Origin of the sequence: Paracoccus simplex (assembly GCF_042648325.1) — a bacterium.
GTDB classification, from domain to species: Bacteria; Pseudomonadota; Alphaproteobacteria; order Rhodobacterales; family Rhodobacteraceae; genus Paracoccus; species Paracoccus simplex.
In genome coordinates this window covers 1-57263 of record NZ_JBHRXE010000055.1, presented here as the reverse complement: position 1 = coordinate 57263, position 57263 = coordinate 1, and the positions used below count along the sequence as shown (strand labels likewise).

The following is a 57263-nucleotide window of genomic DNA, read 5'->3' as shown; positions in this document are numbered from 1 at the left end:
GGTCGAGATGTTGACCACGCCGATGGCATTCAGCCCCAGCGTCTTGCTGGCCAGATGCTCCAGCGTGTTGACGTTCACCTCGTATTTCGGCTCGGTGACGGTGGCGGTGACCACCTGGGTGCCGATCTTCAGCAGATAGGGGCGGCCGGGCAGCATTTCCTGCTCGGTCATCCAGACCAGCGTGGCCTCGAACTGGTCGGCGACCTCGCAGGGCTGATCGGATTGCACGATCACGTCGCCGCGCGAGCAGTCGATCTCGTCGGCGAAGGTCAGCGTCACCGACTGGCCGGCGACCGCTTGCTCCAGGTCGCCGTCGAAGGTGACGATGGACTTGACCGTCGTGGTCTTGCCCGAGGGCAGCACCCGGATCGCGTCGCCCGGCCGCACCCGGCCCGCGCCGATCTGACCGGCAAAGCCGCGGAAATCCAGGTTCGGCCGGTTCACCCATTGCACCGCCATGCGGAACGGATGATCCTGCATCTGCGCGTCGTTGACCGGCGCCTGTTCCAGATGGCCCAGCAGCGTCGGGCCCTGATACCAGTGCATGTTGTCGCTGTGGCCGACGATGTTGTCGCCCTTGAGCCCCGAGATCGGGATCGGCAGGAAGCTGTCCATGCCGATCTGCTTGGCGAAATGCGAGTAATCCGCGACGATGTCGTAGAACCGCTCGGCCGAGTAATCGACCAGGTCCATCTTGTTCACCGCCAGCACCACGTTCTTGATGCCGAGCAGGTTCACCAGGTAGCTGTGGCGCCGGGTCTGGGTCAGCACGCCCTGGCGCGCGTCGATCAGGATCACCGCCAGGTCGGCGGTCGAGGCGCCGGTGACCATGTTGCGGGTGTATTGTTCGTGGCCGGGGGTGTCGGCGACGATGAACTTGCGCTTGTCGGTGGCGAAGAAGCGATAGGCCACGTCGATGGTGATGCCCTGCTCGCGCTCGGCCGCCAGCCCGTCGACCAGCAGCGCGAAGTCGATGTCGCCGCCTTGCGTGCCCACGTTCTTGCTGTCGTTTTCAAGGCTTGCGAGCTGGTCCTCGAAGATCATCTTGCTGTCATAGAGCAGCCGGCCGATCAGCGTCGACTTGCCGTCATCGACCGAGCCGCAGGTGATGAAGCGCAGCATGGTTTTGTGCTGGTGCTTCAGCAGATAGGCGTCGATATCCTCGGCGATCAGGGCATCCGTGACGTAGACGGGATCCTTCATCTCGTGGTTCATCTCAGAAATACCCCTCTTGTTTCTTCTTCTCCATCGAGGCCGACTGGTCGTGGTCGATGGCGCGGCCCTGCCGCTCCGAGGTCGTGGTCAGCAGCATTTCCTGGATGACTTCGGGCAGGGTGCGGGCGTTGGATTCCACCGCGCCGGTCAGCGGATAGCAGCCCAGCGTGCGGAAACGCACCGATTTCATCACCGGCTCTTCGCCGTCGCGCAGCCGGAAGCGCTCGTCATCGACCATGATCAGCAGCCCGTCGCGTTCCACGACCGGGCGCGGCTGGCTGAAATACAGCGGCACGATGTCGATGTTTTCCAGATGGATGTACTGCCAGATGTCCAGCTCGGTCCAGTTCGACAGCGGGAAGACCCGGATCGATTCGCCCTTGCCCTTGCGGGTGTTGTAGAGCTTCCACAATTCGGGGCGCTGGTTCTTGGGATCCCAGCGGTGGTTGGCCGAGCGGAACGAGAACACCCGCTCTTTGGCGCGCGACTTTTCCTCGTCGCGGCGGGCGCCGCCGAAGGCCACGTCGAAGTTGAACTTGCTCAGCGCCTGTTTCAGCCCGTCGGTCTTCCACATGTCGGTATGCAGGCTGCCGTGGTCGAAGGGGTTGATGCCCTTTTCCATCGCCTCTGGGTTGTGGTGGACGATCAGTTCCATGCCGGCCTCGGCCGCGGCGCGGTCGCGCAGCTCGTACATGGCGCGGAACTTCCAGGTGGTGTCCACATGCAGAAGCGGGAAGGGCGGCGGGGCGGGGTAGAACGCCTTCTTCGCCAGGTGCAGCATGCAGGCCGAATCCTTGCCCACGGAATACAGCATCACCGGGTTGTCGGCCGTGGCCACCACCTCGCGCATGATCTGGATGCTCTCGGCCTCGAGCCTCTGGAGATGGGTCAGCGTGGCCGCCTGACCCCCGGTATGTATGACGGATTGGCTGTTCATCGGCATGGCCCTTGTTCTGCGATGTGTGTCCTTTGCCAGATTTTCCCGGCAAGACCAAGACCACCAGAGCGGGAAACGGCCTCGCCCGGTTCCGGGCGGATTCGCGCCATGCCCGGCCCCGGGGGGCGGCGCCGCAACCCGTCGCTGGTCCCCTTGCCGGTTGCCTATATTCGTTTTCGGTTCGCTTTTCAGCCGTTTCTTGCAGGCGCAGCGAAGGAAATCGCGGGCGTTTCGAGGTATTTTTATGCCGCATCGCAGCGATAACGGGCGTTTTCCGCCGCATCGCCGCGCAAAACTGTTCGTTTTTCCAGAAAACGATCATAAGCGAAAATTTCTGCTTGACCGAGGTCACGCAGACGTTACACCTTTCGCCCAGGATGGGTGCCATGACGGGGAGGATCGGCGTGTCAGCACCAGGGCGGCCCGCGGCCGATCTGTTCATCATCGGCGGCGGCATCAACGGCTGCGGCATCGCGCGGGACGCGGCGGGGCGCGGGCTTTCGGTCACGCTGGCCGAACAGGGCGATCTGGCGCAGGCGACTTCCTCGGCCTCGACCAAGCTGTTCCATGGCGGGCTGCGCTATCTGGAATTCTTCGAGTTCCGGCTGGTGCGCGAGGCGCTGGAGGAACGCGAGACGCTGCTCTCTGCCATGCCGCATATTTCCTGGCCGATGCGTTTCGTGCTGCCCTGGTCGCCGCAGATGCGGTTCGAGAGCGACACCCCGACCTCGCGGCTTCTGTCCTTTGTCATGCCCTGGATGCGCGGCCGCCGGCCGGCCTGGCTGATCCGGCTGGGGCTGTTCCTTTACGACAACCTGGGCGGGCGCAGGATCCTGCCGGGGACCAGGCGGCTGAACCTGTCCCGCGATCCGCTGGGCAAGCCGTTGAAGCCGGGCTTCCGGCTGGGCTGGGAATATTCCGACTGCTGGGTGCAGGATGCGCGGCTGGTGGTGCTGAACGCCCGCGACGCGCAGGCGCGCGGCGCCACCATTCTGACCCGCACCCGTGTCGCCGATGCCGAGCGGGCCGGCGATCTGTGGCGCATCACCACCGAGGGGCCGGACGGCGCGCGGACCCACCACGCCCGGGCGCTGGTCAATGCCGGCGGGCCCTGGGTCGAGGAGGTGATCCGCAATGTCGCGCATATCCAGTCCTCGGAAGGGGTGCGGCTGGTGCGCGGCAGCCATATCGTCGTGCCGCGGCTTTACGATCACGACCGCTGCTATTTCTTTCAGGGCACCGACGGGCGGATCATCTTCGCCATCCCGTTCGAGGAGGATTTCACCCTGATCGGCACCACCGACATGGACCATCAGGGCCCGCCGGGCGACGCGCATTGTTCGGATGCCGAGCGCGATTATCTTTGCGCCTTCGCCAGCCAGTATTTCGCCAAGGCGGTGACGCCCGACCAGGTGGTCTGGACCTATTCCGGGGTGCGGCCGCTTTATAACGACGGCGCCAAGTCGGCCACGGCGGCGACGCGGGACTATGTGCTCGGCCTGAACGACGCGGGCGCGCCGCTGCTGAACGTGTTCGGCGGCAAGATCACCACCTATCGCCGGCTGGCCGAGGGCGCGCTGGCCAAGCTGGCGCCGTTCTTTCCGCAGGCCGGCGGCGACTGGACGGCGCGGGTGCCATTGCCCGGCGGCGATTTCCCGGTCGACGGGGTCGAGGAGCTGATCGCGCAGCTGCAGGCCAGCCATCCGTTCCTGCCGCCGCGCCTGGCCCGCCGGCTGGTGCGCACCTACGGCACCGAGGCTTTCCTGCTGCTCGACGGCGCCGAAAGCATGGCGGCACTGGGCCGCGACTTCGGCGCCGGGCTGACCGGGGCCGAGGTGGACTGGCTGATCCGCAATGAATTCGCCCGCAGCGCGCAGGACATCCTTTGGCGGCGCACCAAGCTGGGGTTACACATGAACGAGGCGCAGCGCCGCGAACTGGAGGCGTTCGTGGACGCGCGGCAGGCCGCCGATCCGGCGGCGGAATAGGGGAGGAAGGCTTTGCTGGAATTGCAGGGCGTGTCGCGGTCGGTCGGGGGAAGGGTGCATATCCATTCCACCAGCCTGACCTTGCAAAGGGGCACGATGAACGTGCTGCTGGGGCCGACGCTGTCGGGCAAGACCAGCCTGATGCGGCTGATGGCCGGGCTGGACCAGCCCTCGACCGGACGCATCCTCTGGGACGGGCAGGACGTGACCGGCCAGCGCGTGCAGGACCGCGGCGTCGCCATGGTCTATCAGCAGTTCATCAACTATCCCGGTCTTTCGGTCTATGAAAACATCGCCTCGCCGCTGCGCATCCTCGGCCGGCCGCGGGACGAGATCGACCGCAAGGTGCGCGAGACCGCCGAGATGCTGCGGCTGACGCCGATGCTGGCGCGCAAGCCGCTGGAACTGTCGGGCGGCCAGCAGCAGCGCTGCGCGCTGGCCCGCGCGCTGGTCAAGGGCGCCGGCCTCGTGCTGCTGGACGAGCCGCTGGCCAACCTCGACTACAAGCTGCGCGAGGAGTTGCGCGTCGAGATCCCGCGCATCTTCGAGGCGTCCGGCGCGATCTTCGTCTATGCCACGACCGAGCCCGAGGAGGCGCTGCTGCTGGGCGGCCAGACCGCGACGCTGTGGCAGGGGCGGGTGACGCAGTTCGGCGCGACGCCGGCCGTCTATCGCCGGCCGGTCGATGCGACCACGGCGCGGGTGTTCAGCGATCCGCCGATGAACTTCGTCGGCGCCCGCAAGCAGGGCGCCGCGGTCAGCCTGGGCGACAGCGCGCTGGCCTCGGGCAGTTTCGCCGACCTGCCGGACGGCGCCTATCTGGCCGGGTTCCGCGCCAATCACCTGTCGCTGACCCGGCATGGTCCGATGGCGGTCGAATTCGTCTGCACGCTGGTCGGAACCGAGGTCACCGGCTCGGAAACCTTCGTGCATGTCGAGCACGGCGCCGACCGCTGGGTCGGGCTGGTCGAGGGGGTGCATCAGCTGACGGCCGGCCAGCCGCTCTCGGTCTGGCTGGACCCGGCGCATGTCTACCTGTTCGATGCGGCCGAGCGGCTGGCCGTCCCGGCCGCCTATGCGAAGGTGGCCTGACATGGCACAGATCACGCTGAAGAACCTTGCCCACAGCTACCTCGCGCATCCGCGGTCCGAGGCGGATTACGCGCTGAAGGAAATGGACCATGTCTGGCAGGACGGCGGCGCCTATGCGCTGCTGGGCTCGTCCGGCTGCGGCAAAACCACGCTGCTGAACATCATCTCGGGCCTCTTGACCCCCAGTCACGGCCGGGTGCTGTTTAACGACCGCGACGTGACCGCGGCCCCCACGGCCGAGCGCAACATCGCCCAGGTGTTCCAGTTCCCGGTGGTCTACGACACCATGACCGTGCGCGACAACCTGGCATTCCCGCTGAAGAACCGCGGCAAGGACGCGGCCTATATCAAGGCGCGCGTCGACCAGATCGCCCGCATGATCGGCATGGAGGCGATGCTGTCGCGCAAGGCGCAGGGCCTGACCGCCGACGCCAAGCAGAAGATTTCCCTTGGCCGCGGCATGGTGCGCGAGGACGTGAACGCGATCCTGTTCGACGAGCCGCTGACCGTCATCGACCCGCAGATGAAATGGGAGCTGCGCACCCAGCTCAAGCAGTTGCACCGCCAGTTCGGCCATACCATGATCTATGTCACCCATGACCAGACCGAGGCGCTGACCTTCGCCGACAAGGTGGTGGTCATGTATGAAGGCCGGGTGGTGCAGATGGGCACGCCCGAGGAACTGTTCGAGAAGCCTGCCCATACCTTCGTGGGCTATTTCATCGGCTCGCCCGGGATGAACTTTCTTGACGCCGAGCTGCGGGGCGACCGCGCCCTGCTGCCCGGCGGCGAGACGGTGGCATTGGGCGGGCATTACGCCCCGGTCGCCGGCCGGGTGCAGATCGGCATCCGCCCCGAACATGCCACGCTGGTGGCCAGCGGCGGGCTGCCGCTGACCATCCGCCGCGTCGAGGATGTGGGCCGCCACCGCCTGGTGCGCGGCGAAGTGGCCGGCCGGCCGCTGAATGTGGTCATGCCCGAGGGCATGCCGGTCGAGGGCCTGCCGCAGGTCGCCTTCGCGCCGGGCAGGATCAACGTCTATGCCGACGACTGGCGCGTCGCGCCGCAGGAAGAGGGGGCCGCCTGATGGACAAGACCCAGAACAACCGCGCCTGGTTCCTGGTCCTGCCGGTGCTGGTGATCGTCGCCTTCTCGGCGGTGATCCCGCTGATGACGGTGGTGAACTACGCCTTCAACGACACGTTCGGCAACAACGAGTTCTTCTGGGCCGGGCTGGAATGGTTCGACGAGATGGTCCATTCCTCGCGCCTGCACGAGGCGCTGGGCCGGCAGGCGCTGTTTTCCGCCATCATCCTGGCCATCGAGGTGCCGCTGGGCATTTTCGTGGCACTGAACATGCCCAAGAAGGGCTTCTGGTCCAGCCTGGTGCTGGTGCTGATGGCGCTGCCCTTGCTGATTCCCTTCAACGTCGTCGGCACGATCTGGCAGATCTTCGGCCGCACCGATATCGGCCTGTTGGGCCGGGGGCTGGCGGTGCTGGGGCTCGACTACAACTACACCAATGACCCGCTGGACGCCTGGATCACCGTGATCGTCATGGATGTCTGGCATTGGACCAGTCTTGTGGCGCTGCTTTGCTATGCCGGGCTGCAATCCATCCCGCAGGCCTATTACCAGGCGGCCAAGATCGACCAGGCCAGCCGCTGGGCGGTGTTCCGCCATATCGAGCTGCCCAAGATGAAGGGCGTGCTGCTGATCGCGGTCCTGCTGCGCTTCATGGACAGTTTCATGATCTATACCGAGCCCTTCGTCGTCACCGGCGGCGGACCCGGCAACTCGACCACCTTCCTGTCCATCGACCTGGTGAAGATGGCGGTGGGGCAGTTCGACCTGGGTCCGGCCGCCGCCTTCAGCCTGATGTATTTCCTGGTGATCCTGCTGGTTTCCTGGGTGTTCTACACGGTAATGACCAATATGGACCGCAGCCAGTCCGACATCCCGGAGGCCATGTGATGCGCGTCAGACCCTCGGCCGTCGTCATGGTGCTTTACCTGCTGTTCCTGCTGATCCCGATCTATTGGCTGCTCAACATGAGCCTGAAGACCAATGCCGAGATCACCGGCACCTTCAGCCTGTTCCCACACAACCTGACATTGCGGAACTACCGGGTGATCCTGACCGACCCCAGCTGGTATATGGGTTACGTGAACTCCATTATCTATGTGGTCATGAACACGGTGATTTCCATCGCCGTGGCGCTGCCGGCCGCCTATGCCTTCAGCCGCTACAGCTTCATGGGCGACAAGCACCTGTTCTTCTGGCTCTTGACCAACCGCATGTCGCCGCCGGCGGTCTTTGCGCTGCCCTTCTTCCAGCTTTATTCCTCGATCGGGCTGTTCGACACCCATATCGCGGTGGCGCTGGCGCATTGCCTGTTCAACGTGCCGCTGGCGGTCTGGATCCTGGAAGGCTTCATGCGCGGCGTCCCGAAGGAGATCGACGAGACCGCCTATATCGACGGCTACAGCTTCCCGCGCTTCTTCGTGAAGATCTTCATGCCGCTGATCGCCAGCGGCATCGGGGTCGCCGCCTTCTTCTGCTTCATGTTCAGCTGGGTCGAGCTGCTTTTGTCGCGCACCCTGACCAGCGTGAATGCCAAGCCCATCGCGGCGACGATGACCCGCACCGTCTCGGCCTCGGGCATGGACTGGGGCGTGCTGGCGGCGGCGGGGGTGTTGACCATCATCCCCGGCGCGCTGGTGATCTGGTTTGTCCGCAACTACATCGCCAAGGGCTTTGCCCTGGGGAGGGTCTGATGTCCGACGCTGCCATCCCGACGCACCGACGCAAGGCCTGGCCCGCCATCTATGCCGGGGCCGCCCTGGTGATGGCCGCCATCCTGGCCCTGCTGGTCTGGGCCACGCCGGTCGCGGACGGCGCCAGGGACTGGACCGCGCCGATGGTCCCCGGCGGCTGGATGGCCTGGACCTTTCCGGTGGCGCTGTTCTTCTGGGTGATCGCCAGCCTGCTGGTGCTGTTCACCATCCTGGCCATCCGGTTTCCCGAGACCCCGCGCCTCGGCATCCTGCGCATCGAGACGACGCGCGGCGACCGGCTGTTCATCTCGCTTCTCGGCTCGGCCTTCATCTGCCTGGGCTGGCTGTTCTTCGCAGGCCCGCCGCTGTGGTGGGGGCTTGCGCTCTGCCTCGTCTATGCCGCGGCGGTGTTCCGCTGGGTATGACCGGGTTCGAACAGCCCCAGGGCAGCGGCAATTGCCCCGGGGCGCTCGCGATAGGATCAACGTCTCATTCCAAGGGAGGAAAACATGAGACCGATGCAAAGGACCACGGCCATGGCGCTTGCGCTTCTGGTCATGGGTGCGCCCGCCTGGGCGGACATGGAGGCGGCGAAGAAATTCCTCGACGCCGAGATCGGGGATCTGTCCTCGCTCTCGCGCGAGGACCAGGAAAAGGAGATGCAGTGGTTCGTCGGCGCCGCGCAGCCGCTGGCGGGGATGGAGATCAAGGTGGTTTCCGAAACCATCACCACGCATGAATACGAAGCCAAGGTGCTGGCCCCGGCCTTCACCGCCATCACCGGCATCAAGGTCACCCACGACCTGATCGGCGAAGGCGACGTGGTGGAAAAGCTGCAGACCCAGATGCAGACCGGCGAGAACATCTACGACGCCTATGTCAATGACAGCGACCTGATCGGCACGCATTGGCGCTATCAGCAGGCCCGCAGCCTGACCAAGTGGATGGCCGAGGAGGGCAAGGACTTCACCAGCCCGACCCTGGACCTGCCCGATTTCATCGGGCTGAAGTTCACCACCGCGCCGGACGGCGACCTGTATCAGCTGCCCGACCAGCAGTTCGCGAACCTGTACTGGTTCCGCTACGACTGGTTCAACGACCAGAAGACCAAGGACGATTTCAAGGCCAAGTATGGCTATGACCTGGGCGTGCCGGTGAACTGGTCGGCCTATGAGGACATCGCCGAGTTCTTCACCGGCCGCGACATGTCCTATATCGAGGGCGGCCCCAAGAAGGCCTGGGGCAACATGGACTACGGCAAGAAGGACCCCAGCCTTGGCTGGCGTTACACCGATGCCTGGATGTCCATGGCCGGCATGGGCGACAAGGGCGAACCCAACGGCCTGCCGGTCGACGAATGGGGCATCCGCGTTGATGAAAACAGCCGTCCGGTCGGTTCCTGCGTGGCGCGCGGCGGCGCGACCAATGACGCGGCGGCGGTCTATGCGGTGACCAAGGCCATCGACTGGCTGAAGAAATACACCCCGCCCGAAGCCATGGGCATGACCTTCGGCGAGGCCGGCCCGGTCCCGGCGCGCGGCGACATCGCCCAGCAGATGTTCTGGTATACCGCCTTCACCGCCGATATGGTCAAGCCCGGCACCCCGGTGATGAACGAGGACGGCACGCCGAAATGGCGCATGGCGCCCAGCCCGCACGGCGCCTATTGGGCCGAGGGCACCAAGATCGGCTATCAGGACGTGGGCTCCTGGACGCTGATGAAATCGACGCCGGTGGATCGCGCGCAGGCCGCCTGGCTTTACGCGCAATTCGTGACCTCGAAGACCGTGGACGTGAAGAAATCCCATGTCGGGCTGACCTTCATCCGCGAATCGACGATCCAGGACAAGTCCTTCACCGAGCGCGCGCCGCAGCTTGGCGGTCTGGTCGAGTTCTACCGTTCGCCCGCCCGCGTGCAATGGTCGCCGACCGGGACCAACATCCCCGACTATCCGAAGCTGGCGCAGCTTTGGTGGCAGAACATCGGCGACGCGCTGTCGGGCGCCAAGACCCCGCAAGAGGCGCTGGATTCGCTCTGCGCCGAACAGGAGCGGGTGCTGGCCCGGCTGGAGCGTTCCGGCGTGCAGGGCGACCTGGGGCCGAAGCTGAACGAGGAGAAGGACGCGCAGGAATGGCTGGACGCCGAGGGCTCGCCCGTCGGCCCGCTGGAGAACGAGAAGCCGCAGGGCGAGACGATCTCCTATGACGAGCTGCTGAAGTCCTGGCAGTAATCTGCCTTGACGGGCGGGGCCCTGCCTCGCCCGTCTTTCTGCCTCTCGGGGATCGACGAACCGCCATGACCCATATCCTTGCCATCGACCAGGGCACCACCTCGTCGCGCGCCATCGTCTTCGACGCCGGGCTGCGTCCCGTCGCCTCGGCGCAAAAGGAATTCCCGCAGCATTTCCCCGCCTCGGGCTGGGTCGAGCATGATCCGTCGGACCTCTGGGTCAGCGTGGCCGGGGTGGCGCGGGCGGCGGTCGAAAAGGCGGGGCTGCATGCCGGCGACATCGCCGCCATCGGCATCACCAACCAGCGCGAGACCACGCTGATCTGGGACCGCCGCACCGGCAAGCCGCTGCATCGCGCCATCGTCTGGCAGGACCGCCGCACCGCCGGGTTGTGCGACCGGCTGAAGGCCGAGGGGCATGAGCCGGTGATCGCGGCCCGCACCGGGCTGCTGCTCGACCCGTATTTCTCGGGCACCAAGCTGGGCTGGCTTCTGGACAATATCGACGGCGCCCGCGACCGTGCCAAGCGCGGCGAGCTGGCCTTCGGCACCGTGGACAGCTGGCTGATCTGGAACCTGACGGGGGGCCGCGTCCATGCCACCGACGCCACCAATGCCGCCCGCACCCTGCTTTACAACATCGTCGAGAACCGTTGGGACGCGGAAATCTGCGCACTGCTGGACATCCCCATGGCGCTGCTGCCCGAGGTCCGCGACTGCGCCGGCGATTACGGCACCACGCGCGCCGACCTGTTCGGGCGCGAGATCCCGATTCTCGGCGTTGCCGGCGACCAGCAGGCGGCGACGGTCGGCCAGGCCTGTTTCGCGCCGGGCATGATGAAATCGACCTATGGCACCGGCTGCTTCGCGCTGCTGAACACCGGCGAGAAGATGGTGGCGTCGAAGAACCGGCTGCTGAGCACCATCGCCTATCGGCTGGACGGCCGCACCACCTATGCGCTGGAGGGCTCGATCTTCATCGCCGGGGCGGTGGTGCAATGGCTGCGCGACGGGCTGAAGATCATCCGCCACGCCGCCGAGACCCAGCCGCTGGCCGAGGCGGCCGACCCGGCCCAGGAACTGCTGCTGGTGCCGGCCTTCACCGGGCTGGGGGCGCCCTATTGGCGGCCGGAATGCCGGGGCGCGGTCTTCGGGCTGACGCGCAATTCCGGCCCGGCCGAGTTCGCCCGCGCGGCGCTGGAGAGCGTGGGTTTCCAGACCCGCGATCTTCTGGAAGCCATGCGCGCCGACTGGCCGGATGCCGCGCAGGGCGTGCTGCGCGTCGATGGCGGCATGGCGGCCAGCGACTGGACTATGCAGTTCCTGGCCGACATCCTCGGCGCGCCGGTGGACCGGCCGCGCGTGACCGAGACGACGGCGCTTGGCGCCGGCTATCTGGCCGGCCTGGGGGCGGGCCTGTGTCCGTCCCCCGAGGAATTCGCCCGCGACTGGGCCCTGGAGCGCCGTTTCGAGCCCATCATGGCCGAGGCTGTGCGCGAGGCCCGCTATGCGCGCTGGCAAAGGGCCGTGCAGGCCACCATCGCCGCCGCCGGCTGATCCCGCCGGGGCGGCTAAAGCGCGCCGCCCCGAAGCGTGTCGAGTGGCTGGAACATCAGCCCGTCCGGCCCCTGCACCAGGTGGGCGGTGATGCCGAAGACCCGGGCGAGGTTTTCGGCGGTCAGCACCGCCTCGGGCGGACCATCGGCGGCGATGCCGCCCTGGTGCAGCATGACCAGCCGCGTGCAATGCCGCGCCGCCAGCCCCAGGTCGTGCAGCGAGGCCAGGACGGCATGGCCCTGCTCGGCCAGCTGCCGGAACAGCCGCATCACGTCGATCTGCGCCGCCGGGTCCAGCCCGGCGATCGGCTCGTCGGCGATCAGCAGCGGCGTTTCCTGCGCTAGCGCCCGGGCGATCAGCGTGCGGGCCTGCTCGCCGCCCGACAGTTCGGTGGCGCGGCGGTGGCGCAGCGGGGCCAGGTGCAGCGCGGCGATGGCGCGTTCGATGGCGGCGCGGTCGGCGCTGCCTGCGGAATGCGGATGGGCGATGCGGCCAAGCGCCACCAGCGCCTCGACCGGCATCGGCCAGGCGATCTCGCGGCCCTGCGGCATATAGGCGGCGGCGCGGGCGCGTTCGCGCACCGGCAGCGCCGCCAGCGAGCTGTGGCCCCGCGCCGGCAAAAGTCCCAGGGCGGCGCGCAGCAGCGTGGTCTTGCCGGCGCCGTTCGGGCCCAGCAGGCCGACGAACTCGCCGGTGCCGAGGCGCAGGTCGATGCCGTCCAGAACCGGGCGGCCGGCGCGGTGCAGCGACAGGGCGCGAAGCTCCAGCATGGTCACAGCCCCTCGCGCCGGGTTTTCAGGATCAGGTGCAGGAAGAAGGGCGCCCCCACCAGCGCCGTCAGCACCCCCAGCTTCAGGTCGCGGCCCGGTGCGATCAGCCGCACGGCGATGTCGGCAGCCAGCACCACCGCCGCGCCCCCCAGCGCCGAAGCCGGGACCAGCCGCGCCGGGCTGGCGCCCACGGCGCGGCGCAGGACATGCGGCACCACCAGTCCGACGAAGCCCACCGTCCCGGCCACGGCCGTGGCGCTGCCGATCAGCGCGGCGATGCCCGCGACCAGCATCAGCCGCAGCCGGCCCAGATGCACGCCGCTGGAGGCGGCCGCATCTTCGCCCAGCGTCAGCGCCTGCAGGGCGCGGCGCGTCGGCCACAGCACCGCGAAGCCCAAGCCCATGAACGGCGCCGCGATCCAGACATGCAGCATCGAGCGGTCCGCCAGCGAGCCCATCATCCAGAATACGATCTCGTTGGCGGCGAAGGGATTGGGCGACAGGTTCAGCACCAGCGAGGTGCCGGCCCCGGCCAGGGCCGAGATGGCGATGCCGGCGAGGATCAGCGCCAGCGTGCCGCCGCGCGGCCCGGCCAGCGCCAGCACCAGCAGCACCGACAGCGCCGCGCCGGCCAGCGCCGCCAGCGGCAGGCCCAGCGGAAAGGCGGCCGACAGCCCGGTCTGGATCGCCAGCACCGCCCCCAGCGCCGCCGAGGCGCTGGTGCCGATCAGCCCCGGCTCGGCCAGCGGGTTGCGCAGGAAGCCCTGCAGCACCGCGCCCGACATCCCCAGCGCCGCGCCGACCAGCAGGCCCAGGGTGGCGCGCGGCAGCCGCAGCTCACGCATGACCAGGACCAGCATCTCGTCGCCGCGGCCAAGCAGCGCGGCAAGGCTCTGGCCGGCGCCGATCCCGGCCGGGCCGGTCAGCAGCGAGGCCAGGAACAGCGCCGCGACCAGCAGCGACAGCGCGGCGATCAGCAGCGGCTGGCGCGGCGCGGTCATCGCGCCGTCTCCAGCGACAGGCGGGCGTCGCGCAACTGCGCCACGGCGCGCAGGATGAAGGGGGTGCCGCAGACCCATTCGGGATCGGTCATCACCTCGGCCGGCGCCCCCCGGGTCAGCGCCCGCAGGGCCGGGTGGTCCAGCATCTCCTGCCCGCGGGCGCTGCCCGGATAGCGGCGGCCCTCGACCAGCAGGTCGGGCTCCGCAAGCAGCAGCGTCTCCAGCGGCAGGACGCCGCCCGCGGGCAGCCCGAGCGTGTCGGCGACATTGTCGAAGCCGGCCAGAGTCACGATCTGCCCGGCCAGGCTGGCCGAGCCCGAGCTGTAGCCGTTCACCGCATAAAGCGCCGCGCGCGGGCGCGGGCCGGGCGGCGCATCGGCCAGCCGCGCCAGATCGGCGTCGAACCGCGCCAGCAGCGCCTCGGCCGCCGTCTCGCGGCCCAGCACCTCGCCCATGCGGCGGATATTGGCGCGGATGCCGGCGATGTCGGTCTCGACCGGGAAGACCTCGACCGGGACATCCAGCCGCTCCAGCAGCCGGATCGCCCCCGGCGCGGTCCAGCCGCCGGCCAGAACCAGGTCGGGCCGGGCCAGGAAGATCTCCTCGACCAGGCCATGATTGACCGGCAGGCGCGACGCCGCCTCGGCCATGGCCGAGGCGGTGGGATCCTGCGCCAGATACGAGACCGAGACCAGTTGCCCCGGCGCCGCCAGCAGCATGGCAAGCTGGTCGGTGCACAGGTTCATCGACAGCACCCGGCGCGGCGGCTCGGCCGCGGCGGGCAGGGACAGGCCGGGCAGGGACAGGCCGGCCAGCAGGCAGGCGGCCAGGCGAAGCCGCCTTACCATTGCGCCGTCAGTCCCGCGTAAACGGTGCGGCCCTGGCCGTAATAGCCCCAGGCTTCGGAATAATCCTCGTCGAACAGGTTCACGACGCGGCCGGTCAGCCGGACATTCTGGGTCAGGTCATAGCCGGCGGCCAGGTTCACGGTCACGTAATCGGGCAGTTCGGTGGTGGCCGGAAGGTCGGGCCAGGCGGTGTTGAACCATTCCTCGTCGTAATTGCCGGCGACATAGCGCAGATCGGCCGTGACCGTACCGCGACCCTGCGCGAAATCGCCCGTGGCGCGCAGCCCCAGCCGGTGACGCGGCTGGCGGGTGATGGGCGTGTCGTTCTCGGTGCGGGCATCGGTATAGGTATAGGTTGCGCCCAGCCGCAGCCAGTCCGCCGCTTCGTATTCCAGATCGATCTCGAAACCCTTGCGGGTGCTGGTGCCGGCGACGTTCACCGAGGTTTCGCCGGCCCCGGCGATCATGTCCTCGACCTTGCTGGTGAACAGGGTCGCGCCCAGCTGGCCGCGGCCGGCGGCGAAGTCCAGATCGGCGCCGATTTCATAGCTGCGGCTGGTTTCGGGGGTCAGGTCCGGGTTGCCGTGATAGGTGCCGGGCGTATAACCGTAAAGCTGGAACATGTCGGGATTGACGGTGGCCTTTCCGGCCGCGGCGCGCAGGCGCAGGTCGCGCCCGGGCAGTTGCCAGGCGCCGGCGATGTTCCAGGTGGTCGCGTCGCGGAAATCCTCGTTGAAATCCCGCCGCAGCCCGGCCTGGACGCCGATGCCGTTGTCGAACTGCCCCTGATATTCCAACGCGACCGATTTGGTGTCGCGTTCAAACCGGCCGCCGGGTGCAAAGAAACTTTCGTAGCTTTCGCGCTTCTTCTGCAGGGCCAGGTTCAGCTTCTGCGCGGCGTCGCGGGCATGGCCGCCGTCCAGCGCCCAGGTGGCGGTATATCGGAAATCCCGCAGCCGCGAGGCATCGTCATAATCGGGCACGCCGGCGTCGAAATGATCGGTGGTCTGGTTCATCCCCCCGATGAAGAATCGGTTCAGCAACCGGCCAGCCAGTGCCTCGGCCTCGAGCCAGAGCGAGCCGTAGGTTTCATTCCGGTCCGCGGTGTGCGGCGTGTCGATCACATAGTCGTCGGGAGAAACGACCAGATCGAACCGGGATGCGTCATAGCCGTATTCCTGCCAGCTGCGCCGCAGGGTGAAGCCGGCGGTCACCGCCTCGCTGATGGTATAGGAACCGCTGAGGGTCAGGGTCTCGCGATCGTTGAACTCGGTATCGCCGCCCGGCGTGCGCGAGGCGTCCTCGCCATCGGTATGGCGCGTCGCGGCCGAGAAGCTGATCTGGCCGCGCTCGCCCATGGCGCGGACATAGGCGCTGGCGGCGCGGGTGGCCTGGCCACCGATCTCGACCCCGCCGCCATAGCTGAGTCCCGGGGCGGCGGCGCGGCGGGTGGTGATCGAGATCACCCCGGCGGCGGCATTGGCGCCGTAGATCGTCGATTGCGGGCCGCGCAGCACCTCGATGCGCTCGATATCCTCGGTCAGCAGGCCGCTGAACACATAGTCGCCGCTGCCGGGGGCATTGGCCTCGACCCCGTCGATCAGCACCAGCACATGGTTGGATTCCCCGCCGCGGATGCGGACCTTGGTCAGCGTCTCGCCGGTCGAGGTGACGGCCAGGCCGGGCAGGTCGCGCAGCGCGTCCTGGACGGTGACGAAACCGCGCGCCTGCAGATCCTCGGCGGTCAGGATGCTGTGGGCGCGGCCATAGGCGCTTTCCACGACCGGCGACAGGCCGCCGGACAGCACGACCGTATCCAGCATCACCGGCTGCTGCGCGTCCTGGCCCAGGGCGGCGGCGGGCAGGAGCAGGGCGGTGGCGGCAAGCAGGGAAACCCGGGTTCTGAACATTCCAAAGCCTTTCCAGCGCGGGGCTTGGCCCGCGATTTGCAGAACTGTCCTGCGGAAAGGCCAAGGGCAGCCCGGCCGCAGCACGGAGACTGTCACCTCTGCGGAACGGCCGCTTTCCGGGCGCGCCCCGCGCCGGGAATGGGTGATCGCTGCGGCAGGTCTCCTGGCTTGCGGATCATTGCTCGGGCCGGCCTTCCCGGGATGCCCCCAGTGGCGCCTGCGGCCTTCGCTCACCGCATACAGTTGCGGGGGCAGCCCCGGCCTTGCCCGGTCCGCGTCGCGGCCCAAGGCGCACCGATGTTCCCTTTTCATCCGGCAGCGCCGGAAACCGTAGCGGCCCCGCATTGCCGCAGCGCAGCCCGTCCTGTCAAGCGCGCCGTGCCGCTGCCGGTTGCCGGCCGGTTGCCGGCCGGGGCGCGGCAAAAGCCCCGTGCCTCGAAAAATACCGATCTGGCCGCAGCTTTTTCCCGCCCGGACCCGCCGCCCCGGCGACGGCCCGCCGGCGGCTGCGTCATTCCGCCGCTGCCAGCGTGGCGCGGATCGCCCGGGCCAGCCGGCGGCAGCCTTCCTCCAGCGCCTCGGGCGGGTTGAGGGTGAAGTTGATCCGCAGCGAGCGGCGGTCCTGGCCCTGGGGGTCGAAGACGCTCGAGGGCGAGATGCAGACGCCATGCGCCAGCCCCACCTGCAGCAGCCGGTCGGTATCCAGCCGCGGGTCGCGGGCCGTCGCCCAGACGAACATGCCGCCCGACGGCACCTGCCAGTCCAGATCGCCCGCCAGATGTTCGCGCATCGCCGCGCAAAGCGCGTCGCGGCGCGCGCGGTAAAGCGACAGGATCGCGGGCCGGATCCGCTCGGTCATGCCGCCTTCCAGCGCCCGCAGCGCCAGCATCTGTGACAGCCCGCTTGTGCACATGTCCGAGCCCTGCTTGGCGGTGGCCAGCGCCGCGATCATCGCGGGCGCCGCGACCACCCAGCCGATGCGCAGGCCGGGGGTCAGTTCCTTGGACAGCGAGCCCATGTAGACCACCGGCCCGGCATAGGGCCCGGGATGGCCGGCCGCCGAGAGGTCGAGCAGCCGGGGCAGCGGCGCCCCCTCGTAATAAAGCACGCCATAGGGGTCGTCCTCGATCAGCCAGGTGCCGGTTTCATGGGCGGCGGCGACCAGCGCCTGCCGCTCGGGCAGCGAGACCAGCCGGCCGCTGGGATTCGAGAAATTCGGCACGGTATAGGCGAACTGCGCGCCCTGCATCGCGGCGCGCGGGTCGTGGTCGTTGCGCTCGATCCGCATCGGGCGATAGCGCGGCACATGCGGCCGCCAGGCGTCCAGCGCCCCCAGATAGGCCGGGCTCTGCGCGGCGACCGTGCCGCCGGGCTGCAGCAGGACCTTGCCCACCAGCTCCAGCGCCTGCATCCCGCCGGTGGTGATCAGCACATTGTCGCGCGTCAGCCGCAAGTTCGCGGTCGAGCAGCGCGCCGCGATCAGGTCGCGCAGGGCCGGCAGGCCGGGGATCGGGCCATAGCCCAGGGCCTCGGCCGGGTGGCTGCGGATCACCGCGGCGGCCAGATCGGCCAGTTCCTCGACCGGCCAGAGCGAGGGTTCGGGCAGGCCGCCGCCCAGGTTGATCAGATCCGGGATCTGCCCGGCGGCCAGAAAGACCGAGGTCACGTCATTGGTCTGCGCGAGCCATGGCGCAAAGCCGCGGCGGCTGGCGGCCTGCGGCTGGGCCGGGGCGATGGGGGCGTCGGGCGCGGCGGCATGGGGGACAGGGGTATGGGGGGCAGGGGCATGTGCGGGCATGGCATCCTCGTGATCCTCGGCAGAGGATAACCGCGCCGACGGCGGATGTCCCTGCAAAGAGTCGCGAGATACTTCCACTTTGCGCTGCAATTCCCTATGAATTGCCATTATCATGGCGGGATTCACCATGACCGAGCTTGACGCGATCGACCATCGCATCCTGACCCATCTGCGGGCCGAGGGGCGGATCTCGATCCTCGACCTGGCCGAGCGGGTCGGCCTGTCGCCCACCCCCTGCGGCCGACGGGTCAGGCGGCTGGAGGAGGCGGGCGTCATCAAGGGCTATGCCGCGCGGATCGACCCGCAGGCGCTGGGGCTGGCCATCAGCGTGCTGATCGCCGTCCGGCTGGCCCGGACCGGGCCCGAGGACAATGCCGGCTTCCTGGCCGCGCTGCGCGACCGGCCCGAGGTGGCCGAGTGCTTCCTGGTGACCGGCAACAATATCGACTACATGCTGCGGGTGCAGGTCCGCGACATCGACGCGCTCGGTACCTTCATCCGCGACGTGCTGCAGCGCATCCCTGCGGTGGGCGAGACCTCGACCATGGTGATCCTGAAACAGGGGCTGGACTGAGGCGGCCCTGGCCGGCCCGGCTCGCTTGTATCCGCCGGCCATGTGTATCAGAACCGCGGCCAGTCGGGAGGATCGCGATGAACGCTTTGAAAAGGATCGGCATCGACACCTACATGCTGCTGCTGCTCGGCATGGTCCTGCTTGGCCTGCTGCTGCCGGCGCGCGGCATGGCGGCCGAGGCCCTGCGCATCGCGACCTTCTGGGCGGTGACGCTGCTGTTCTTCCTTTATGGCGCCAAGCTGGACCCGGCCTCGGTGCGGGCCGGGCTGCTGAACTGGCGGCTGCAGGGCCTGACCTTCGGCGCCACCTATGCGCTGTTCCCGCTGCTGGGCCTGCTCCTGGCCGCGGCTTTCGGCGGCGTGCTGGGACCGGAGCTGACCCTGGGGCTGCTGTTCCTGGCGGTGCTGCCCTCGACGGTGCAAAGCTCGATCGCCTTCACCTCGATGGCCGGGGGCAATGTGCCGGCGGCGATCTGCGCGGCCTCGCTGTCGAACATGGCCGGGGTGGTGCTGACGCCGCTGCTGGTGACGCGCATCCTGCATCAGGAAGGCGGCGGGGTCAGCCTGGACGCGGTCGAAAAGATCGCCCTCCAGATCCTTTTGCCCTTCGTGGCCGGCCAGTTGCTGCGGCCCTGGATCGGCGGCTTCGTCCAGCGCCACCGGCTGCTGACCATGGTGGTGGACCGCGGCTCGATCCTGCTGATCGTCTATTCGGCCTTCGGCGCGGGCACCGTGGCGGGCATCTGGTCCTCGATCCCGGCCCCAGGGCTGGTGCTGTGCTTCCTGGTGGTCAGCCTGTTCCTGGCGCTGGCCATGGCGATCATGCTGGGGGCGGGGCGGCTGTTCCGCCTGCCGCCCGAGGATCGGGCGGTGCTGTTCTTCTGCGGCTCGACCAAGAGCCTGGCCAGCGGCCTGCCCATCGCGACGGCGATCTTTCCGGCGGCGACCGTCGGCGTCACCGTGCTGCCGGTGATGATCTATCACATGATCCAGCTGCTGGTCTGCTCGGCCATCGCGCAAAGGCAGGCCCGCGCCCGGATGTGAGCGCGGGACCGGCCCCGCGGATCAGTGGCCCCCGGCCCGGATCAGCGGCACCTCGTTGCCCTCTGCGTCGAACAGCTTGCCGTCGGCATAGTAATCGCCATCGCGGAGCTGGGCGATATCCGCATAGCGGATCGTCCGTTCCGAGGCGGCGCCGAAGACCGAGGGCTGGTCGGAATTGCCGGCCGTCAGGTGGTTGAACAGCAGGTTCAGCGTGATTGCCATCAGCGCCGAGGAACTGATGCCGGAATGGAAGATGGTCTCGACCCAGGCCGGGAACTGGTCGTAGAAGCTGGGGATGACGATCGGGATGATGCCGAAGCCGATCGAGCTGGCGACGATGATCAGGTTCATGTTGTTGGCGTAATCCACCCGCGACAGGGTGCGGATGCCGCTGGCCGCGACCGTGCCGAACAGCACGATGCCGGCCCCGCCCAGCACCGGGCTGGGGATCGCCGCCACCACCCGGCCCATGACCGGCAGCAGCCCCAGCGCCACCAGGATCAGCCCGCCGGTCGCCACCACATAGCGGCTTTTGACCCCGGTGACCGCGACCAGGCCGACATTCTGGGCAAAGGCGCTTTGCGTGAACGAGCCGAAGAAGGGCGCGAGCATGCTCGACAGCATGTCGGCGCGCAGGCCGTCGCCCAGGCGCCGCGAATCCACCTTGGTCTCGACGATCTCGCCCACCGCGAAGATGTCGGCCGAGGTTTCGACCAGCGTCACCAGGATGACGATGAACATCGAGATGATCGCCGCGACCCCGAAGGTCGGATAGCCGAAATGGAAGATCTGCGGCAGGGCGAAGACCGGCCCCTCGGCCACGCGCGAGAAATCGGTCATGCCGAAGGCATAGGCGATGACGGTGCCGATCACCAGGGCCAGCAGGATCGACAGCCGCGAGATCGCCGCATTGCCCACCTTGCTGAGCAAAAGCACGATCAGCATGGTCACCCCGGCCAGCAGGATATTGGCCTGGCTGCCGTAATCGGCGGTGGCGCGGTTGCCGCCCATGGCCCAGGATCCCGCCACCGGCATCAGCGTCAGGCCGATGGTGGTGATGACGATGCCGGCCACCAGCGGCGGAAAGAAGCGCGTGATGCGCGAAAAGACCGGCGTGATCAGCAGTCCCAGAAACGACGCGGCGATCACCGCGCCGAAGATCGCCTGGATGCCGCCATTGCCCGAAATGGCGATCATCGTCGCCACCCCGGCGAAGGATACGCCCTGTACCAGCGGCAGCTGGCAGCCGAAGAAGGGCAGGCCGATGGTCTGCAGCAGCGTCGCCGCGCCGCCGGCGAACAGCGATGCGGTGATCAGCAGCCCGATCTCGGCCGGCGACAGCCCGGCGGCCTGGCCGACGATCAGGGGCACGGCGACGATGCCGCCATACATGGTCAGGATATGCTGGAAGCCATAGGCCAGATTGGCGAAAGGCCCCAGCTTCTCATCCTCGGGCCGGCTTGATTCGGTTGTCGGATATGTGGTTGACTCCACGGACATCTCCCCCTCTCTCCGCGCGCAGGCTCTCCTCCTGCGGGATCGGGCGGAACTTATCGGCAGAAACCGGGAGCAACTTTAACAGAAAGCTATAAGCTGAGTTGAGGATTGGTATAAAATACGCCGATCCTGCCGGTCTTGTGCCTTGGGCGATCATCGCGGCGGTGTCGGCGCGAGATCTGCAAGACGCCCCTAGTGCTTCAGGCTGCGTGCCAGCACGGCCTTGACCGCAGCGGGATCCATCGGCTCGCCCAGGAAATCGTGCATCGCGCGGATATGCTCGGGGTCCGAGACCAGTCTTTCGTAATCCAGCATCATCGTGCAATCGGGATGCTCGGCGATATAATCCGCGAACAGCCGCTCGGCCAGCCGCAGCTGGGAAAAGACCTGTTCCCGCGGCTGCTTGGCCCACCAGCTGGACCTGGCGACCGCCTCGTGGTTGCGGCGCTGGAACAGGAAACGCGTCTTGGGAAACGCCGCCCGCATGATGTCAAGATGGTGGCGAAAGAAGCTCGGATCTTCGTGGAATCGGATTTCCTTGAAGCCGCAGACCCGGCAATCCTTGGGCGGGCGCAGCATCTGGCGCACGAACAGATCCATCAGCGCCAGGCTGAACTGGTCGGGGTTCACCTTTTCCGCTCCGGCCCAGGGATCCCAGGGCTTGCCGAGGATCGGCTGCAGGTAAGGCCGCCGCTCGGCACGTGGCTTCCCGAGATCCTCGCGGCGCCAGCGGAACATCTCGTGCTCGCGCACCAGATGGATGGCCTTGGCGAAAAGATGCGTCAGATTCGCGTTCTCGCCGCGGATGGCATAGCCCGGAATCGCGTTCAGCAGGCTCTGGGTCAGGGTCGAGCCCGAACGGCCATAGGTCACGACGAAGACATAGCCGTCCCGAGGGGCGAAAAGATGGCGATAGGTTGGCATCCGGACCGGCCCTTCTCGGTTTGCGCCAGCCTTAACCCGGCATGGGGCAAGGGGTAAAGCCTGCCGCCGCCCTGTGTCGACCCGGCGGCTGTGGTTGCGCCCGACCGGGGCGGAGAACCCCGCGCGCGAATCGTCTTTTGCAGCCTTGCCGTGCAGCAGAGGAAATTTCTGCTTTAATCGCAGGTCGTTGCCTAAAATTTACTCTTCCAGGCGCTGATCCTACTAGCGCTACTACAACTTTGACGCTAGGACTGAACCTGTTCTTTTCGTCAGGTTAAAAGCCGGTATCGCACTGCCAAAAGGTGTTGGCCTTTGTCATGCCTCTGTCGCGAGTTGAAGAGTAAATAGCAACTGCAGCCCCCTGTCCGGGGGATCAGGTCAGCTCCGGTTTGGCTTTAAAAAAATAGAGTGCACCATGACCTCGTTCATCGTCGATGGACGCGTGCAGCAACTTGCGCGCGGACTTCTGCCCGAAAACGTTGAAATTGAAGCGCTGGGATTTGGGAAGGATGGGATCGGATCCGATTATCCCGTCGATCGCCCGTTTCTCGCCGCGATCGCCCTGGCCGGCCACGCCGAGGAGCTGCGTACGGCGCTGGCCGGCAGCCCGCATGCACGGCTGGCCCTGATCGAGCTGGATCCGCGCCATCCCGATGCCGGCCGCGCCGAGATGATCCGGCTGCTGCTGGGCGAGATCGCCGCCTCGCATCGCCAGATCGGCGAGGCGCGGGCGGTGGCGGCGCAGCTTCGCTCGGAAAGCATCGGCATCAAGACCCGATTGCGCGACATCGAGAACCTGCTTTACAGCCTTGGCAACCCGCAACTGTCGAACGCCCTCAGTTGGCAGCCCACGGGTGCGCTGCTGGCGCTGTCCAGCGGACAGACGGTGGTGCAGAACCTGCCGATCAACGCGGTCAGCCTGACGGCGATCGACCTGTGGTTCCCGCAGGTGGTGCTGCCGGTGATCGCCGGCCTGACCCTGGCGGTCGAGGATGCCGCCGGGCTGGCCTATCCGCTGCGGGCGGTCAGCCCGGACATGGGACTGGAAACCGGCTGGATGCGGTTCTGCCTGGCCGAACCGATCGCCGGAATCGGCCGGGATTGCCGGCTGAAGCTGACCTGGACGGGTCCGGGCAGCATCACGCTGGGCCTTGGCCAGCCGGTTCCCGACCCGCGCTTCCGCGCCACCCCGGACACCGGAACCGCCCCCGCCGAGACCCTGGCCATGCGGGCCTGGCAGTCCTTGGGCGGCGTCCGGCTGCCCGCCTGCACGCCGGCCCTGTCCAGCGGCAGCGCCGCCTCGATCCACGAGGCGGAGTTCATCGCGCCGTCCAGCCTGCCGAGCCCCGAGCTTTTCGCCCAGCCGCCCGTGGTGACCGACCATGTATCGACGGCCTTCTGGGAAAGGGAGGATGCCATTCTGGTGCATCCGTCGCGCAGCGGCCCGGCCTGCGCGATCATCCGCGGCGTCGATCTGGCCGGCCTGTCGCATGTCTCGGCCCTGGTCACCGTGGGTCATGTGCGTGCTCCCAGCCTGAATTTCGCGGTCGGCGTGGCGCCGCATGGGCTGGTGGACGAGGATGGATTCTGGCAGCGCCGCATCGGGCCGTGGATGACCGGCATGCCGGCGCAGGGCTGGGGACAGGTGCATTGCATTCCGGCGGAGCCGATTACCGGCAAGGCCGATATCCTGCTGGCTGCCTCGCTGGCGACCGATATGCCGAACGATCTGAGCTGGGGGCTGTTCCGGGGCTTCCGCTTCTCGCGCGGGGCGACAGCCGCCGCGGCCAACCGGCCGGACGTCGCACGAGGCTACGAGGTGTCGGCATGAGCCGGGGCCCGCGGGTGTTTTCCTCGGTCAGCGCCGCGGCGGCACAAGGCGGCAGCCGGTCGATCAGCGTCGTCATCCCCATCAAGGGGCACCCGGTTCTGCTGGACGATGCCATCGCCTCGGTGCAGCGCGAGATCGAGGCGGGCACGATCCAGCGCCTGATCGCGGTCAATGACGGTTGCAGCTATGCCGAGACGTCGGAAAGCCTGACGGCCTGGCAGACGCTTCTGGGCGACAGCATGCAGGTGCTGTCGTGCCGCAATGGCGGGCTGAGCGCGGCGCGCAATCGCGGCATCGACGCCGCGCTGAAGGCCGATCCGCAGCTCGAGGGCATCTTCCTGCTGGATGCCGACAATATTCTGGCGCCGGGCGCCGGCGCCACCATGCGCCGGCTGATCGAGACCCAACCGCAAGCCGACTGGTTCTATCCCGATTTCGACTTCTTCGGACAGGCCGGCCATTACATCACCGATCGCCGGCACGAGCTGTTGTTTCACGCCCAGATCAACATCTGCGAGGCCGGCAGCCTGATCCGCCGCCGGGTCTTCGAGGCCGGCATCCGTTTCGACGAGGGCATGAGGCGCGGCTACGAGGATTGGGACTTCTGGCTGTCGGCCGCCAAGGTCGGGTTCAGGGGGCAATCCGCCGCCCAGCCCCTGCTGCTTTATCGCAAGCGTCCCGTCAGCATGCTGAGCAATTCGCATGATGCCGATGCCGAGCTGCGCCGCTATCTGGAACAGAAGCACAACTGGCTTTTCAACACTCCGAAGCTGCTGGAACTCGAGGCGGCGCGCTTCCCGCGCTTCGCGGTCGTCGAGGGCCAGGGGAACACGGTCCGCGTGCAGACCGATCCCGGCCAGAGCCGCGAAATCACCTTGCAGGAGCTGGAGCGCCAGATCATGGCGCATTTCGCCGAGCCTTTCGCCAACCATGCCCCGGCCTATCTGGTGTTCCTGCGCGAGGGGGTCTCGGCGCGGTTGCTGGATCACCGGCTGCTGCACAGTTTCTTCTGGAATGCCGAGCGCCGCTGGGCCCGGGCCGAGGAGCGGCCGCAATTCGACCTGTTCTATCTGGATCCCTCGTCCAGCGGCCATCGGATCAGCAATGATTTCGACAATCCCGACCGGCTGGCGGACGGGGTGGTGATCGACCTGACGGCGGTGCATGACCTGGTCATGGGCTTGGACGAGGATGCGCTGCGCTGCATCGACCAGCTGCCCTCGCGGTTCCGGGTGCGGAGCTGGGCGATGGCGCTGGAGCGCATGACCCGGCTGGACCAGAAATCCGCCAGCGGGCTGGAGCTGCTGCGCAGCTTCATCCTGCAGCTGAGCCGCAGCCGCTTCCGCGCCGCCCTGGGGCAGCGCTGGGAATGGCGGGAACAGGGCGGCGCGGTGGACCGCGGCATGGCCGTCCAGATCCCCCGCAAGATCTCGGGCGGGGGTGTGGTGTTTCCGCTGCTGAAGCAGCCGGGCAAGCGCGACCTTGCCTTCGTCCTGCCGATCTTCGATTTCGGCGGCGTCGAGAAGGTCGTGGCCTCGATGGCGCGCGAGCTGGCGCAGAACGGCTTCCGCTGTCACCTGGTCGCGGTCAGCGACCGGCCGATCCATCCCGACAGCTGGGCGCTGCAGGCTTTCGCCACGGTGAACTGGATGCCCGATCCCAGCGCCATCGACTGGACCGGGACCGAGTTCCTGGGCACCGCCGAGCCGAGCTGGGGCAACTGGCACGAAAAAGCCGACCTGATGGGGCTGCTGTCCTCGATGGATGTGGTGATCAACGCCCATTCCGGCGCGCTGCACAAGGTGGCCGACCACCTGCGCCGGCGCGGCATCACCATGATCGACCACGAGCACCTGCTGGAGCGCAGCGCCTATGGCCGCAGCTATGGCCCGCCCAAGCTGGCCCTTGCCTATGAATACGCCTATGACCTGGTCCTGACCTGTTCCGAGGCGCTGCGGGTCTGGATGCACGGTCACGGCATCCCGCGCGAGAAGCTGATGGCGGTGGTGAACGCGCCGGGCTATCCGCTCTCTGCCGGGGCCGCCCGCAAGGTGATGGACGAGCGCGCGCGGCGCGATCCCGCCGCGCCGCTGCGGGTGCTGTTCATGGGCCGGCTGGACCCGCAGAAGGGCGTTCACCGCCTGGCGGCGATCTATCATGCCCTGGCGCTGCGCGCGCCGCAGATCAGCCTGACCATTGCCGGCGGCTCGGTCGTCGACACCGCCGAGGCCGATTTCTCGTTCCCGCGCCGCACCCGGATGCTGGGTCCGGTGCGCGGCCCCGAGGCGCTGACCCGCTTGCTGGCCGACACGGACGTGATGATCCTGCCCTCGCATTACGAGGGCCTGCCGCTTTCCGTGCTCGAGGCGCAGCGCTGCGGCGTGGTGGTGCTGGCCACCAATGTCGGCGCCATGGACGAGGCGATCCAGCACGGCAGCACGGGCTTTATTCTGCCCGAGGCCGGTTGCGAGGACAGTTTCGTCACCATGATCGCCGCCCTGGACAAGGACCGGGCGCTTTTGACGCGGATCTCGGAGAATGCCGCCCGCATGGCCCGCGACTGGTCGCTGACCGTCGCGCCCCTGCTGGCATGGCTGAAGCGGCGGGAGGGGGAGCCGGCCGCCGAGGGTAGGGGGAAGAGACAGTTTGATGTGTTCAGGAGCAAGATGTGACGACTCTCTATGAAGCAGCGATGCGCAATTTCTGCGCGGCGGCAGATATTCTGGAAGCATTGCAATCGACCCGGCTGGATCTGGTGGGCGAGGCGCGGAACGGGCTGATCGGTCGTCCCCGCCTGGCCTTGGGCGGCGGATACAACGACGTGACCTCGTTCTTCGGGGCGTGCCTGCCGGTCAGCGGCCGCGCCGAATTGCTGGCGGCCGAGAACGGCTCCGGCGTTGAACTGCGCTGCAGCAGCGCTGACTGGCTGACGCTGGAGGGCACGCTTGCCGGCGAGGTCATCACCGATTCCTGCTATGTCGAGATGCAGCTTTCCGCGGATCGGCCCGTCATCGCCGATGTCTTCTTGCGGGAGTTCCTGGACGGCGGCGCCGTGCGGGATACCGGCCACCGGGAATGCCATCTTTCCGTCGGCGGCGTCGCGGTCTGCAAGCTGGCGCTGCCGGAGCTTGCCGAGGACGTGACCGCCCGGCGGGTGATCATCCACCTGCGCCATCCGGCGGCCCGGTTGATCATCGACCGCCTTGCCATCACCCTGACCTGACCGTGCCCATGCCGATGGCGACGAAGCTCCTCTGCCTGCCGAAAGACTGCCAGCCATGCAGATGAATCTGGATTTCTGCTTCCTGGACGATGCCGGCATCGTTGCGGTCGCGGGCTGGACCACCCAGCCGCGACCGGAACTGCGCCTGCATGTCGATGACGCCGTGCTGTCCCCTGTCGCGGTGACGCGCCATGTGCGCCGTGACCTGCGCAGCAACGAGCCCATGGGGGTGATCGCGCTTTTCGATCTGTCCGCCCTGGGCGGAGATGCCGCGCACGCGACGATCCATCTGGGTGAAGGCAACGAGTTCAACGAGATCCGCGACCAGCGCCTGGTCGAGGATGCGCGGCGGCTGGTCGAGATCGGGGTGGACGAGGTGTTCTTCGCGCTGCTGCGGCTGATCGCCCAGCGGCGGCTGATCCTGTCGGATGAGCGGGTCGGACGCGAGATCTGCGCGCGCCTGCGCATGGCGCCCTCGGCCGCGTCCGAAACCGAAAATCACGTCCTGGCCGTCGACCGCTGCCAGATGACCGCCGCCGGACAGGGCGCGGTCATCGGCTGGTACATGCCGGCCCAGACCAGGACCGAGCCGCTTTGCGCCCTGGCGGTCGGCGACGAGACGGTCGTTCCCGTCGACCTGCTTCCCGCCAGCATGGCACGGGCCGATCTGGCGGGCTATGCGTCGCGCTATCGTTTCACCGGCCATGACGGCTATTGCGGCGGCTGGCGTCTGCCCGGCGCCTCGTCGAACCCGGCACGCCTGCTGCTGATGATCCCGGGCGAGGACTTCCTGCCCGGCGTCATGGTCCCGGTCGAACCCGTCGCGGCGGCCGACCTGGCCCAGCATGTCACCGTGGCGGCCCTTGGCCTCGACGACATCGCGGATCGCAGCCGGCTTCGCCGCGCAATGCTGCCGGGCGTGCTGCCCACGCCCCGCGTGTCCGAGCCCGCCGGGAAAGGGCGGGATGGCGACGATATCCTGCTGATCCTCGACCACGATCTGGCCGACAGCGACCTGCGCGATGTCCTGCGTCGCATCGGCCCCCATCTTCCTGATCGCCTGCGGCTGCAGCTTTTGCGTCCGCGGCTGACGCCCGTATTGCAGAATGCCATTGATGGCGCCGCGCGCGAGATCGGGGCCGGGCTGCTGCTGCAGGACGTATCGCTGCGCATCGCCCGGCCCGAGGCGATGCCCGAATGGGTGGTCTTCGCGCGCAGTTCGACATTGTTCCAGTTCGCCGCCGATCCGGCCTTTGCCGATTTCCGCGATCCGCGCGTCACCATGCTGGACCCGATCGGTACGGTGATGGCCGCCCCCGCCGCGCAGGCCGCGCGTCTTGCCCGCGATCTGTTGCCCTTCGTGCTGTCGATGCCGGCCGCGCCCTTCTTTGCGCTGCTGGATCAGCTCCCCGGCTGCTTCCTGACTGAAGAGGCGCGGGTCCGGCTGCTGGCCGAGGCGCTGATCCGGCAGGGCGCCGCCATGGCGGGCCGGACCGACATGCATCGTTATTTCGAGGGCAAGTCCGGCCCGCATTGCCAAAGCCTCGCCGACGGCCGCGACTGGCATTCCTTCGATGCCGAGAGCCGCCAAATGGTCGAGGAGGCCTACGCATGAGCCGCACGGTCATCGTATCCCATTCGCATCCGAACCTGCGCTACGGCGGCGGCGAGGTGGCGGCCTATCGCCAGTTCCAGCACCTGCTTTCGCTGGGCGAGGACGTGTTCTTCATCGGCTCGACCATCGGCCCCGAGGACAGCGCCCGGTATTTCGGCCCCAGCCAGCAGGTCATCAGCTTCGGCCCGCGCGACTTCTGCCTGCGCGGCCGCGGCATGGATGCCTTTACCATGGAACATGCCGAGATCCGGGACGAGGACTGGATCTTCGAGTTCCTGCTGGCCCTGCAGGGCGATGTCTATCACTTCCACCATTTCTGGAACATCGGCGCCGGCACCATCCGCCGGCTGCGCGCCGCTCTGCCGCAGGCGAAATTCATCTGCACCCTGCACGAATTAACGGCAATCTGCGCCAATCACGGCCAGATGGTGAAACGCTCGGGCGAGCTTTGCCATGCCGCCAGCGAAGTCGCCTGCGCCGCCTGCATCGCGCGGCCGCCGATCGATTTCGTGCTGCGCCAGACTCGGATGCGCGAGCTGCTCGACCTGTTCGACCACCTGCTTTCGCCCAGCGAGTTCCTGCGCCGGCGCTTCGAGGACTGGGGCTTGCCCCCGGGCCGGATCGCGGTGATCGAGAACGGCCTGGCCTATCCGACCGGTTTCCGGCCCGAGACAGAGGCCGAGCTTCTGACCAAGTCCGGCCGCTTCGCCTTTTTCGGACAGGCCACGCCGACCAAGGGCCTTGATGTGCTGATCCGCGCCGCTTCGCTGATCGAGGCGCGCAAGGAGGCGTTCGACATGCCGCTCAGCCTCGAGATCCACGGTGTGGACAAGGAGGGCTTTGCCCGCATCTGGCCCGATCTGGAGGTCCCCGACTGTGTCCATTTCCGCGGCAGCTATCGCCCGCAGGACTGCGTGGAGATCATGCGGGGCTATGGCTGGATCATCATCCCGTCGATCTGGTGGGAGAATTCGCCGGTGGTGATTCAGGAAGCCCGCGCTGCCGGCACCCCGATGATCGCGTCGGATATCGGCGGCATGGCCGAAAAGACCGAGGGCTGGGGCGTGCAGTTCCGCGCCGGCGATCCCGTGGCATTGGCCGATGCGATCCTGTCGGTGCATGGTCGGCCGGATATGCTTCTTGCTTACAAGTCGCGTGTTCTACCACCGCTTGGACTTGAGGGGTATGTGGAGGCATGGTTGGAAGTAAGTGCCAAAAACCCGGGGCTTTCCCGTTCTCGGCCGGAAGTCAAGGCAAGGTCAGGATGAGCCGCCAAATGGTAGGTGCTTCACTTCTTCTTTTTTGTTCTAGCCAAGAAACATCATCCCCTCATGCGACACGATTGAAACGATATGAGTCCTATGAAATCAGCCGCATTGATACGCTGCAACTCTGTGACAGAGACCGAACTTGCACTAAAGAAGTCCCTTAAGGGTTACTTTGGTGAAAATGTTTTCTTTATTGTAGAGAGCCTTGTCAACAATGCTCGTGTGGCAGAGGCTGCCAGCAATGTCATTCTTTTGGATTCCGCGCTTCTGAATGATCTTTCTCTTCCCAGCTTTCCAAAAGTAGGCTGGCGATGCGGGGACTATTTCTTGTATGCTGCGGCGCAAAGAATGTCGCAAGAATATGAGTACTTCTGGCTGATTGAGAACGATGTGATGTTCACGTTCAGCAATATATCGGATTTTTTTGCTCCCTTTGAGTCTTGCGGCGCTGACTTCATTGCTCCTACCTTTGGAAGGCGCGGAAAGCAATGGTATTGGTATAGTTCAATGGAAGGCTTTGTGGGGTCGGGACAGGTAAGGGGTTGTCTTTTCCCTATCACCCGGACCTCCCGGCGGGCGGTGGAGTATCTGTTCATCAAGAGAAAAAGCAATTTTTCCGAAAATTTCGAGGAAAGAGGCATTATCTCACGGGATATCGATAAAATTCCGAACGACGAAGCGTTCGTATCCAGTGTTCTTTCTGAGGGAGGGTTTAGGTGCCGTGCAATGGAAGGAGTGGCGCCTGCGGGATCACTCAATGGAGAGACGTTCCATTCGGAGTTTCCCGTTATGCCAGAGGAAGCGTTTCTGGATAGTCGCAAGGACAGGGTTCTGCACCCGGTCAGGGATAAGCACGGGGCTGCATGGAAGTTTGATAAGATGCGCAGAAAACACGCGCGCCTTTATCAGAGCAAGAAAGAATTCATAATTGAGAGCTTTGGTGAAAATGCTTGGCGAGACTGGAGCGGAGAAGCTTCAGAGGAGTTTGCTGTCGGCTATGGTGCTATGAGGAGTGAGCAAGCAATGAAGCCTCCGGTATTCATCCATATCGGTTTTCACAAGACTGGCACCACGTACATCCAAGCACTTCTAAAAAGAAATGAAACCACTCTTGCCGATTATCTCATAGTTAATCAGAGGAGTGACAATAGTAAACCTCTTCGGAGTGCCTGTCAGGATTTTTTCTCGAAGCGGAAGGGTGACGATGAGGCTTTGGCCGCTATACGGCATCAGTTTCAAGAAATAGACAGCATTGCGTCAGAGAAATCTATCATAATATCCGACGAGGAAATGTTCGGGTTTATTCCAGGGCGTCATGGTTATTATAAACTGTATGACCGCGCGGAATCCGTCATGAGTGTCGCGATGCAGGCTTTTCCGAACAGGACGGTTAAATTCTTCGCTTATACTCGTCCCCGCATGAAGTGGCTGGAGAGTGTTTATGCCGAGGCTGTCAAGAATCATCATCTCGACATAGATTACAGCCAGTTTCTTCTGAAGCTGGATTTTGATGAAAATCTTGATCAGCTTAGCGCTCGGATCGTTGATGAGCTTGGAGATGAAACATTTCAATACGTCGACATGGCGGCGGACCGTTCGACCGATTTTGGACTCGGGGATTCTTTCTTCAACTGGGTGGGGCTGTCAGAAGACGTGAAATTCAACCTTGTGAAGCCAGAGAGGGCCAATGAGGCAGTCCCAAGAGATATACAGGATGCATTCCTTATACTGAACAGGGCTAAACTCCCCGGCCCGCAACTCATGGATATAAAGAACCGTATTATAGCGGCGTTGAGGTCGTAGCCGGGCGGGCCCCACATGCATGCATCACACCGCTTACGCCCTCGGCTCTGAACAGACCTGTATGGCGCGCTTGCTTCGTGGCGCGCCACGGGGGACCAGTCCCGGCTGGCCCGCCTTTCTCACCCGCGTTGCAGGTCGCGCTTGCCTTCCCGGAAAATCTGACCCACCGTCGCCCGGACTGTCCCGGCGGCGCCCTGGCCGCATGACCTCAACGCGTTGCTCGCTCATGCCAAGATTCACTGCCTCGGCCCATTCCTTCCCGAGCGTCGCATGAGCGGCGCGCTTTCCGGCCTGCGCATTGTCGAGATCGCAGGCCTTGGCCCGACGCCCTTCTCGGCCATGTGGCTCGCCGACCACGGCGCGCGGGTGCTGCGCATTACCCGCCCCGGCGCCCGGCATATCTTCGGACTCGAGCGCGACGTGCTGGACCGCGGCCGCGACTGGCTGGAACTGGACGTGAAATCGCCCGCAGGGCGCGACCTGGCCCGCGACCTGATCCAGCGCGCCGATGCGCTCATCGAGGGGATGCGGCCGGGGGTGATGGAGCGGCTGGGTCTCGGACCGCAGGATTTTCCCGACAACCCGCGGCTGGTCTATGGCCGCATGACCGGCTGGGGGCAGGGCGGGCCGCTGGCGCATTCCGCCGGCCATGACCTGACCTATATCGCCATCACCGGGGCGCTGCATGCCATCGGCCCGGCCACGCATCCGGTGCCGCCGCTGAATCTGGTGGGCGACTTTGCCGCCGGCTCGATGTATCTGGTCGCCGGCATGCTGGCGGCGATTCTCGCGGCACGCGAGACCGGGCAGGGGCAAGTAGTGGATGCGGCGATCTCGGACGGGGTGGCGCATCTGATGGCGATGATCTCGGGGATGCGGGCGGCCGGCATCTGGCAGGATGCGCGGCAGGCGAACCTGCTGGACGGCGGCGCGCCCTATTACGCCTGCTATCCTTGTGCCTGCGGCGGCTTCCTGGCGGTTGCCGCCATCGAGCCGCAATTCTGGGCCGAGCTGATCCGGCGCCTGGGCCTTTCTGCGGCCGATCTGCCCGACCGCGCCGATCCGGCGAACTGGCCGGTGCTGCGGGCGCGGCTGGCGGAACGCATCGCCACCCGCAGCCGCGACGACTGGGCGGCGGCGCTGGAGGGCACGGATGCCTGCGCCGCGCCTGTGCTGGCGATCGACGAGGCGCCGCGGCATCCGCACAACCGCGCCCGGGCGGTGTTCTCGGGCTCCGAGCCGCGGCCGGCGCCGCTTCTGTCGCACACGCCGGGCCGGTTGGGGCCGGGGCGCCAGCTCTCCGAGGAGGAGGCGCGGGATCTGTGGCGCTGAGGCGGCATTCCTGTTGACTTGACCGGCCGAATCCGCGATATACCCGCGACCGGCCGGGCACATGTCCGTTGCCGGCATGTTATTTTGAACCTCACCCACAAGGGTGCGCTGTCCGAAGGCGGGGGCCGACCCCATCAACATCCGCGATGCGGGGCCGAAGGACGCGGCAGAACAAGGAAAGACGGAATGTTCGCAGTTCTGAAGACGGGCGGCAAGCAGTACCGGGTCCAGGCCGGTGACGTGCTGCGCGTCGAAAAGCTGAACGCCGAAGCTGGCGACAAGGTCCAGTTCAACGACGTGCTGATGATCGGCGCCACCGTGGGCGCGCCGCTGGTCGCCGGCGCCGCGGTGCAGGCCGAAGTCATCGACACCATCAAGGCCGACAAGGTCATCACCTATGTCAAGCGCCGCCGGAAGCATTCCTCGCAGCGCACCCGCGGCCATCGTCAGCAGCTGACCCTGGTCCGCATCACCGACCTGCTTGAAAACGGTGGCGACAAGACCGATGTGAAACCGGCCGTCGGTGCCCGCACCAAGCTCGCGGCAGCAGCGCAACCGGCGGAAGCCAAGAAGTCGAAAGCCGAAGCCTCGGCCGCAGACGCCAACTGAGACAGAAGGAGACTGAGCCATGGCACATAAGAAAGCAGGCGGTTCGTCCCGCAACGGCCGCGATTCGGCCGGCCGTCGTCTCGGCGTGAAACTCTATGGCGGCCAGCAGGCCGTCGCCGGCAACATCATCGTGCGCCAGCGCGGCACCACCTGGTGGCCGGGCCAGAACGTCGGCATGGGCCGCGACCATACGCTGTTCGCCCTGACCGACGGCCAGGTGACCTTCCGCAAGGGCCTCAAGGGCCGCACCTACATTGCCGTGCTGCCCGCCAATCTCGAGGCCGCCGAGTAAGCCGATTTTAACACTCGGGTGCTAAAAATGGGGGATCGGCGCAGGCCGGTCCCCTTCGCGTTTCCGCAGAGCGCACCCATATGATTTCGAGTGAATTGGGGGAGAACAGTGACATGAACGAATTGATTGCCTCGGATGCGCGGCAGGTCGAGATCGTGACGGAGCGTTTCGTGCTGCGCCCGCTTCGGGCGTCTGATGCGGGGCTCATCGCGCATTACACCGCCGATCGCCGCGTGGCCGAGGGAACCCGTTCGATCCCGCACCCCTTGCCGCCCGGCGCGGCCGAATCCTATGTCCGCCGTGCCATGGCGGAGGATCGCGACGAGGATGTCTGGGCCATCGACGGTTCGGCCAACAAGCTCGCGGAATTGCTGGGGGTGGTCTCTCTGACCCGCATCGACCAGGAACAGTCCGAACTGGGCTTCTGGATTGGCGCGGGTTTCTGGAACACCGGGTTCGCCACCGAGGCGGTCTCGGCCCTGGTCGAGGCGAACCCGCATCGCTCGCGCACGCTGTTTGCCGAGGCGTTCCAGGACAATCCCGGCTCGGCCCGGGTGCTGACCAATTGCGGCTTCGAGTATCTGGGCGATGCCGAAAGCTGGTCGGTGGCGCGCGACGCCCGCGTGCCGACCTGGACCTACCTGCGCAAGATGGGCTGAGCGGTTCGGCTGTCCTGTTCGCAAGGGCTCGCATCCTGCATGCGGGCCCTTGCTGTTTGGAACCGTGGGCTTTCCCGATAAAGCAGGGGCGGTGCTGGAAGCCCCTCGGCGATGTCTGTCCGCGCGTCAGGTCGATCCGTTTATCGCAGCGGTGCGCCCGGAAGGATCGGTCCTGTTAACCTTCGGCGGCATTGAAGCGGCCCATCCGGGACGGGGGTTGTCCTGCGGAACGCGTCGGCTGCGGCAGCTATGGTCTGACATGTGCTGATTTCCAAGCCCGAGGGACTAGGGCATGAAGAAGCACAGAATCAAAGGGCATGGAATGCCGGCTCGGCACGCGCATCGAGAGACGGCGGCTCGGTCCTTCAGCGCCGCCCGAGATGGATCCTGCCGCTTGGGACGCCGTGCACTCGGACTCGTTTTCTCCTCGCGCTGGTTGCCGGCGCTATCGACCGGCAGGCGGAGCGCCTTTTAACAGGCAGCTGAAAAAGGATTTCGAGTCTGTTCTGCGGAGGCAATGGTTCTTCGATTTGTTGCAACTCGTCCAGACGTTCATATTTTTTGAGTCATTTCGGGGCGAGTGTCCCGGATCCCAGAGCCGGGTCGAGACACTCGGGCACTTTTCAGCAGCCTACTAAAGCCGCGGGAGGGGAGAGCGGCGATCCCCGGGTTCATCCATGGAACGAACCGGATCGTCAGCGAGTCTCCGCGCTTGAGCGCTCCTTCGCAGGCTGGCCGGTGGCCACGAGTGTCGGTCTGCGCATAGAGCCCAGAGTATCCGTCAGCCCGGCGTTGCAGGGCCGCAGCCCCCCAAACGCCCGCCATCGGCCGGCCACTGCCATCAGCCCCAAACCTCCACAAACTCGCGCCATTCGCCCTTGCTCATGCCGCTGTTTTCCTGCGTGACGGTGTCGCCGGCCAGCCGGCGCTTCAGCGCCTCGACGCCCTTGGCGGAAAGCTGCACCCCGCCCAGGCGGTAATCCTCGAAGGCGGCATAGGCAAAGGGCACCCAGTCTCGGACGATGCCGCAGATGGTTTCGGCATAGGCGCGGATCTCGTATTGCGCATGGGCGTCAGCGCGCAGGCGCAGGAAGTGGAACAGGTTGTGCAGGTCCACCTTCCAGTACCATTGCGTATAGACATTTGCCGGCAGGTTCATGCGGGCCAGTTCGCGGGCCAGCCCTTGCTGGCCTTCCTGGCTCAGCATCTGCTCGTAATGGTCATAGCTGCGCATTGCATCCTCGCGCAGCAGGTCGAGGACGCGCGCCGCCTCGTCGCCTTCCAGCACCTGGCCGCGGCCCTGGTTGTTCACGGTCGATTGCGCAGCCAGGTGTTCGGGCGCCGGGATGTAGAATTCGCGGTCCAGGATTGAATAGCGCGCTGAATATTCGTTCACGTTGGCGGTGCGGTGGCGGATCCATTGCCGGGCGACGAAGACCGGCAGCTTGACGTGGAACTTGACCTCGCACATCTCGAAGGGGGTCGAATGCCAGTGCCGCATCAGATAGCGGATCAGCCCCTCGTCGTTCTGCACCGATTTGGTGCCGCGACCATAGCTGACCCGCGCGGCCTGGGTGATCGCGCCGTCGTCGCCCATGTAGTCGATGACCCGCACCAACCCGTGGTCCAGCACCTGATGCGCCTGGTAGAGATGGCCCTCCATTCCCGCGGAGACGGCGCGCAGGGTGGGGCGCGGGGTGGCGCGCAACTCGTCGATCTCGGCCTGTTGTTCGGCGGTCAGGGGCATGGCGGAATCCTTCGTGCTGTTGGGCATATCTTGTGGCACCGAAGGGTGATTCAATCAACTGGCAGTATGGGCGCCGCGGGTGCAGCCAATCGTCCCACGTTGCGGTCCGGCCGCCGCCATGCCAGTCTGGCGGCACCGAACGGGAAAGGGATGACGATGAAGGTCCGCTATCTGCATACCATGGTCCGCGTGCTCGATCTCGAGAAGACGATGGCGTTCTTCCGTCTGCTCGGGCTCGAGGAGACGCGGCGAATCGACAACGACAAGGGGCGCTTCACCCTGGTCTTCATGGCACCGCCCGGCCAGCCGGAATGCCCGGTCGAGCTGACCTGGAACTGGGACGGGGACGAGGGCCTGCCCTCGGACAGCCGGCATTTCGGCCATCTCGCCTATCGGGTCGAGAACATCTACGAGATGTGCCGGCGGCTGATGGAGGCCGGCGTGACCATCAACCGGCCGCCGCGCGACGGCCACATGGCCTTCGTGCGCAGTCCCGACAACATCTCGATCGAACTGCTGCAGGAGGGCGAGCACCTGCCGCCCGAGGAGCCCTGGGCCAGCATGGAGAATACCGGGCACTGGTAAGCGCCAGCGGGCGGGGCGAGCCGGGATGCGCGGCGTTTCGCCCTTCAACGGCGCCCGCGCCGCCTGAAAACCGCCCCGCCCGCGGCTTTCGGGCGCACCCGGCGGCGGGCGGCGTGCCCGGCGGACCAGGACGGGACGACCCGGCGATGCTTCCCGCCGCCGCGTTCGGAGATGCGTTCGGAGGCGGCGCGGTTCAGTAGATATACCGGATCTGTTCCGCCCAGAACCGTTCCACCCGCCGCCATTGCAGATTCACCGTCTCGATCGGCGGGTCGTCCAGCACGCCGGACAGGTCCAGCCCTTCGGCATGGCGCATGAACAGCCGCGCCACGCTGTCGCGCACCTCCTGCCCGGTCGGGGTCAGCCGCACCCGGACCGAGCGGCGGTCCATCTCGCAGCGTTCGTGATGGAGATAGCCCAGCTCGACCAGTTTCTTGAGATTGTAGGACACGTTCGAGCCCTGATACATGCCGCGCGTCCGCAACTCTCCCGCCGTCACCTCGGATGTGCCGAGATTGTAGATCAGCAGCGCCTGCACGGGCGTCAGGTCGGAGCGGCCCAGCCGCTCGAACTCGTCCTTGACCAGATCCTGCAAAAGCCGGTGCAGGCGTTCAAGCATCTGCAGGCTTTCCAGATAAGCCTCGGCCCGGCTGGTCCGCGGCATGGGCCGCAGGGCGGGCACCGTTTGGGCAGAGCTGCGCTGTTGCATGGGCGGGTTCCGTTGATGGCCTCGTTTCGGCCACCATGGCGCATATTTCCCAATCTTCGGTTAACCCGCGCCCGGATGGCTAAAATTGCGGCTATTTCCGCGCCAGCCTGGCATGGGCGAAGCCGGCGATGCGGTCCAGCATCGGCAAGATCGGCGCGGGTCCGGGGCGGGCATCGCCCAGCCGCGCGGTGATCCAAGGATAAAGGTCCTGGTCGTTCTCGGCCAGCACCGCCTCGTAAAGGTCCAGTTCTTCGGCGCCCAGCCCGGCCAGTTCGCTGTCGGCGAAGGGGCCCAGGATCAGGTCCATCTCCTTGGTGCCGCGCCGCCAGCTGCGCATCCGCAGCCGTTTCAGCCTTGCCTCATGCTCGTCCATATCCGTCCCCGGCTTGCCTGTCCGCGGGGGGGCGCCTATGACGGGGCGACCCAGCCGCAGGATGAATTCGATGAGCTTTTTGTCCCAGACGCTCGCCCGCGTCAAACCCTCGCCCACCATCGCCATCACCGGCCGCGCCCGCGAACTGGCCGCCGAGGGCCGGGACATCATCAGCCTGTCCGCCGGCGAGCCGGATTTCGACACCCCTGCGCATATCCGCGAGGCCGCCAAGGCCGCCATCGACGCCGGCCATACCCGCTATACGGCGGTGGACGGCATCCCCGAGCTGAAGCGCGCCATCTGCGACAAGTTCGCGCGGGAAAACGGCCTGGACTATGCGCCCGGGCAGGTGACGGTGGGCACCGGCGGCAAGCAGATCCTTTACAACGCGCTGATGGCGACGCTGAACCCGGGCGACGAGGTGATCGTGCCGGCGCCCTATTGGGTCAGCTACCCGGACATGGTGCTGCTGGCCGGCGGCACGCCGGTGGTGATCGAGGGCGCCATGCAGAACGGCTATCGCATCACCCCCGAACAGCTGGAGGCGGCGATCACGCCGCGGACGAAATGGCTGATCCTGAACTCGCCCTCGAACCCGACCGGCGCCGGCTATGCCGAGGAGCACATGCGCGCCCTGACCAAGGTGCTGCTGCGCCATCCCCATGTCTGGGTGCTGGCCGACGACATCTATGAGCATCTGGTCTTCGACGACTTCCGCTTCGTCACCCCGACGCAGGTCGAGCCGGCACTGACGGCCCGCACACTGACCATGAATGGCGTGTCGAAAGCCTATGCCATGACCGGCTGGCGCATCGGCTATGGCGCCGGGCCCGAGGAGCTGATCCGCGCCATGGCCAAGCTGCAATCGCAATCGACCTCGAATCCCTGCTCGATCAGCCAGTATGCCGCGCTGGCGGCGCTGCAGGGGCCGCAGGATTACATCGCGGAAAGCCGCGCCGTGTTCCAGCGCCGCCGCGACCTGGTGGTCGCGGGGCTGAACGCCTGTCCCGGCATCGACTGCCCGGTGCCGCAGGGCGCCTTCTACGTCTATCCCTCGATCGCGGCGCTGATCGGCAAGACCTCGGCCGGCGGCACGCTGATCGCCGACGACGAGGCCTTCGCCACCGCGCTGCTGGACGAGACCGGCGTGGCGGTGGTCTTTGGCGCGGCCTTCGGGCTTTCGCCGCATTTCCGCATTTCTTACGCCACATCGGATGCGGTGCTGGCGGATGCCTGCGCGCGGATCAGGGGGTTCTGCGAAGGGCTGCGCTGAACATGGATAGAGGCGGGCTTTGGACCCGCCTCGTCCATGTCTCGGATGGATTCGAACCCGACCTCCAGTTTGTGTTGCGACTTGCGACGCATCACGCCCGTTCGGCTGCCGTCAACGATCCCTGATCAGTCCTTGACCCGATCAGGATAGCACCGCCTCCCGCCCCGCCAAAGCGGAATCGCCTAGATCACGTCGACCGCCTGCGCGGTGACATAGGCGCGCCGCGTGCGCAGGGCGGCATTGTCGCGCAGCCGCCAGACGCCGCGCACGATGTCGGCAAGGCCGGGGATCACGGCGATGCCGGTATCCATGCCGGTGACGTGGTTCTCGCAGATGGTCAGCAGCTGCCCGCGCCAGCCGAACTGGCAGATGCCGAAATGCGGCGCAGGCGCCTCGACCGGGAACAGGCCCTCGGCCATCGCGACGCTGTTCTGCCCGACCGAGGCCCGCGCGACATGGCCCAAGAACAGCCCATGCGCCGGCGTGGCGCTGGAGAGCGGGTTCAGCGTGATCGTGTTGCCGCTGACAACGGCATGGGCGATGCGGTTCGCCGGCGGGCGGCTGCGCCAGATCGGCTCGCGCGGATCCCCGCGCCCCGAGGCGGCGATGCGGATGCCGTCATTGGCGGCCTCGATCCGGTTGCCGGTGATGCGTGCCTCCTCCACGGTATCGCCGCCGATGACGATGCCCTGGGCCAGGAAAGGCGTCTGCGCCAGGCGGAAATGCTTGTCGGGCAACAGGTTCACCGTCCTGCCGGCGATCACGGCCCGGCCGCCGTGACCGGCGGCCTCGCTGAGCAGGTTGCGCAGGTGACGGCGCATCTCGCGCGGATCGACGATGCGGCTTTTGCTGTTCGCCGCCAGGGCACGGGCCAGCGCCGGGCCGAAGCCCGGCAGCATGCGCAGGGCGACGCCCCCCCGATACATCGGAATCTCGATGGCTTGGCCGTCGAAGTAGAACCTTTCTTCGTCGATTTCGTCGAGCTGATCAGGCGGCTCGTCGGAGAACGGATTGCGCGCGCGCCGGACTGTCAAAGCAGGCCAGCTGCTATCGCGTGCCGTACTGAAGCGCAGCAGGCCGCGCCCGATCAGGGCACGCTGGCGGGCGTCCGCGGCGATGCGCAGCGCCGGGAGCCCGGGGCTGGCAGCGGCAGGCCGGATCAGGTTGTCCTCGACGATGATGCGGCTGGCGCCCACCACCTGGACGCCGATCTGGGCCTGGCCGGGTTTCAGCACGCAGTCGCGGATGCGAAGCTCTTGCCGGCGGCCCAGCCGGCCGATGCTGGCGATGCAGGCCGAGGCGCGGTCAAGGCCCGAGCGGCAGCCCGCCCGCACCCGTTCCACCGTGACGTCGCCGCAGCCCAGCATGGTCAGCGCGCCGTGGCGGCCGCTGCCATTGCCATTCGGCCCGCCGTTCACCGACAGATCCGCGACCCGCACCGAGGCGCAGCCCTCGAACAGCAATGCCGCCTCGCCCTCGGCGACCGAGACCACGGTCTGCGGCCCGGTGCCCTGCACGATCACATGGCCCAGCCGGGTCAGGGGCAGCGTCTGCTGCAGCTGGAAATTCCCGCCGGCCAGGCACAGCCGGATGCTCTGGCCGGGGCGCAGCGCCTCGACGGCGGCGCGCAGCTCGTCGCGGTTGCGCACCAGCGCCGTGCAAAGTCCCTGGCCCGAGCGGCCGGCCAGCGCCTCGATCGCCTCTTGCACGGTCTCGGCGCCCAGCCCGGTGGCGCTGTCGTCATAGCCGACATCCTCGGCCTGCAGACAGGTCAGCGCCGGGAAGGTGGCGCGCAGGTCGGTGATCTGCGCGATGCCGTCGCCCGCGCGCCGCGCCAGCGCCAGCGGCACCCGCCGCACGCCCCAGGTCATCGGCGGCACCGCCGCGTCCGCGGCGCCGGGACAGGGCGGCCAGCGCGCCTCGCCGGTGGCGGCGCGGGCCTCGAACATCCAAGCGTCGCCCGCGACATAGCTGCCGTCGGTGAAGGCGACCTGCACGCCGCGCTCCAGCAGGGTCGGCGCGGCCGTCAGCGGCAGGCCGAGCGCCGAGGCGCCGCCATGGTCCCAGCGCCGGACGCGCGGGTTCACCATCTGGTCGAAATTGCCGATGCCGGGCGAGAAGGTCGCCACGCCCTCGGTCAGGGTCATGCGGGTGAAGGTGCCGGGCCGGCCAAGCGCGGCGTCGCGGTCGTCAAGCACCTCGACCCAGCCGCCTGAAGGGAAACCCAGCGCCTCGTCCTCGCGCGCGCCCAGCAGGATGAACGCGCCGCCCTCGTCGCGGCCGAGCCGCGCGGCGACCGAGCCGTTCTCGCGCGACCAGACGAAGCGCGCCTGCGCCCGCGTGCCGCCCCGGACGATCTGGACGCGATAAAGCTGGTTCTCCTGGCTCAGATAGCCGGCATCGGGCGGGATCAGGCAGTCGCTGTCGTCGGGCAGGTCGGCGGCGGGGGCGGTGCCGGCACTCATCCGGCCGGTGCCGGGGCGCCAGTCCGGAAAGTCCGGCGCATGGCCGCAGCCGGCGCGGGCGACGATCTCGGTGCGCTCGGCATCGGTCAGCGTCACCGGGCGGATGGCGACGCGCCAATGCGCGCGCTCGCGCACCGCCGTATCGATGCCCGACAGCGCCGGATCGGCCAGCAGCCCGTCCTGCAGCGCCGAGACCTCGTCCTTGCGCAGCTCCAGATGGATCAGCATCTCGGCGCCGTCCTGCACGATCTCGGTCAGCGGTTCCAGGTTCAGCCCGCCGCCCTGGTCGGCATAGGAGATCGGCGCCGGGTTCTCGACCCGGACGCCATCCACCCAATAGCTGCCGGCGCCGATGCCGAAGCCCCCCGCGCCGGCGGTGATGGCGAAGCCCGGCGCGGTCTTGGGCGTGCCGCCCGGCCCGATGACGCGGGCAAGCGCGCTTTCCATGCGCTCGGTCTGGATGGCCGTATTCTCGTTCCAGTCCGAGTCGGTGTAAAGCCGGCCCTGCTGCATCAGCACGCCCGAATAGCCGCGATGCTTCGCGTTCAGGCCGCGCCAGCGTGAAAAATCCCCGGTCATGTCAACCTCCTCGTTCTGGGCGCGTCAGCTTTCATGGAAGATCCCCGCGGCATGGCCGAAGCGCAGGAAATCCTCGATGCTGCGGGCGATGTTGTCGTCGCGGACGGTCAGGGCGGCGCGGTTATAGGCGCCGATCTCGCCACCGTTCTCGGCCCCGCGGCGCAGGGCGTCGGGCGTGCCGGGGGCCAGCAGGAAATAGTCGGGATCGGCATAGCGCAGGCCGGCGAAGACCGGCGCCGGGCCGCGGATGCAGCGATAGAGCCGGGGTGTCGGCGATCCCTCGGGCACCAGCGAAAAGCGGATGCAGCCGACCTGCCGCCGCGCGGCCGTCACCGCCGGGACCGCACCCAGAAACAGCGTGTCGGTGGTGGCGGGCAGGCCCCCGGCCGTCTCCTCCTCGGCGGTCAGGCCGCCGGTGAAGCCGTCGGTCTCGACCCGGCCGCGCAGCGTGCAGCGGGTCAGGCTGAGGACGTGGCGCAGCGCGTTCGGGGCCGCGAAGATCGCCCGCGCCGTGCCGCTGCCGGCGTCGATGATGCAATCGGCGAAGCCCGCCTCGACATCCGAGGCCAGCCGCACCGGCCCGGTCACCACCCGCTCGCAGTCCAGCGCCATGCCCGTCGCCTCGATCAGCAGCGAGACCTCGCCGGGCGAGACCGGGTCGCCCAGCCGGTCGAGCCCCAGCCCCGGCACCAGCGTGCAATCGCGCAGGACCAGCGTGCCGGGCGCATTGGCATTGCCGCGGATGCGCAGCATGCCGCCATGCAGCCGCAGCCCGTTCAGCTCGACCCGCGCAGCGCGGCCCAGGGTGATGGTCAGGGGCGCGGAAAGCCGCACGGTCGGGAAGCGGCCCTCGGCGGCGATCAGCCGCAGCACGCCGCCGTCCGGGACCGCGATGCTGGCGCCCGCGCGGTAATGCGTGCTTTGCTCCAGCAGGAAGGTGCCGGCGCTGCCGTTCTCGGCGATGCGGGTGGCGATGACCACCGAGGGCGGGATCTTCACCGCGTCCTCGACCGAACCGATCGAGGCCAGCCGGGGCTGTTCGCCGCCGCCGATCTCGCAGGGGCGGGCGAAATGGCAGGTGACGCGCACCGTGCCGCTGCGGTTCGCCCCGACCACCAGCCGGCCCAGTTCCGGGTCGATCAGGGTGCGGTCGGGCAGGGGCGCGCGGTTCCACGGCTCGGTGCCGCCGCCGGCGCGGTCGCCCAGATGGGCGGCGCGGATCTCGGCCAGCGGCACCTCGGCATTGCCGACGAAAACCCGGATCGCCCGGCCCTCGCCATAGAAGCGGCCGGGATCCTCGGCCATCAGCGCGCGGCTGATCGGGATCGGCAGGGCGGATTCGCACATCGGCTGTTCGATGGGCGGCCGGGCCTGGGCGCGGTCGAAAAGCGGCGCGTCGCAGCCCAGCGGATGGAAGCGGAAGGCGCGCCGCCCCGCCACCACCGGGTTGACCTGATGGTTGCTGATCGGCCAAGGCCGCAGCCGCCAGACATGCAGCCCGACATTGCCCAGGTTCCAGCGCCCGCCGCGCGTGTCGATGCGCCGGACCTCGACCCCGCGCGAGGCGCGCTCATAGGCCGCGCCGATCCGCGCCAGCCCCGGCTTGTCGCGGAAATCCACCGCCGCGCCCATGGCGGGATGCGTCAGGCGCATCGACTGCGCATGCACCAGCTTGCGGCCGTATTCCACCGCCAGCACCGGCAGGTTGGCGCTTTCCGAAACGGCGTGTTCCAGCGCCCGCAGCGTGCCCTTGCGCGCGCGCAGCGCCAGCGCATCGGCGACGCGGGCGCGCAGGTCCAGCCCTTCGGGAATGTCGCCCAGGCCCCGCACGCCCAGCAGATCGCCCAGATAGGGCACCACCCAGGGCGCGCAGGTCTCGATGAAGGCGTCGTCGTAAAGCCGGTCGATCTGCTCGTCCGCCACCTGCGCCTCGCGCGCGATCAGCGAGGCGAGCGTGCGCAGCGGGCCGAAATCCTGCGCCTCGCGCGGGTCGGTCGGATCGAGCCGGCCCTTGACCGCGGCGCCCTCGGCCGCGTCGCGCAGCCGCATATAGGCGGGCAGCAGGGCGAAGATGTCCTCGGTCGTCAGTCTCATGCCGCCACCTCCAGATGCAGCCGGATGGGATCCAGCGTCAGCAGCTCGGCCGCGACCGGCAGCGCCCCGGCAAGGTCGGGCCGGCCAAGCGCGGCGGTCAGGCGCGGCTGCAATCGCGGCGTGTCGCCGGTATAGAGCGCGTCAAGATCGACCCCGACGACGCCCGGCGCCGATTGCAGCGCGGCGATGACCTGCGCCTGGCTGACGCCTTGCCCCAGCTCGCGCGCGTCGAACGAGAATGCCGCCAGCACCGCCCGGCGCGCGGCGTCGATCACGTCCTCGGGCATGTGGCCGGGATCGGCGAACAGCCGCGCCGCCAGGCCGAAGCCGGTGGGGCGATAATTGCGCAGGCCGACGCGCAGGTCGGATTCGCCCGCTGCCAGCAGCGCGGCGCGCAGGTTCTGCATGTCGTCGCCGGTCTCGGGCAGGATGGCGCCGCCCTGTCCGGCGACGGTGACCAGGATCGGGCGGGCGAAGCCGTCGAAGGTCCAGTCGGCCCGCGCCTTGGCCACGGCGGCGAAGCCGCGGGCGAAATCCTCGTAATCGCGCAAGGACACGGCGCGGCCCAGCGTCAGGACGCCCATGGGCGCGTTGCGGCGCGCATCTTCCAGCCGCTCGGCATCGGCGCCGCCGGCGGGGGACAGGGGGTTCGTCACCGCCTTCAGCCCGGCGGGCTTGGTCGCCAGCAACGACAGCTGCCCGGCCTCCAGATGACCGGACAGCCCGGCGCCGCGCCGATAGACCGCTTCGACATTGCCCTGTCCGGTGGGCAGGCGGGCGCCGCGCAGCCCGTCGCCGAAGACGACATGGGCGCTGCCGTCCTCCTCGATGCGCAGCAGCCAGACCCGGTCCTGCGGCCCGGCGGCGCGGAAATCCTCCACCAGACCCCAGCGGATGCGGTTGACCCGCAGCTCGATCGCCGGGACCATGCCGCGCGCGTTGCGGGCCGAGACATGGGTCAGCGGCCCGGATTTCAGCTTGAAGCGCTGGAAGGTCCGGGTGGCGTCGCCGTCGCCCAGCACCTCGGCCACCGTCTCGCCATGCGTGGCCAGCGCCACATTGGCCGAGATGCGCACCGTGTCGCGGACATAGCGATGCGCCAGCGGCTGGGTAAAGGTCAGCAGCGAATGGTCGCCGACGATCAGGTTCTGCGCCAGCACCCGGATCTCGGCCGCCGTGACGCCGGCCAGATCGGCGCGCTCGCCGGTGATGGCCAGCACCTTGCCGGGCATCAGCTGCAGCTCGGGCGTGGCGATCTCGACCTGGTCGGCGCCAAGCGCGCCCGCGGCCTGCCCGACCGGATCGGTGATCGGCAGGTCGGCCAGCGGCAGCGGTTCGGGCAGGGCATGGGCGATGCTGCCGCGGGTGGTGAAGCCCGACAGCGCGATCAGCGCGCCGTCCGGCGCCAGCCCCTTGTCGTCCACCTCCAGCCGCGTGACCTTGGCCGCGAGGCCGTAAGCCTCGACGCCCTGGGTCTCGGCGGCATGGATGCGCAGCCAGGCCTCGTTCGCGGCATCGCGGATCAGCAGGCCCTGGCCGGCGGTGATCTCGGGATGGTCGCGGTCCAGATAGAGATAGGCGCGGTTGACCGGCGCGGTGTCGCCGGCCTCGCCGGCGGTGGCGGTGACCGCCCCCGGCGCGCCGATGCCGGAATCCGCCGGCAGCAGCTTGACCGCGGCGGTATTGCCGAAGAATCCGGCGCGGACGCGCAGCACCGCCGGGCGGATCGGCCCCTCGGCCCGGAAGTCCGAGGCCTGCACCGCCTGCCGCATCTCGCGCGCGGTCAGGCTGTGGAAATTGCTGGCCGCGGCCAGCGTCGCCACCGACCAGCCATGCCCGGCCAGCAGCGCCACCATGCTGCTGGTCGAGAACGCCAGCCCCGGCGTCCAGACGGCCTGCAGGATCGGCCGGAAGCCGTAGGGCGGCTGGCTGGCGGGATCGCTGCGCAGCGCCAGGATGCGCCGCCCGCCGATGCCGTCGCGCAGGCCCGAGACCCGGCGCAGGAACCCCGCCTGATCGCCCGCGGCGGCGGCCACCGGCACCTCGCCCCGCATCAGCAGCAGCGGATCGCCAAGCGCCAGGCGCGGCGCGTCCTGCGCCAGCTGGATCTCCTCGGCACCCGCGGCCAGGATCTGCGGCCAGGCCATCAGCGGCCGCATGGCGTTCCATTCGGCGCGCGCCAGCAGCGGCTCGACGGTCTCGAAAAGCTGCGGCAACTCGCCGTCGCGCGGGATCGAGCGCACCTGCAGGCCGGGCGGATAGTCCAGCACCGCCTCGGGCGCGTCATGGGGTTCGGCCTCGAAGACCAGATGGCACGAGGCCGCCTTGGCCGGGGCAAGCTCGTAGCCGATCAGCCTGGCATGGGCGCGGACGCTTTCGCGCCGGGTCGCGGTGCGCAGATAGGCCTCGTTCGCCTGCCGCTCGGCATAGAAGGTCAGCGTGTCCAGCGTGGCCGCCCAGGCGTCCAGCAGGCCCAGGGTGAAGTCGTCCTGGTCGCGGCTGCGCAGCTCGGACAGGCCGGGGCGGTTGCCGTCCGCCAGCCCGCGGCGCAGCGCGGCCAGGAAGGTCGGATGCGTGCCGGCGCGGGCGCGCAGCGCCGGCAGGCCGGCGCGGTTGGCGATCGGTTCCGGCGTGGGTTTGACGCTGCTCATCTGCCCCCCCTCGTCTCGATGGTCAGCCGTCCCTCGCCGGGGCGGTTCGGGTCGTTCGACAGCACCGGGATCTCGCGCGGGCCAAAGGCCAGCACGCCCTCGGCGCTGGCATCGGGCTGGCCCGAGCGGCCGAAGGCGGTGACGCGCAGGTCGGCCACCCCCGGCACATCGAGCCCGGCGCGGTAGATATGGCTTAGATAGATGCGGCTGCCGAAGGTCACGTTGTCGGGATGGAAGAAGCCCGGCCGCCCGTCCTCGGCCAGCCCGGCGGAAAAGCGCGCGGCCAGCGCCCCGGCCACCTTGTCGGCGAAGGCGTCGGCTGTGGCGCAGGCGCGGATGGCGATGGTCAGCGGCACCAGGATCGGCGCGTCCACGGTCAGGTCGTGGCCCATCATCCGGTAGGGTTCCAGATAGTCGAGCAGCATCTGCCGGAAGGGTTGATCCACCGGCAGGCCGGCCACCCGGTCCACGGTCAGGAAGATCGCCGGCCAGCCGCCCAGCCAGCGCTTGCGGGCGGTGGCGCGCTGCACCTGGGGATGGGCGTCCAGCAGCGCCTCGTAATCGGCCAGCGTCACCGCGCGCCTTTGCAGGTGGAAGCCGACCGGCGCGCGCTGGCGCACTTCCGCCACGGTCTCGCGCTCTGCGCCGCCGGTGGCGGGTAGCGGGTTGGTCACGCCCGCGACATTCGCCGCCACCGCGCCCGAGGCGGCGACCCGCGCCAGCGCCCCGGCGCCGATATTGCCGGCGCGGCCGTGGCCGACGCGATAGCTGGCGGTGAAGCCGTCACCGGGCAGCGGCGTCTTGCCGTTCAGGCTGGGCAAGGCGCCGTGCGGCTGGCCGAAGCGCAGCCGGGTGGTGCCGTCGGCCTCGACCTCGGGGACGAAGACCAGCGCATCGGCGGGCTGGCCCAGCAGGTCGGGCACCGGCAGCCAGCGGTCGGTCTCGTCGGTCGAGCGCAGGCTGATCTGCGCCACCGCCCGGGCCGGATCGACCCGCAGCAGCTCGGCGGCCGAAGCCGCGCCGTCGTCCGGCGGCACCGCGAAGCTCAGGTCGTGGCGGGCAAGGCGCGGGCGGAAGGGCCGCGGCCGGTCCAGCGCCGCCAGCGGCTTCGGCTCGTCGGGCTGGCCGGGGGCGGGCGGCTCCTCGGGGTCGGTCAGGTCGGGGGCAAGGCCCAGCGGCTCGGCCAGCGGCTGGTCGGTCGCCGGGTCGGGCAAGGTCAGGCCGTGATCGGCCAGCACGATATTGCCAAGCGCCAGCGCCATCGGCTCGCTTGCGGTTGCGCCGTGGTCCAGGTCGAAGCGCAGCGCGTCCCCGGCCCCCCAGCGGATGCGCCAGACCCGCAGCGGCTGCGCGCCGCCGCCGCCGGGCGGCGGCAGCAGCTCCAGCGGATCGGCCAGCATCTCGGGCGGCTTGGTCAGCCGCACCGCCTGGCGCGCGCCGGGATCGGCATCGGACAGCCGGCGCGTCACCGGGTCGCGGTTCTGCACCAGCACCAGCAGGTCGCCCTCGGCCAGTTGCAGGGCCTGGTCGGGGTCGCGCAGGTCGCAGAAGGTGGCGCCCCGCGCCAGCACCGCGCCGGCGTCGCCCCAGTGATGCAGGGCGATGCGGTCATGGGCGGCGCGCAGGACGGCGGGCGCCAGCGGCTCGAAGGCCACGGCGCCGGTCTCGACCGCCGGCTGCGCGGCGGCCAGCGGGATCACCGCCCCGTCTTCGGTGTCCGAGCGGGTCAGGAAGGCCAGGCCCTGATCGGGCAGGGTGAAGTCGGTCACCCCCGGCGCCAGCCGCAGCTGCGCCAGCACCCGCGCGCTGGCGCCGTTATGCATCCGGTAGCCGACCAGCCGGGCATGGCGCGCGGCCGAGACCCGCAGCCGCGCCGTCTGCAGCGCGTATTCGGTGCCGACATGGTCCAGCCGGTAGCTGAGCGCGTCGCCGATAAATGCCAGCCATTCGACCAGCGCCACGCCCAGGTCGGCCGGGTTGCGCTCGGTCCAGTCCGGCACGCTGACCGCCATGCGGTCCAGCATCAGCCGGCGATAACTGTCGTAGTCGCGCGCCAGATAGTCGATCTGCGGCGGCTCGGCCGGCCGCGCCGGCGCCGGCGGCGGGGCCGCGCAATCGCCGCTGTCGCAATGCAGCCGGAAGGCGAAGCGGATCTCGCGCAGGATCGGATCCCAGCCCGGCAGGCCATCGCGGATGCGCAGCCGGTAGGTCGAGAAATCGCCCGCCCGGTTCACCCGCAGCCGCAGCTCGCGCCCCGACGCCTCGGCCGCCAGCACGCTGACGCCGCGGATGCGGTCGCCGCCCTCGACCAGCAGGTCCGAGGGCCGCAGCGCCGGCGCGGTCGGGCGGCCGTTCGGCTGGCCGGGCAGCGGATGGACGAAGCGCAGCAGCAGCCGGGTCATGTCGCCGGCATCGACCTCGATCCCGGCGATGCCGTTCACCCGCGCGGCCGAGGCGGCAAGCCTTTCGCGCCTTTCGTCGAGGAAACTTTCCGCGCGTGCCATGGCCTAGACCTCGCGCCTGAAGGTGTCGCTGACCGTCTCGCCGGTGTCGCGCAGGACATAGGAGAGGGCGATCTCCAGCAGCCCCTCGTCGCGGCGCAGGCTCAGTTCCGAGACGGTCAGGATCTCGGACAGGTGCTTCTGGATCGCCGTCTGGATCAGGAAATCGGCGGCGGTCTCCAGCGCCTGGTTGTTGGTATCGAACAGCATCTCCAGCAGGCCCGAGCCGAAATCGGGCCGGTTCACCCGCTCGCCCGGGGCGGTGAACAAGACCGCCTCGATCAGGTCGCGGGCGTGGCGGCGGGCGTCGCCGGTGGTGGCGGTGCGGCCGGTGCCGTCGATGCGGAAGGGGGCGGAAAGATCGGTCATTGCCCTGTCACCCTGATCTGGCTTGCCACGACCTGCGGCGGGCCGGCGGGCCCGGCCGCGCCGATGCAGATGCCGCCGCTGGAAGACAGCAGCGCCGGGCTGCCCTCGATCGTCACGCGGGCCGCGGGCGTGGTCCATTGCACCTGCGTGCAGGGCATCGGATTGGTGCCCGAGGTGAAGGGACAGCCGGAAATGGTCATCATATGCGCCACCGTCACCGCCGGCTGGCCGCCCAGCTGGACGCGGGTCGAGCTGCTGCCCGGCTGCGCCTGCCCGCCATGCGGGCACAGGATCGTCGCGCCCCTGTGCAGAAGGCTGGTCATCACGTCACCTCCAATGCGCCCGAGTTCACCGTGACCTTGGGCCCCGAAAGCTCGACCTTGGCGCCGCCCGAGCTTTCCAGCGTGATGCCCTGCGCGGTGATGGTGATGCGGTTGCCCGACGGGGTCTCGATCACCAGCGGCGCCGAGGAATTCACCTCGTCCAGCGTGATCGTGGCGGCCTGGGTCTTGATGATCTTGACCATCGGCGTCTGGCCGGGGCATTCGCCCTCGCCCCAGAAGCAGCCGGACCAGATGGGGGCGTCGATATTGCCGCCCTCGAACTCGACCCAGATATTGGCGCCCACCGGCGGGATCAGGTAGAAGCCGACGCCCGAGCCGGCGAAGGGCACCGAGGGCATGGCCCAGTTCAGCGTGTTGGTGCCGTAGACGGCCGGCACCTGCACCTGCAGCCGGCCCTTTTGCAGCGGGTCGGTGTTGTTCGACACCGTGCCGCGATACTTGCCGAAATAGCCGGCGCGCGTCGTCTGTTCGTTCATGGCAGCACCATGGGCACGGTGGTTCCCGTGCCCTCCCGGTTCAGGGTGAAGGATTGCGTCCACGCGCCGCGCGAAATCTTGTGGATCACGCTTTGCACGTAATAAAGCCCGTCATGGTCCAGCCCCGCGCCGCGCATCCCGACCAGTCCGCGCGGCGACAGGATCGCGCCATAGCGCGCGGTATCCAGATCGCCCGTCACCTTGACCGTGTCGGTGGTGGCGTCGGATTGCGCCTGCGCCTCGCCCATGGCCTGCGCGGCCGAGGGCGCGCCCTGGGTCTGGAACAGGTTGGTCCGGACCGTGGCGCGGTTGGAGATCGAGGGCTGCGCGGCCAGCGGCGGCCGCAGCGCCATGGTCGAGCGCACCGGCATGGTCTGGCCGGTGGCGGGATCTTGCACCTGGCCCTGGACCTCGGCCGCCTCGCCCGCCGCGTTCTCGAAGCTCAGCCCCGAGACGTTGCTTTCCGGTCCCATGTCGGTGGTGATGGCGCGCTGCGGCAGGCCGATGCGCGGCGGCGGTCCCCAATAGCCGGTCGAGGTCAGCGGCACCGGGCCGGGGATGATGGTGAAGATGCGGTCATGCGCCGCCGCCAGATCCTTGAGATAGGCGAAATCGGTGCCGCGCTGCATCGGCACCCGCTCGGTCGGGTTCGGCCGGTCCGCGGTCATCGGCGGGATGACCATCGGCAGGATGCCATATTGCATGTAGCGCAGCAGGATCATGCTGGCGATCTCGCCCGGGCCCTGGGCCGGGTGGGTGGTCTCGCGCTCCTCGCGGTCCATGACGAAGCTCAGATCCTTGCCGCGCAGCTGCAGCCGGGCCGGGCCGGCGGATTGCGCCGGCTTGAACTCGGCCGTCTCGACGATGCCGTCGATCAGCACCACCGGCATCAGGCCCATCACCGCCGTCAGCACGATGCGCGATCCCGTCTTCAGCGCCGGCTCGGCCATGATCGGGAACACCCCCGCCAGCGCCGGGGCGCGGATGGCGTCGAAGACCAGCTCGAAGCCCGAGATCTCGCGGTCCGAGACCGCCACCTCGGCCGAGACGAAGCGCTCCATCAGCTCGGCCGGCAGCGGTCGGGGCAGGCCGGTCCCGGCCAGCAGCGTCAGGCGGACCCCGATCAGCTCCTGCAGCATGTCACGCCTCCCCCGGCTGGGTCAGGTTCAGGCGGCGGCCGGGGGTGTCGGCCAGCGCCAGCGGCTCGGGGTCGGGATTGGCGTCCATCACCCGCCAGGACTGGCGGGCGTCGCCATAGGCGCGATGCGCCACCAGGTCCAGCCGGTCGCCGTCCGCGACCGCGATGCGCGCGGCGATGCGCGGCGCGTCGGGGATGATGCGGCGGTCCAGATAGGCGATGTCGCGGCCCTGCGCGTCGGTCAGGTGCAGGACTGCGGCCTTGGCATAACGGGAATCGCGGTCGATCATGACGCCCTCACATTATCGTCACGTCCGAGCCCAGAACCGAGCCCAGCGAGTTGATGCGCCCGACCATGGCCATGGTTTCCTTGACCAGTTGGTGGCTCAGGAACATGGCATAGCCGGGATGGCTGCTTTCCAGGTCTGAATAGCTGAGCACCGCCAAGTCCATCGACACCTTGGCCCGGATCGGGTTCAGCTTCGGGTCATAGGCTTCCTCGGTGATCGACAGGCTTTTCAGCCGCACCGGCAGGATGCGGGTCTTGCCCCAGATGAAGATGGTGAAGGGGCCGCTGGCCGGCAGGATCTCGACCGTGCCCAGGCGCAGCAGCACCGCATTGGCGATGACGGTCGAGGCGGCGGGGTAAAGCAGCGTCTCCAGCTGCGCCAGGCGCGGATGCAGGCCCAGTTCCTCGGCCTCGCCCTGTTCCAGGTCGTCGCTGGCGTCCAGCACCGCCTCGACCTTGATGACCTCCTTCGGGGCGCCGGCCAGGCGGAAGCTGTCGGCGCCGCCCTCGCTTTCGGCGGCATTGGCCTCGATGGTCCTTTGCAGGCTTTCCGGGTTGATCTGGAAGGGGATCACCTCGGGCAGCGGCACCGGCGGCCGGAAGGCGACGATGGCGCCTTTCAGCAAGCGGGGCGAGCGGGAATAGCCGGACATCTAGGCGCTCCTCACCTGGTCGATCTGGGCCTGCAGCGTGGCCTCGAAATTCGGGAAATAGCCGCGGTAATCGGCCGCCAGCGCCGAGAGGTTCTCGGCCTGAGCGCCCGAGTCGAAATATTCGCCGTAAGCCGAGCCGCCTTCGGGCAGGGTCTCGCCGTTCCAGACCGTCAGCCGGAAGAAGCGGACGATGTTCTCGGCCATCTGGTGCATCTCGCTGAAATAGACCGTGCCGTCCGAGAGATCGCGGGCGACGATGCCCTCCAGCGCCTGGTCCCATATGCCATGACCGACGGTCTGCTGCTTGATCTCGGGGCTGGGGGCGCCGCCGCTGACGCGGGCATAGATGGCGCCGGGATGGCCTTGCATGATGCCGATGCGTGCGCCCTGATGCGGGCTGCCCGGCGGATACCATTCCGCGCGCCGCGCCTCGGGCAGGGCGGGTTCCGGCGTGTCCTTCCATTCCGGGTCCATGCGGTGGCCGTAAGCCTGATAGCTGATGATCACCTTCTGCGCCGGATAGGAGCCCTCGGGCGCGAAGATCAGTCGCTTGGTGGGCGTGCGGACGCGGTGCTGGAACTGGATCAGCTCGCACAGCCCGCGCAGCCGCTCGGTCCGGCCGCGCTCGACGTCCTCGGCGGCGTTGCGGACGATCTGCGCCGCGAAGCGCGAGGCGATCCATTCGTGCTGGCCGGGATCGGCGCCCCTGACCGCATCGGCCAGCCGCTGACCGTTGCGTGCCGCGCGTTTCGAGCCGGCATTGCCGGTCGGGTCGGGGCGGACGAAATGGCCCAGCGGCTTCGTCACCCCGCCCTCGCCGTTGCCGGAGGCGTTCATGGCATCGTCCTGATAATAGGTGCCCCAGCCGGTCTGCGTCATCACGCTGTCGAACTGATCGACGATCACCGTCCGGAAATAGCTGCCCGTCACCCGCTCGAAAGCGTGGTCGTAACTGTCGGTCCCGCCGCTGCACATGGCGGTCGCCGCCTCGGACAGCGGCGTCGCCAGCGCGGTCATCAGCGCCGGGTAATCCGGCCCGCCGCCGGCCAGAAGCTGGTCGGTGATCGCCAGCGTCGCGCCGCCCTCGTTCAGCCGCCGCGCCAGATGGTCGCCGAAAAACTGGCCGACCCGGGCCGGGTCGAATGCCGGTTCGGGGCCGAGGAAGGTATCGGCATTCGGCAGGCTCAGCGCCTTGGCCAGCCGCCGCGCCTCGGCCGAGACGGCCGCGTCGAAGCCGCCGCCGGTGAAGCGCCGGGCGGCGCCGGTGGCATTGGCCGGCCGCCGCCAGGGCTCGGTCGCGCTGCCGTCGCCGGACAGCATGGTGGCGAAGCCGCGCCAGTCCAGCGGCGTATAGCGCGCCACGTCCAGATTGGGCAGCACATAGCGGCGCAGGTTCTCGGACAGCGAGGGGGCCATCGCCTCGAGCTCGGGGGCGAATTTCTGGTCCAGTGGCACGATGCTGATGCCGAAGAATTCCAGCACCCGCGCCACGGCGCTTTTCGTCAGCTCGCCCTTGGCCTGCGTCTCCTGCGCCTTGGCGGCGGCCTCGGCCTGGACGGCGTCCGAGGCGCCCTCGGCCTGGGCCGCGTTCACCGCGTCCTCGGTCAGCTCGGCCTGGGCGTCCAGTTGCGCCTCCTCGGCCTTGGCGGCGGCGACCAGCGCCTCGAGCTCGGCGCGCTTGTTGGCCAGCACCACGCCGCGCCAGTTCTTCCGCGCCGCGTAATCGGTGAAGGGCTGGCCCAGCCGGCCGTCCAGCCATTGCACCAAGGGCGTCGGGTCCGAGCGGATGACGGGCCGCACCGTCTCGCCCTCGTCCTCGATCAGCAGGGTGTGGGCTTCGGAACCGGCGCGGAACGGGATCGGCGCCATGATCTGGCCGGCGGCGGGGGCCTCGGCCGGCCTGCCCTGGATGCCGAAGGCGGCCAGCACCCGGCGCATCAGCTTTTCCAGCGCCGTCTCGATCTTCAGCCGGACGGCGCGCAGCACCTCCTGCACCTTCTCGGGGATGCCCGAGACGCCGATCAGCCGCGCCAGCAGGTCCAGCACCACCGGCAGCAGCCGCGCCAGCACCTGCTCGACCCCGCGCATCGGCGGCTCCAGCGCGCCGGTGGCGATTTCCCAGATGGTGTTGATGACGGTCTGCACCACGGCGAAGATCCGCGCCAGCTGGGTGCGCAGGAACTGGATGAAGTTCCAGATCGTCATCACCAGCTTCACCAGCGCGCCGACCGGGTTGAACATGCCGGCCAGCCACATGATCGAGGCCAGCACCACCTTTTCCAGCAGGAAGGTCTTGAGCTGGTCCAGCACCATGTCGCGCAGCATCGCAAGGTCGCTGGTCAGCTGTTCCCACAGCCCCTGCCAGCCGCCGGTGATCAGCGCCCGCACATAGCTCAGCACGTATTCGATCTTCCGCACGGCGCTTTCGCCCAGCACGCGCACGGCGACGCGGCGCACGGTCTCCAAGGTCAGGCCGAGCGCCTGGCGCGCCACGTCCAGCAGACCCCAGAGGTCGAATTCCGCCGGCATGGTGATGCCGCGGCCGAGCGGGCCGGTCAGCCACAGGATGATGCCGGCGATCAGGTGGCGGCGGAAATTGTCGGCAAAGCGCCGGATGCCGCCCTTGACCGCCTCCAGCAGGTTCTGCACGAAGCCGCCGGGATCGGCGACGATCAGGTCGATGGCCTGCGCGGCGCGGGCGAAAAGCTGGAAGAAGGCGTCGGGCTGGATCCCCAGCGCCATCAGGATCGGCGACAGGATCAGCCGGGCCAGCGCCGCCCAGTCGCCCGACAGCGCCGCCTGGGCCAGCGCCAGCGCCGCGTTGACCGCCGCCTGCCAGGCCGCCAGCAGCGCGTCCAGCGCCGCCGCCAGCGCGTTCATCAGGAATTCGATACCGGCCTTCAGCGCATCGGCGATACGGTCGATGGCCGCGGTCGCCGCCGTCACCGCCGCGTCGATGGCGGCGTTCAACGCCGCGGCGATGGCGGGGAAATATTCGGCCAGCAGCCGGTTCACCAGCTCGTGCAGAAGCGCGCCGAAGGCCTCGATGACGCCCTTGATCAGCCCGGCGGCGGCGTCGATCAGCGCCAGCGCCGCCGATTTCACCGCCTCGATGATGTCGCGCACCGCGGCGCGCACCGCGTCGAAGATCGCATTGATCGCGGCGGTCAGCCGTTCGAGCTGCGCCTTGACCCAGTTGACGGCGCGGTCCCACCAGCTCTGGCTCTCGGATTCGCGCTCGGCCTCGTCGCGGCTGGTTTGCGCGCGGCTTTCGCCCTGCGCCACCTCGGCCTCGGCCTCGCGCTCGGCCTGGGCGAAATCGGCGTCGATGCGGGTCTCGGTGCGGCTGACCTCGGCCGCCACCTCGGCGCGGGCCCCGCTGCGGGCCGAAGCCGCCTCGTCCCGCAGCTCCGAGACCTGGCCGGCCTGCTGGTCCAGCGCGTCCTGCCGGGCGGACTGGATGTCGGCGCGCCGGCCGATCACCTCGTCGCGCTGGGCCTGGTCGGCCTCGGCGTTCAGCCGCGCCTGTTCCGTCTCGGCATGGGCCAGTTCGGCCTCGCGCCCGACCTCGCGACTCTGGGCGGCGGCGTCCAGATCGGCCTGCGCGCTAGCCAGCGATTCCTGCATCGCCGGGCCATGCGCGCGGTCGAACAGCGCCACCGTGGTCGCGTCCAGCGGCTGGGCGGCGAAGGCGGCGGCGCCCTCGACCGGGGGCAGGGCCGGCGCGGGCTCGGGCGCCGGGCGCGGCGGCAGGGCGAAGCCCTCGGACATCTCGCGCAGCTGCGCCTGTTCGGGGCCGGGGCCGTCGATCACGGCGCGGGCGGCCCCGGCCCCGGCCGCGGTCGCTTGCGTGCCGGCGGCGGCTTCCTGACCCTCGACGCGGGCCGGATCGGTCTCGCCGGCCAGCGGCACCAAGGGGGCCGCCCCGGCCGAGGTCGCGACCTGCCCGTCGCGGGTCTGGACCCGGTCGAAGCTGCGCTCCAGCGATTGCGGGTCGCCGGTGGTGAAGTCGCGTTCCAGCAGCGGGGCCAGGTTGGCATTGGCGGCGGCCGGGTCGGGATCCGGGGTCGGCGCCAGATCGGGCTGCGGCGCGGGTTGCGGCGTCTGGGCCTCCAGCGCCCCGGCCGTGGCGGCGGGGGCGGCGACGGGCGGGGCGGCGGAAAGCGGGACGCCCGGCGCCATCTCGGCCCGCAGTTCCGGCAGCGCGGCATCCTCGGCGGCGCG

Annotated in this window: 45 protein-coding genes, 1 pseudogene and 1 riboswitch (1 of these 47 running past the window's edge); of the genes and pseudogenes, 22 read left to right on the top strand and 24 right to left on the bottom strand. The window is 68.3% G+C overall.

The window, feature by feature from the left end; translation table 11 throughout:
* Positions 1 to 1215: the 5' portion of a sulfate adenylyltransferase subunit CysN gene (gene cysN, locus ACFOMP_RS17725; RefSeq protein WP_379033002.1), read on the bottom strand. It extends 708 nt beyond the left edge of the window; 1215 of the gene's 1923 nt are visible here — the first part of the coding sequence; its start codon is at positions 1213 to 1215; its stop codon lies off the left edge, out of view.
* Between the two features lies 1 nt (position 1216).
* Positions 1217 to 2152, bottom strand: coding sequence for a sulfate adenylyltransferase subunit CysD (cysD, locus tag ACFOMP_RS17720; protein ID WP_289895595.1), 936 nt, complete (start codon positions 2150 to 2152; stop codon positions 1217 to 1219).
* A 377-nt stretch (positions 2153 to 2529) separates the two neighbouring features.
* Here cysD and glpD point away from each other — a divergent pair, with 377 nt between their 5' ends.
* The 8 genes from glpD to glpK all read left to right on the top strand — a co-directional run bounded on the left by glpD (position 2530) and on the right by glpK (position 11796).
* Positions 2530 to 4140, top strand: a complete 1611-nt coding sequence (glpD, locus tag ACFOMP_RS17715) for a glycerol-3-phosphate dehydrogenase (protein WP_379033047.1) — start codon at positions 2530 to 2532, stop codon at positions 4138 to 4140.
* Between the two features lie 12 nt (positions 4141 to 4152).
* Positions 4153 to 5232 carry an ABC transporter ATP-binding protein gene (locus ACFOMP_RS17710; RefSeq protein ID WP_289895593.1) on the top strand — a complete coding sequence of 360 codons (1080 nt, stop codon included), beginning with the start codon at positions 4153 to 4155 and terminating at the stop codon, positions 5230 to 5232.
* Between the two features lies 1 nt (position 5233).
* On the top strand, positions 5234 to 6319 hold the full coding sequence (locus ACFOMP_RS17705) for an ABC transporter ATP-binding protein (protein ID WP_379032997.1): 1086 nt from the start codon (positions 5234 to 5236) through the stop codon (positions 6317 to 6319).
* A complete protein-coding gene (locus ACFOMP_RS17700; RefSeq protein ID WP_019351862.1) occupies positions 6319 to 7206 on the top strand; it encodes a carbohydrate ABC transporter permease in 888 nt (295 codons plus the stop codon). The genes ACFOMP_RS17705 and ACFOMP_RS17700 overlap by 1 nt, the downstream gene beginning before the upstream one ends.
* Positions 7206 to 8009 (top strand): carbohydrate ABC transporter permease, encoded by an 804-nt coding sequence (locus tag ACFOMP_RS17695; RefSeq protein WP_019351863.1) that lies wholly within the window; start codon positions 7206 to 7208, stop codon positions 8007 to 8009. The genes ACFOMP_RS17700 and ACFOMP_RS17695 overlap by 1 nt, the downstream gene beginning before the upstream one ends.
* Complete coding sequence (locus tag ACFOMP_RS17690; protein ID WP_289895590.1) at positions 8009 to 8434, top strand: DUF2160 domain-containing protein; 426 nt, start codon at positions 8009 to 8011, stop codon at positions 8432 to 8434. The genes ACFOMP_RS17695 and ACFOMP_RS17690 overlap by 1 nt, the downstream gene beginning before the upstream one ends.
* 84 nt (positions 8435 to 8518) lie before the next feature.
* Positions 8519 to 10240, top strand: a complete 1722-nt coding sequence (locus tag ACFOMP_RS17685; protein WP_379032993.1) for an ABC transporter substrate-binding protein — start codon at positions 8519 to 8521, stop codon at positions 10238 to 10240.
* 65 nt (positions 10241 to 10305) lie between these two features.
* Entirely contained in the window at positions 10306 to 11796 is a 1491-nt protein-coding gene (glpK, locus tag ACFOMP_RS17680) for a glycerol kinase GlpK (RefSeq protein ID WP_379032990.1), read from the top strand.
* A gap of 14 nt (positions 11797 to 11810) precedes the next feature.
* Here glpK and ACFOMP_RS17675 read toward each other — a convergent pair whose 3' ends face one another.
* The 5 genes from ACFOMP_RS17675 to ACFOMP_RS17655 form a co-directional block, all read right to left on the bottom strand.
* Positions 11811 to 12566 carry an ABC transporter ATP-binding protein gene (locus ACFOMP_RS17675; RefSeq protein WP_379032987.1) on the bottom strand — a complete coding sequence of 252 codons (756 nt, stop codon included), beginning with the start codon at positions 12564 to 12566 and terminating at the stop codon, positions 11811 to 11813.
* A gap of 2 nt (positions 12567 to 12568) precedes the next feature.
* A complete protein-coding gene (locus ACFOMP_RS17670; RefSeq protein WP_379032984.1) occupies positions 12569 to 13567 on the bottom strand; it encodes a FecCD family ABC transporter permease in 999 nt (332 codons plus the stop codon).
* Complete coding sequence (locus ACFOMP_RS17665) at positions 13564 to 14415, bottom strand: ABC transporter substrate-binding protein (protein WP_379032981.1); 852 nt, start codon at positions 14413 to 14415, stop codon at positions 13564 to 13566. Before ACFOMP_RS17665 ends, ACFOMP_RS17670 begins: the two co-directional genes overlap by 4 nt.
* The gene (locus ACFOMP_RS17660) at positions 14409 to 16325 is read right to left on the bottom strand and encodes a TonB-dependent receptor plug domain-containing protein (protein ID WP_379032978.1); all 1917 of its coding nucleotides are present in this window, start codon (positions 16323 to 16325) and stop codon (positions 14409 to 14411) included. The genes ACFOMP_RS17665 and ACFOMP_RS17660 overlap by 7 nt, the downstream gene beginning before the upstream one ends.
* 136 nt (positions 16326 to 16461) lie before the next feature.
* Positions 16462 to 16673, bottom strand: a riboswitch (cobalamin riboswitch).
* A gap of 163 nt (positions 16674 to 16836) precedes the next feature.
* A complete protein-coding gene (locus ACFOMP_RS17655; RefSeq protein ID WP_379032975.1) occupies positions 16837 to 18123 on the bottom strand; it encodes an aminotransferase-like domain-containing protein in 1287 nt (428 codons plus the stop codon).
* Between the two features lie 127 nt (positions 18124 to 18250).
* On the opposite strand from ACFOMP_RS17655, the gene ACFOMP_RS17650 reads away from it, so the two are divergent.
* Together ACFOMP_RS17650 and ACFOMP_RS17645 are read left to right on the top strand one after the other, a co-directional pair.
* A complete protein-coding gene (locus ACFOMP_RS17650) occupies positions 18251 to 18697 on the top strand; it encodes an Lrp/AsnC family transcriptional regulator (RefSeq protein ID WP_289895582.1) in 447 nt (148 codons plus the stop codon).
* 77 nt (positions 18698 to 18774) lie between these two features.
* Entirely contained in the window at positions 18775 to 19740 is a 966-nt protein-coding gene (locus ACFOMP_RS17645) for a bile acid:sodium symporter family protein (protein ID WP_289895581.1), read from the top strand.
* A gap of 21 nt (positions 19741 to 19761) precedes the next feature.
* On the opposite strand, the gene ACFOMP_RS17640 is transcribed toward ACFOMP_RS17645, so the two are convergent.
* From ACFOMP_RS17640 to ACFOMP_RS17630, 3 genes are all read right to left on the bottom strand, one after another.
* Positions 19762 to 21234, bottom strand: coding sequence for a nucleobase:cation symporter-2 family protein (locus ACFOMP_RS17640; protein ID WP_379032970.1), 1473 nt, complete (start codon positions 21232 to 21234; stop codon positions 19762 to 19764).
* A 195-nt stretch (positions 21235 to 21429) separates the two neighbouring features.
* Positions 21430 to 22161, bottom strand: coding sequence for a sulfotransferase (locus tag ACFOMP_RS17635; protein ID WP_379032967.1), 732 nt, complete (start codon positions 22159 to 22161; stop codon positions 21430 to 21432).
* Between the two features lie 373 nt (positions 22162 to 22534).
* Positions 22535 to 22870, bottom strand: coding sequence for a hypothetical protein (locus ACFOMP_RS17630; RefSeq protein WP_379032964.1), 336 nt, complete (start codon positions 22868 to 22870; stop codon positions 22535 to 22537).
* Between ACFOMP_RS17630 and ACFOMP_RS17625 the strand changes: the two genes are divergently transcribed.
* The 10 genes from ACFOMP_RS17625 to ACFOMP_RS17580 all read left to right on the top strand — a co-directional run bounded on the left by ACFOMP_RS17625 (position 22832) and on the right by ACFOMP_RS17580 (position 34793).
* Positions 22832 to 23992 (top strand): DUF6212 domain-containing protein, encoded by a 1161-nt coding sequence (locus tag ACFOMP_RS17625; RefSeq protein WP_379032961.1) that lies wholly within the window; start codon positions 22832 to 22834, stop codon positions 23990 to 23992. The genes ACFOMP_RS17630 and ACFOMP_RS17625 overlap by 39 nt on opposite strands.
* Positions 23989 to 26664: a glycosyltransferase gene (locus ACFOMP_RS17620; RefSeq protein WP_379032958.1), complete on the top strand. Its 2676-nt coding sequence runs from the start codon at positions 23989 to 23991 to the stop codon at positions 26662 to 26664. Before ACFOMP_RS17625 ends, ACFOMP_RS17620 begins: the two co-directional genes overlap by 4 nt.
* Entirely contained in the window at positions 26661 to 27215 is a 555-nt protein-coding gene (locus ACFOMP_RS17615; protein ID WP_379032955.1) for a hypothetical protein, read from the top strand. The genes ACFOMP_RS17620 and ACFOMP_RS17615 overlap by 4 nt, the downstream gene beginning before the upstream one ends.
* A gap of 55 nt (positions 27216 to 27270) precedes the next feature.
* Positions 27271 to 28830 (top strand): hypothetical protein, encoded by a 1560-nt coding sequence (locus ACFOMP_RS17610; RefSeq protein WP_379032952.1) that lies wholly within the window; start codon positions 27271 to 27273, stop codon positions 28828 to 28830.
* Positions 28827 to 30098, top strand: a complete 1272-nt coding sequence (locus ACFOMP_RS17605; protein ID WP_379032949.1) for a glycosyltransferase — start codon at positions 28827 to 28829, stop codon at positions 30096 to 30098. The genes ACFOMP_RS17610 and ACFOMP_RS17605 overlap by 4 nt, the downstream gene beginning before the upstream one ends.
* A 93-nt stretch (positions 30099 to 30191) precedes the next feature.
* Positions 30192 to 31901, top strand: a complete 1710-nt coding sequence (locus tag ACFOMP_RS17600; protein WP_379032946.1) for a hypothetical protein — start codon at positions 30192 to 30194, stop codon at positions 31899 to 31901.
* A 270-nt stretch (positions 31902 to 32171) separates the two neighbouring features.
* The gene (locus ACFOMP_RS17595; protein WP_379032943.1) at positions 32172 to 33233 is read left to right on the top strand and encodes a CaiB/BaiF CoA transferase family protein; all 1062 of its coding nucleotides are present in this window, start codon (positions 32172 to 32174) and stop codon (positions 33231 to 33233) included.
* Positions 33234 to 33419: 186 nt separating this feature from the next.
* Entirely contained in the window at positions 33420 to 33842 is a 423-nt protein-coding gene (gene rplU, locus ACFOMP_RS17590) for a 50S ribosomal protein L21 (RefSeq protein WP_354670365.1), read from the top strand.
* Between the two features lie 19 nt (positions 33843 to 33861).
* The gene (rpmA, locus tag ACFOMP_RS17585; RefSeq protein ID WP_019352767.1) at positions 33862 to 34134 is read left to right on the top strand and encodes a 50S ribosomal protein L27; all 273 of its coding nucleotides are present in this window, start codon (positions 33862 to 33864) and stop codon (positions 34132 to 34134) included.
* 113 nt (positions 34135 to 34247) lie between these two features.
* Entirely contained in the window at positions 34248 to 34793 is a 546-nt protein-coding gene (locus ACFOMP_RS17580; protein ID WP_019352766.1) for a GNAT family N-acetyltransferase, read from the top strand.
* Positions 34794 to 35634: 841 nt separating this feature from the next.
* Here ACFOMP_RS17580 and thyX read toward each other — a convergent pair.
* On the bottom strand, positions 35635 to 36540 hold the full coding sequence (gene thyX, locus ACFOMP_RS17575) for an FAD-dependent thymidylate synthase (protein ID WP_379032938.1): 906 nt from the start codon (positions 36538 to 36540) through the stop codon (positions 35635 to 35637).
* 156 nt (positions 36541 to 36696) lie between these two features.
* On the opposite strand from thyX, the gene ACFOMP_RS17570 reads away from it, so the two are divergent.
* Positions 36697 to 37125 carry a VOC family protein gene (locus ACFOMP_RS17570; protein WP_289895960.1) on the top strand — a complete coding sequence of 143 codons (429 nt, stop codon included), beginning with the start codon at positions 36697 to 36699 and terminating at the stop codon, positions 37123 to 37125.
* A gap of 193 nt (positions 37126 to 37318) precedes the next feature.
* Here ACFOMP_RS17570 and ACFOMP_RS17565 read toward each other — a convergent pair whose 3' ends face one another.
* Positions 37319 to 37834 (bottom strand): MarR family winged helix-turn-helix transcriptional regulator, encoded by a 516-nt coding sequence (locus ACFOMP_RS17565; RefSeq protein WP_379032935.1) that lies wholly within the window; start codon positions 37832 to 37834, stop codon positions 37319 to 37321.
* Between the two features lie 91 nt (positions 37835 to 37925).
* Entirely contained in the window at positions 37926 to 38207 is a 282-nt protein-coding gene (locus tag ACFOMP_RS17560; RefSeq protein WP_379032932.1) for an FAD assembly factor SdhE, read from the bottom strand.
* A gap of 70 nt (positions 38208 to 38277) precedes the next feature.
* On the opposite strand from ACFOMP_RS17560, the gene ACFOMP_RS17555 reads away from it, so the two are divergent.
* Positions 38278 to 39480 (top strand): pyridoxal phosphate-dependent aminotransferase, encoded by a 1203-nt coding sequence (locus ACFOMP_RS17555; RefSeq protein WP_289895564.1) that lies wholly within the window; start codon positions 38278 to 38280, stop codon positions 39478 to 39480.
* A 182-nt stretch (positions 39481 to 39662) separates the two neighbouring features.
* On the opposite strand, the gene ACFOMP_RS17550 is transcribed toward ACFOMP_RS17555, so the two are convergent.
* The 11 genes and pseudogenes from ACFOMP_RS17550 to ACFOMP_RS17500 all read right to left on the bottom strand — a co-directional run.
* A complete protein-coding gene (locus tag ACFOMP_RS17550; protein WP_379032929.1) occupies positions 39663 to 42524 on the bottom strand; it encodes a DUF6519 domain-containing protein in 2862 nt (953 codons plus the stop codon).
* A 24-nt stretch (positions 42525 to 42548) separates the two neighbouring features.
* Positions 42549 to 44618 (bottom strand): phage tail protein, encoded by a 2070-nt coding sequence (locus tag ACFOMP_RS17545; RefSeq protein ID WP_379032926.1) that lies wholly within the window; start codon positions 44616 to 44618, stop codon positions 42549 to 42551.
* Complete coding sequence (locus ACFOMP_RS17540; RefSeq protein ID WP_379032923.1) at positions 44615 to 47269, bottom strand: putative baseplate assembly protein; 2655 nt, start codon at positions 47267 to 47269, stop codon at positions 44615 to 44617. Before ACFOMP_RS17540 ends, ACFOMP_RS17545 begins: the two co-directional genes overlap by 4 nt.
* Positions 47266 to 49773, bottom strand: coding sequence for a baseplate J/gp47 family protein (locus ACFOMP_RS17535; protein ID WP_379032920.1), 2508 nt, complete (start codon positions 49771 to 49773; stop codon positions 47266 to 47268). The genes ACFOMP_RS17540 and ACFOMP_RS17535 overlap by 4 nt, the downstream gene beginning before the upstream one ends.
* Positions 49774 to 49776: 3 nt before the next feature.
* On the bottom strand, positions 49777 to 50139 hold the full coding sequence (locus ACFOMP_RS17530; protein ID WP_289895559.1) for a GPW/gp25 family protein: 363 nt from the start codon (positions 50137 to 50139) through the stop codon (positions 49777 to 49779).
* Positions 50136 to 50462: a hypothetical protein gene (locus ACFOMP_RS17525; protein WP_289895558.1), complete on the bottom strand. Its 327-nt coding sequence runs from the start codon at positions 50460 to 50462 to the stop codon at positions 50136 to 50138. The genes ACFOMP_RS17530 and ACFOMP_RS17525 overlap by 4 nt, the downstream gene beginning before the upstream one ends.
* Complete coding sequence (locus ACFOMP_RS17520) at positions 50462 to 50959, bottom strand: phage baseplate assembly protein V (RefSeq protein ID WP_019351809.1); 498 nt, start codon at positions 50957 to 50959, stop codon at positions 50462 to 50464. Before ACFOMP_RS17520 ends, ACFOMP_RS17525 begins: the two co-directional genes overlap by 1 nt.
* Positions 50956 to 52098 carry a hypothetical protein gene (locus tag ACFOMP_RS17515; protein ID WP_379032915.1) on the bottom strand — a complete coding sequence of 381 codons (1143 nt, stop codon included), beginning with the start codon at positions 52096 to 52098 and terminating at the stop codon, positions 50956 to 50958. Before ACFOMP_RS17515 ends, ACFOMP_RS17520 begins: the two co-directional genes overlap by 4 nt.
* Before the next feature lies 1 nt (position 52099).
* Positions 52100 to 52387 carry a tail protein X gene (locus ACFOMP_RS17510; RefSeq protein WP_289895556.1) on the bottom strand — a complete coding sequence of 96 codons (288 nt, stop codon included), beginning with the start codon at positions 52385 to 52387 and terminating at the stop codon, positions 52100 to 52102.
* 7 nt (positions 52388 to 52394) lie between these two features.
* A complete protein-coding gene (locus ACFOMP_RS17505) occupies positions 52395 to 53039 on the bottom strand; it encodes a CIS tube protein (RefSeq protein WP_379032911.1) in 645 nt (214 codons plus the stop codon).
* Positions 53040 to 57263 (bottom strand): annotated as a pseudogene (locus ACFOMP_RS17500) (hypothetical protein); the annotation flags it as partial.

What these genes read in the sequence shown, in the direction of transcription:
- ACFOMP_RS17635 (WP_379032967.1), bottom strand. Translation starts at nt 22,161, where the DNA reads ATGCCAACCTATCGCCATCTTTTCGCCCCTCGGGACGGCTATGTCTTC.
- ACFOMP_RS17525 (WP_289895558.1), bottom strand. Translation starts at nt 50,462, where the DNA reads ATGACCAGCCTTCTGCACAGGGGCGCGACGATCCTGTGCCCGCATGGC.
- ACFOMP_RS17645 (WP_289895581.1), top strand. Translation starts at nt 18,775, where the DNA reads ATGAACGCTTTGAAAAGGATCGGCATCGACACCTACATGCTGCTGCTG.
- ACFOMP_RS17505 (WP_379032911.1), bottom strand. Translation starts at nt 53,039, where the DNA reads ATGTCCGGCTATTCCCGCTCGCCCCGCTTGCTGAAAGGCGCCATCGTC.
- ACFOMP_RS17630 (WP_379032964.1), bottom strand. Translation starts at nt 22,870, where the DNA reads ATGCGAGGCGGCGATCTCGCCCAGCAGCAGCCGGATCATCTCGGCGCG.
- ACFOMP_RS17610 (WP_379032952.1), top strand. Translation starts at nt 27,271, where the DNA reads ATGCAGATGAATCTGGATTTCTGCTTCCTGGACGATGCCGGCATCGTT.
- ACFOMP_RS17700 (WP_019351862.1), top strand. Translation starts at nt 6,319, where the DNA reads ATGGACAAGACCCAGAACAACCGCGCCTGGTTCCTGGTCCTGCCGGTG.
- ACFOMP_RS17555 (WP_289895564.1), top strand. Translation starts at nt 38,278, where the DNA reads ATGAGCTTTTTGTCCCAGACGCTCGCCCGCGTCAAACCCTCGCCCACC.
- glpD (WP_379033047.1), top strand. Translation starts at nt 2,530, where the DNA reads ATGGGTGCCATGACGGGGAGGATCGGCGTGTCAGCACCAGGGCGGCCC.
- ACFOMP_RS17695 (WP_019351863.1), top strand. Translation starts at nt 7,206, where the DNA reads ATGCGCGTCAGACCCTCGGCCGTCGTCATGGTGCTTTACCTGCTGTTC.
- ACFOMP_RS17620 (WP_379032958.1), top strand. Translation starts at nt 23,989, where the DNA reads ATGAGCCGGGGCCCGCGGGTGTTTTCCTCGGTCAGCGCCGCGGCGGCA.
- ACFOMP_RS17545 (WP_379032926.1), bottom strand. Translation starts at nt 44,618, where the DNA reads ATGAGACTGACGACCGAGGACATCTTCGCCCTGCTGCCCGCCTATATG.
- ACFOMP_RS17540 (WP_379032923.1), bottom strand. Translation starts at nt 47,269, where the DNA reads ATGAGCAGCGTCAAACCCACGCCGGAACCGATCGCCAACCGCGCCGGC.
- ACFOMP_RS17625 (WP_379032961.1), top strand. Translation starts at nt 22,832, where the DNA reads ATGATCCGGCTGCTGCTGGGCGAGATCGCCGCCTCGCATCGCCAGATC.
- rplU (WP_354670365.1), top strand. Translation starts at nt 33,420, where the DNA reads ATGTTCGCAGTTCTGAAGACGGGCGGCAAGCAGTACCGGGTCCAGGCC.
- ACFOMP_RS17675 (WP_379032987.1), bottom strand. Translation starts at nt 12,566, where the DNA reads ATGCTGGAGCTTCGCGCCCTGTCGCTGCACCGCGCCGGCCGCCCGGTT.
- ACFOMP_RS17510 (WP_289895556.1), bottom strand. Translation starts at nt 52,387, where the DNA reads ATGATCGACCGCGATTCCCGTTATGCCAAGGCCGCAGTCCTGCACCTG.
- ACFOMP_RS17705 (WP_379032997.1), top strand. Translation starts at nt 5,234, where the DNA reads ATGGCACAGATCACGCTGAAGAACCTTGCCCACAGCTACCTCGCGCAT.
- ACFOMP_RS17665 (WP_379032981.1), bottom strand. Translation starts at nt 14,415, where the DNA reads ATGGTAAGGCGGCTTCGCCTGGCCGCCTGCCTGCTGGCCGGCCTGTCC.
- ACFOMP_RS17535 (WP_379032920.1), bottom strand. Translation starts at nt 49,773, where the DNA reads ATGGCACGCGCGGAAAGTTTCCTCGACGAAAGGCGCGAAAGGCTTGCC.
- ACFOMP_RS17565 (WP_379032935.1), bottom strand. Translation starts at nt 37,834, where the DNA reads ATGCAACAGCGCAGCTCTGCCCAAACGGTGCCCGCCCTGCGGCCCATG.
- ACFOMP_RS17520 (WP_019351809.1), bottom strand. Translation starts at nt 50,959, where the DNA reads ATGAACGAACAGACGACGCGCGCCGGCTATTTCGGCAAGTATCGCGGC.
- ACFOMP_RS17550 (WP_379032929.1), bottom strand. Translation starts at nt 42,524, where the DNA reads ATGACCGGGGATTTTTCACGCTGGCGCGGCCTGAACGCGAAGCATCGC.
- ACFOMP_RS17660 (WP_379032978.1), bottom strand. Translation starts at nt 16,325, where the DNA reads ATGTTCAGAACCCGGGTTTCCCTGCTTGCCGCCACCGCCCTGCTCCTG.
- ACFOMP_RS17570 (WP_289895960.1), top strand. Translation starts at nt 36,697, where the DNA reads ATGAAGGTCCGCTATCTGCATACCATGGTCCGCGTGCTCGATCTCGAG.
- rpmA (WP_019352767.1), top strand. Translation starts at nt 33,862, where the DNA reads ATGGCACATAAGAAAGCAGGCGGTTCGTCCCGCAACGGCCGCGATTCG.
- ACFOMP_RS17530 (WP_289895559.1), bottom strand. Translation starts at nt 50,139, where the DNA reads ATGACCGATCTTTCCGCCCCCTTCCGCATCGACGGCACCGGCCGCACC.
- ACFOMP_RS17580 (WP_019352766.1), top strand. Translation starts at nt 34,248, where the DNA reads ATGAACGAATTGATTGCCTCGGATGCGCGGCAGGTCGAGATCGTGACG.
- ACFOMP_RS17690 (WP_289895590.1), top strand. Translation starts at nt 8,009, where the DNA reads ATGTCCGACGCTGCCATCCCGACGCACCGACGCAAGGCCTGGCCCGCC.
- ACFOMP_RS17670 (WP_379032984.1), bottom strand. Translation starts at nt 13,567, where the DNA reads ATGACCGCGCCGCGCCAGCCGCTGCTGATCGCCGCGCTGTCGCTGCTG.
- ACFOMP_RS17600 (WP_379032946.1), top strand. Translation starts at nt 30,192, where the DNA reads ATGAAATCAGCCGCATTGATACGCTGCAACTCTGTGACAGAGACCGAA.
- cysD (WP_289895595.1), bottom strand. Translation starts at nt 2,152, where the DNA reads ATGAACAGCCAATCCGTCATACATACCGGGGGTCAGGCGGCCACGCTG.
- ACFOMP_RS17605 (WP_379032949.1), top strand. Translation starts at nt 28,827, where the DNA reads ATGAGCCGCACGGTCATCGTATCCCATTCGCATCCGAACCTGCGCTAC.
- thyX (WP_379032938.1), bottom strand. Translation starts at nt 36,540, where the DNA reads ATGCCCCTGACCGCCGAACAACAGGCCGAGATCGACGAGTTGCGCGCC.
- ACFOMP_RS17515 (WP_379032915.1), bottom strand. Translation starts at nt 52,098, where the DNA reads ATGCTGCAGGAGCTGATCGGGGTCCGCCTGACGCTGCTGGCCGGGACC.
- ACFOMP_RS17685 (WP_379032993.1), top strand. Translation starts at nt 8,519, where the DNA reads ATGAGACCGATGCAAAGGACCACGGCCATGGCGCTTGCGCTTCTGGTC.
- ACFOMP_RS17560 (WP_379032932.1), bottom strand. Translation starts at nt 38,207, where the DNA reads ATGGACGAGCATGAGGCAAGGCTGAAACGGCTGCGGATGCGCAGCTGG.
- glpK (WP_379032990.1), top strand. Translation starts at nt 10,306, where the DNA reads ATGACCCATATCCTTGCCATCGACCAGGGCACCACCTCGTCGCGCGCC.
- ACFOMP_RS17595 (WP_379032943.1), top strand. Translation starts at nt 32,172, where the DNA reads ATGAGCGGCGCGCTTTCCGGCCTGCGCATTGTCGAGATCGCAGGCCTT.
- ACFOMP_RS17655 (WP_379032975.1), bottom strand. Translation starts at nt 18,123, where the DNA reads ATGCCCGCACATGCCCCTGCCCCCCATACCCCTGTCCCCCATGCCGCC.
- ACFOMP_RS17650 (WP_289895582.1), top strand. Translation starts at nt 18,251, where the DNA reads ATGACCGAGCTTGACGCGATCGACCATCGCATCCTGACCCATCTGCGG.